Origin of the sequence: Thermomonas carbonis (assembly GCF_014396975.1) — a bacterium.
GTDB classification, from domain to species: domain Bacteria; phylum Pseudomonadota; class Gammaproteobacteria; order Xanthomonadales; family Xanthomonadaceae; genus Thermomonas; species Thermomonas carbonis.
In genome coordinates, this window is the sequence record NZ_CP060719.1 from 3,287,228 (window position 1) to 3,344,898 (window position 57,671).

The window sequence follows — 57,671 nt, forward strand, 5'->3', positions numbered from 1 at the left end:
GGCGTGGCCTTGAGCAGGCGCTCGTAGGTGGCCAGCATCTTCGGCAATTCGCAGCCCTTCTGCTTCGCGCAGGCTGCGACCACGGCCTGCATCTCGGTCAGCGCAGCACCGGGAACGGTGCCATCGGTCTCCTCATCCTCGGCCAGCAGCGCATCGCGATAACGCTTCTCGGCGGCGTCCATGCGCTGCTGCAAGGTCGCCGCGGCAGCCAGGTCGCGCTTGGATTGCGCGTGTGCGACGGGCGTGGAAGTGGCTGCAAGCAGGGCGATGAAGAAAGCGGCAAGCGCAGGCAATGGACGAACGAGCATCAGCAATGGGCATCTCGCGTGGGGAAACCGCAGGGTAGCCGCCGCGCGAGCGCCGGGGCAACCTGCCGCAGGTCACGGGAAGGCGACCGGCATCGCATAGAATCGCCCTGCGCCGCATTCACCTTCGAGCGGTACGCACCTCCACGGGAACACCCCACAGGAACAGGCATGGATCCGATCTTCGTAGGCAAGGCGATCACCACCGAAACCAGCGGCGATGTGGTCCTGTTGCCCAAGTACGGCAATCGCCACGGCCTGGTGGCCGGTGCCACCGGCACCGGCAAGACGGTGACCCTGATGACGCTGGCCGAAGGCTTCAGCAGGATCGGCGTGCCGGTGTTCCTGGCCGACGTGAAGGGCGACGTGGCGGGGCTGGCGATGGCTGGCACCGCCAGCGAGAAGCTGCAGCAGCGCATCGACCTGATGGGCATCGCCGATTACCGCAACGAAGCGGCGCCCGTCGTGTTCTGGGACCTGTGGGGCAAGCGCGGCCATCCGGTGCGGACCACGGTCAGCGAAATCGGCCCGACCCTGCTCGCGCGGATCCTGGAGCTCAATGACACCCAGTCCGGCGTGCTCGACATCCTGTTCAAGCTGGCCGATGACCGTGGCCTGCTGCTGCTCGACCTCGACGACCTGCGCGCCCTGCTCGGCCTGGTCGCCGAGGAGCGCAAGGACATCAGCACCTCGTACGGGCTGGTCAGCGCGCCGTCGATCGGCGCGATCCAGCGCTCGCTGCTGCGGCTGGAGCAGGAAGGCGCGGACATGTTCTTCGGCGAGCCCGCGCTGGAACTGGCCGACTTGATGCGCACCACCACCGATGGCCGCGGCGTCATCGGCATCCTCGCCGCCGACCAGCTGATCCTCAAGCCGAAACTGTATTCCAGCTTCCTGCTGTGGCTGCTGTCGGAATTGTTCGAGACCCTGCCCGAGGTCGGCGACCTCGACAAACCCAGGCTGGTGTTCGTGTTCGACGAAGCGCATCTGTTGTTCGATGACGCACCGGCCGCGCTCCGCCAGCGCATCGAACAAGTGGTGCGGCTGATCCGTTCCAAGGGCGTGGGCGTGTATTTCTGCTCGCAGTTCCCGGACGACGTGCCCGATGAAATCCTCGGCCAGATGGGCAACCGTTTCCAGCATGCGCTGCGCGCGTTCACTCCGCGCGACCAGAAAGCCGTCAAGACCGCCGCCGAGACCTTCGTCACCAATCCGGACCTGGACGTGGCCAAGACCATCGGCCAGCTCGGGGTCGGCGAGGCATTGGTCTCGACCCTGCAGGACAAGGGCATCCCGATGCCGGTGGAAAAGACCCTGATCGCGCCGCCGCGCTGCCGGATGGGCGCGATCACCGACGCCGAACGTGCGCAGGTGCGCGCCGGCAGCCCGGTGGGCATGAAGTACGACACCGCGATCGACCGCGAATCCGCCGCCGAATTGCTGGCGAAGAAAGCCGAAGCGAAGGTGACGCAGGCGGAAGCACCGCCGGCCAGGACCCGCGAAGAGGACGATGCCGAGGGCGGCGGTTTCGGCGGCGCGGTCAAGGACGCGGTGTTCGGCACCAAGCGCCGGCAGGGCATGATCGAAACCATGGCCAAGCAGACCACCCGCACGATCGGCAGCAAGCTAGGCAACCAGATCGTGCGCGGCATCCTGGGCAGCATTTTCGGCGGCAAGCGCTGACGCCCCGCCGACTTCGACATCCACCCGAACATCTTCAGCAATGAGGTTTCCCATGCATCGCAAGCTCCTGACCATCGCTCTCGCCGCGACCCTTGCCGCCACCACCGGCTGCAAGCCCGACGAAGCGGCAGAAGCCGCGTCCGCGCCCGTAGCACCCGCGGCCGCCGTCACCGATGCCGTGACCGACGTGGTCGACCACAGTTCGCCCGCGGGCGATGCCAAGGACTTCGACATCAAGGCCTTCGCCGGCACCTACGCCGGCATGCTGCCGTGCGCGGACTGCGCGGGCATCGACACCACTATCGCGTTCACTCCGGAAGGCTCCTACACGCTCAGCGAGACCTACCAGGACGCGGACAAGAGCAGCTTCCTGTCCAAGGGCTCGTGGTCGGTGCGCGGCGACGGCAAGGCGATCCAGCTCGACCCGGAGGAGAAGGACGAGTACGACCGCGCGTTCACCATCGCCTCACCGACCGAACTGCTGGCGCTGGACCAGCAGGGCAAGCCGATCGCCGGCACGATCGAATACCGCCTCAAGCGCAAGTAAGCGATGGGGCGTTGGCGTCCGCCGGCAGCCGGCAGCACCGCGCTGATCACCCGCGAGGGGCATGACCGGCTGAAGGCGGAACTGGACGATCTCTGGCGCGTGCGCCGGCCGGAGGTCGTCAAGGCCCTGGCTGCTGCCGCGGCCGAAGGCGACCGCTCCGAGAACGCGGAATACACCTATCGCAAGAAGCAGCTCGGCGAGATCGACCGTCGCGTGCGCTACCTGAGCAAGCGCCTGGAGGCATTGCGCGTGGTCGATGCCGCGCCCTCGGATCGTGATGCGGTGTTCTTCGGCGCGGAAGTGACCCTGGAAAACATCGACGATGGCGAACGCGTGCTGTATCGCATCGTCGGCCCCGACGAGACCGATGCACGGCAAGGCTGGATCAGCATCGATGCGCCACTGGCGCGGGCGATGCTGAAGAAGCGCGTGGACGACGAATTCGATGCCACGCTGCCGGGTGGCATCGTCCACTATGCGATCGTGGGGATCCGCTACATCGACTGAGGCTCAGTCGTCGTATTCGACTTCGCCGTAGAGGTCGTGCTCGTCGCTGCCCATGATCCGCACGCGGGTGAACTCGCCGGGCACCAGGCCAGCCTCGCGGCCGTCCTGCACCTGCACCAGGCCATCGATTTCCGGCGCATCGGCCATCGAACGCGCGATGGCGAGTTCGCCATCGATCGCATCCACAAGCACTCGCTGCACCGTCCCGACCTTGGCCGCAAGGCGTGCTTCGCTGATCGCGGCCTGGCGCTCCATGAAGCGCGCCAACCGTTCCTGCTTGACGTCTTCATCGACCGGGTCCGGCAAGTCGTTCGCCTTCGCGCCATCGACCGGCGAATAAGCGAACGCACCGACGCGGTCGAGCTGCGCCTCGTCGAGGAAATCCAGCAGTTCCTCGAACTCCGCCTCGGTCTCGCCGGGGAAGCCGACGATGAAGGTGCTGCGGATCGTCAGCTCCGGGCAGATCGCGCGCCAGCGCTGGATACGCTCCAGGGTCTTGTCGACCGCGCCGGGCCGCTTCATCAGTTTCAATACACGCGTGCTGGCGTGCTGGAACGGGATATCGAGGTACGGAAGAATCTTGCCATCCGCCATCAACGGGATGATGTCGTCGACGTGCGGGTACGGATACACGTAGTGCAGGCGCGTCCACGCGTCGAGTTCCGAGAGGCCTTCGCATAGCGCCTTCATCCGGGTCTGGTAGGTCTTGTCCCGCCAGCTGCGCTCGGCGTATTTCACGTCGACGCCATAAGCCGACGTGTCCTGCGACACCACCAGCAGTTCGCGCACGCCGCCGCGCACGAGTTTTTCGGCCTCGCGGAGCACGTCATCGACCGGGCGCGACACAAGGTCGCCGCGCATCGACGGGATGATGCAGAAGCTGCAACGGTGGTTGCAGCCTTCGGAAATCTTCAGGTACGCGTAGTGCTTCGGCGTGAGCTTCAGGCCGTAGTCCGGCAACAGGTTGACGAAGGGATCGTGGCGCGGCGGCAGCGCCGTATGCACCGCATCCATCACGCTGGCGTAGTCCTGCGGGCCGCTGATCGACAGCACGCCGGGATGTGCCTCGCGGATGATCTCCGCGCGCTTGCCCAGGCAGCCGGTGACGATGACCTTGCCGTTCTCCGCCATCGCCTCGCCGATCGCATCCAGCGACTCGGCCACCGCGCTGTCGATGAAGCCGCAGGTGTTGACCACCACCACATCGGCATCGTCATAGGCCTGCACCAGGTCGTAGCCCTCGACCCGCAGCTGGGTGAGGATGCGTTCCGAGTCCACCAAGGCCTTGGGACAGCCGAGGCTCACGAAGCCGACTTTTGGTTGCTGGAGGGACATACTGGGCTACCGGGCGAATTGCGGAATTATACGGCCCGGGATCGGCCACCCTCTCCATGCCGGAGAACAACGCATGAACCACTGGCACCTGCACCCGCAACTCGCCGACGACACCGCGCCGGTCATCGAACTGCCGCTCTGCGAAGTCCGCCTGATGGACGATGCCAACCACCCGTGGCTGGTACTGGTGCCGCGGGTGGCCGACATGGTCGAGATCATCGACCTGGACGGCGCCCAGCGCAGCCAACTCACAGCGGACATCGATGCCGCATCGCGCGCGCTGAAGGCATTGTTCAAGCCGCACAAGCTCAACGTCGCCGCGCTCGGCAACCTGGTGCCGCAACTGCATGTGCACGTGATCGCGCGCTACACCGACGACATCGCCTGGCCGCGCCCGGTCTGGGGCAACGCGACCGCGCGGCCGTACGCGCCGGAACAACTGATCGAACGGGTCAATGCATTGCGCGGGGCGCTGGCGCGCTGAAGCTCAGGTCTTCGGCAAGGTAACGCCGGTCTGGCCCTGGTACTTGCCGCCGCGATCCTTGTAACTGGTTTCGCAGACGTCGTCGGCATCGGCCTGGAAGAACAGCATCTGCGCCACGCCTTCGTTGGCGTAGATGCGCGCCGGCAGCGGCGTGGTGTTGCTGAATTCCAGGGTCACGTGGCCTTCCCACTCGGGCTCCAGCGGGGTGACATTCACGATGATCCCGCAGCGCGCGTAGGTGCTCTTGCCCAGGCAAACGACCAGCGTGTCGCGCGGGATGCGGAAGTACTCGACCGTGCGCGCCAGCGCGAACGAGTTCGGCGGGATGATGCATTCGTCGGCGACCACGTCAACGAAACTCTTGGGGTCGAAGTTCTTCGGATCGACGATCGTCGAGTTGATGTTGGTGAATATCTTGAACTCGCGCGAGCAGCGCACGTCGTAGCCGTAGCTGGAGGTGCCGTAGCTGACGATGCGGTTGCCATCGACCTGCTTGACTTGGCCGGCCTCGAACGGCTCCAGCATGCCGTGCTCGCGGGCCATGCGGCGAATCCAGCGGTCGCTCTTGATGCTCATCGCTTTCCGATTTCAGGCGCTTGAAGGGCCGGGATTGTAGCCCGGGCAAGCGCAGCGCACCCGGGGCGCGTCATCCCGACGGAGCGATGCCTTGCAACGTGGCTCAACCGCCGAGCAGCGAGGCCATGATCCCGCTACGCAGCTTCGGCCTGGCATCCAGTTGCGCCAGCAAGGCCTTGGCGATGCCGCGATAGGCCAGCGCGGCAGACGAATCCGGCTGCGCCGCCATGATCGGCGTGCCCGCATCGCCCTGCGCGCGGATGCCGATCTCCAGCGGCAGCGAGCCCAGCACCGGAACCGCGTATTGGGTCGACATGCGCCCGGCCCCGCCCTCCCCGAAGATGTGCTCGGCATGCCCGCAATTGCTGCAGACATGCACGGCCATGTTCTCGACCAGACCGAGCACGGCGATGTCGAGTTTCTCGAACATCTTCAAGGCCTTGCGCGCGTCCAGGGTGGCGATGTCCTGCGGCGTTGTCACGATCACCGCACCCGCCACCGGGATCTTCTGGGCCATCGTCAGCTGGATGTCGCCGGTGCCCGGCGGCAGATCCACCACCAGCACATCGAGATCGCCCCACCGCGTGTCGGTGAGCAACTGGGTGAGTGCGGAGGTCGCCATCGGCCCGCGCCAGATCATCGGCGTGTCCTGGTCGACCAACAGGCCGATCGACATCGCCTCGATCCCGTGCGCCCGCATCGGCTCGATCGCCTTGCCGTCCGGGCTGTCGGGACGACCCGACAGGCCGAGCATCATCGGGACGCTGGGGCCGTAGACGTCGGCATCCAGCAACCCCACTGCCAGTCCTTCCGCGGCCAGTGCCAGCGCCAGATTCACCGCGGTGGTGGACTTACCCACCCCGCCCTTGCCGGACCCCACGGCGATGATGTTGCGGACGTGGGGCAGCGGCTTGAGGTCGCCTTGAACGGTATGGGCGGAGAGGCGGGGCATGGGGGTCAGCTGTAGGCTCGGGATGCCGATTCTAACGGCCGGCCGGGAGCACACGCTGGTAAGCTTGCAAGCTCGAAACGTCAAAGTTATATGGGGAGTTCCGCAATGACGATCCATCCTGCAAAAACCCGACTGGCCGCCGGCCTGTTGCTTGCAAGCGCCGCCGCCCAGTCGGGTGAGCCCATCGCAATCGAATCGCTCGCCCGCGTGCCGGATATTCAATCGGTCTCGATGAGTTCAGACGGCAAGAACCTCGTCGCCATTGTGGCCCTCCCTGGCTCCAACAACCAGGAAACCGGCTTGGCCGTCTGGAACCTGGATAACCTGGACGCGGGTTCGAAAATCACCCCGTCTGGCGATCGAATGAAATTCATCGGTGCAAGTGCGATGAAGGCAGATCGAGTCCTCGTAATCGGGCGTCAGGAATGGACTGGTCAACTGGGCGGATGCGGGGAAGGCAAAACCTCTGGTGCAACGAAGACCTTCGTTTCCAAGGCCTACCTTACCGATACGACGCAAAAGAAATTCGAGGAAGCATTCGCGGACAACACCCGGAAACTCGGAGTGAGCGAAGACATTCAGCGCTGCCTCGAAATCGCCGGCACCGCGTCTCTCGTCAATCGCCTGCCGCTCGATCCCGACAATGTGATCATCAACCAGATCAGCGGCGTGTCGCTCAGCGGGAACTACTATCTCTACAACCTTCGTACTGGCGCAACAAAAATGTTGTTCAAGTCCGGAGGACGCTCCACGCCCGGTCTTTTCAATCCACGCGATGGCGAACTGCTGACTCGTACCCAACTTGAGCCGATCGGCTCCGGCGAATATGAGCAGCGCATCCTGATCCGCAACGCGAAAACGGGTGAGTTTGAGGAGCACGCTCAACTGACCACGAAGCTCAGTGGCCGCAACACGGTCGACATCGTCGGTATCGACGAGACCAGCGGCAAGTTCTACATTCTGACCGACCAATGGTCCGACCGCGTGCAGGCGTGGATGTACGATCCATTGGAAATGAAATACGAGAGTGAACCTCTGCTCTCGCATCCGAAGTATTCGATCGCGCGCCTGATTCTCGGGACGCAACCCAGCAATTTCAACAAGGTCCTCGGCTACGCCATCGGTGGCCCCGATATTGAAACGACCTATGTCGAGCCAAGGGTGCAGGGCATCAATGCCACCCTGCAAAAGGCATTTCCCGGCCAGACGGTCAGCTTGGATGGCTACAACGATGACATGAGTCGTGTCCTGTTCTCGACCGAGAGCGCGCAGGCGGCTCCGTCTTATCACGTGCTCATAGACAAGAAGCGCATCGTGACATTGGGCAGCCAACGTCCCTGGATCGACGGCAAGCAAATCGGAGAACAACGCTGGGTCACCTACCCGGCCCGCGACGGGCTGGAAATCCCGGCAATCCTCGACCTGCCTGCAGGGTGGAAACAGGGCGACGGCCCATTGCCGACCATCATCCATCCCCACGGTGGCCCCTGGGCGCGGGATTACGCCGGATGGGATGGCAGCGGCTGGGTGCCGTTCCTGACCTCCCGCGGCTATGCTGTCCTTCGTCCGCAGTACCGTGGCTCGAATGGACTGGGCCGCAAACTGTGGCTGGCCGGCGATGCCCAATGGGGCCAGAGCATGCAGGATGACAAGGATGACGGTGCTGCCTGGCTCGTCAAGCAAGGCATCGCCGATCCCCAACGCCTCGCGATCTTCGGCTACTCCTATGGTGGCTTCGCTGCTGCCGCGGCTGCCGTTCGGCCGAACAGTCCCTACCAGTGCGCCATATCAGGCGCGCCCGTGACCGATCTTGCCAAGATCGGCATGAGCTGGAGCGACAACCGCCTGCAGCGCATCCTCCAGGGCAATACGGTGAAGGGCATGGATCCAATGCAGAACACCGCGAAGGCCGGGATCCCGGTCCTGCTGTATGTCGGCGATCGCGACGTGCGCACGCCGGCATTCCATGCCAAGGGTTTCTTCGATGCGATCAAGGGCAACGTGCCGGCAAAGTTCGAGCTGATCGCGGACATGCCGCACAGCATGCCTTGGTACCCGCGCCACCAAGAGCAAACCTTGGGGCTGATCGAAGAGTTCCTTCGCAAGGACTGCGGCCCGGGCGGACTCTGAATTCACCAGCGAGGTCGCATGGCGACCTCGCTACCTTTGCCACTTGACGGCAAGTGCGCGCATTCACTCTAAACGGGTTGCAACGGAAACTGAACGCCGCCTATACTCCTTAACGATTCTGAAACAAATGCCTGAAAAGAGGCTCAGGTATCACCAAGGGGAGTACTGGATGAGCAAGACCGAGAAGAAGACCGCGTTCCGAAAGCTGCCGCTCTGCATTGCGATGCTGAGCTGCCTGTATGGCACCAGCGTCATGGCGCAGGATGCACCCGCGCAAGCGCAGCAGGAGGAAGCGAAGCAGGATCAGCCGAAGGAGCTGGAAAAGATCACGGTGACCGGTTCGCTGCTGAGGCGTCTTGAATACGACACTACCTCGCCAGTGCAGGTGCTCACCGCGGACATCAGTGCCGATGTTGGCCAGATCAATACTGCAGAGTTCCTGCAAAAATCCAGCGTCGCAGCTGGCTCCACGCAGATCAGCAACCAGTTTGCCGGCTTCGTGATCGAAGGCGGTACCGGCGTGCAATCGATCTCGCTGCGGGGCTTGGGTCCCCAGCGCACCGCCGTGCTGTTGAACGGGCAGCGTCCAGGTCCGGCCGGCACGCGTGGCCAAGTCCTGGCATTCGACTTGAACGTCATCCCGCAGTCGATCCTGCAGCGCGCGGAAATCGTGAAGGATGGATCTTCGTCGATCTACGGCTCGGATGCCGTCGCCGGCGTGGTCAATCTGATCACCCGCAAGAACTTCGACGGTCTCGAATTCAGCATTACCGGTCGCATTCCACAGAAAGGCGATGCCGAAACCGTCAGCATCTCGCTCGCCAACGGCTGGAACTTCAGTAACGGCAACATCGCCGTCGCGGGCGAGTATTACATCCAGGAACCGCTGCGACTTGGCGATCGTGACTATCTGCGTTGCGCCGAGGATCTGATCACGGACAGCAGCGGCAACCGCATCGACCGCGAGGATCGTTCGATCACCGCAGGCACTGACCTCGAAGGCTGCAACAACCTTTACGCCAATACGGTCATCGATTACTTCGACCCGGCTTATCGCCTGGTTCCCACTCAGGACGGCAGCACCATCGGCGCCCTGCCGGGCTACAAGCCGCGGCCGCGCACCACCCGCACCTACCTCAATGGCGGGGCGTACTATGAAGACCAGTTGAACTTCGACTTCGTCGGCGATGCCCACCTGATCAACCGGCAGGAGCGCGCCAGCCTCTACGCCAACGCCGATTTCTCCTTCGGCGACGTCAACTTCACTGCGGAAGGCCTCTACAACCGGCGCAATACACGGACCCACGGCTTGCGTCAGTTCTTCCCGGTCGTTGAAGCCCCGGTGCCCTCAGGCTACGGTCAGGTGATCATGCCGTTCTCGTCCGACCAGGACGTCACCGTGGACTACATGTACCTGCGTACCGGCTTGGACGGCTTGTTCAGCTGGACCGACTCCTGGGCCTGGAGCACCAATCTCTCTTACACGCGATCCGACGGCGACTACAGCGTGTTCGCCATCGACCGCGCCAAGAGCGGCGACCTGACCCTTGCCAACAGCGGCACCGCACCGGTTGACTACTTCAAGCCGTGCATCATGAACGGCCAGTGCATGAATGAGCTGGAGGATGCGCTCGGTGTGTGGCACACGGGCAATACGGTGTATGACCAGGTACTGTTCAACGCGGTGGCGACTGGCGAGCTGTTCGATCTGCCGGCAGGTGCGCTGGGCGCGGCGTTTGGCGTCGAATACCGCAACTTCGGCATCGACGACCAGCCGAGCGAGTTCGAGCGCGCTGGCCGCGCATGGGGCCAGAGTTCGGCGCAGGTCACCAAAGGCCGCGACAACGTGAAGGAAATCTTCACCGAACTGGAAGTGCCCCTCCTGAAGGGCCTGCCGTTCGTCGAGGCGTTGACAGCCAATGTCTCGGCACGCGCATTCGACTACGCGTCTGTCGACGATTCGGATTACGTCTGGAAGATGGGCCTGAGCTGGCAGATCAATTCGGCCGTGCGCCTGCGCGCCACCAAGGGTACTTCCTATCGCGCGCCAGGCCTGTATGAGCTCTATCTGGGCAACCTGACAGGTTTCGTGGGGCAGATCGCGATCGACCCGTGCATCAACTGGGGCGAAAGCACGAATGATTTCATCCGTGCCAACTGCGCGGCCGAAGGCATCCCCGACGATTACGCGGCGGCCGGTGCTCCCTCGGCGACGGTGACGACCGGCGGCGGCTCCGGGTTCCTGAATCCGGAAACCTCCAGGGCCTTCACGGTCGGCACCATCCTGACCCCGTCCTGGGCACCGATCAGCGTGGCGTTCGATTACTTCGACTATGAAGTGAACGACCAGATCGCAACCCTGACGTCAGCCACCATCCTCGGCGGCTGTTACGGTGCCCCGGTGTTCCCCAATAATTTCTGCAACAACTTCGTGCGCAATCCAGGCACGGGCCCTCAGGCGCACGCGATCACCGATGTGTTCGCCACCTACATCAACGTCAACCTCCAGAAGGTCCGCGGCTACGACCTGCTCGTGCGCTGGGATGATGACTATTCGTTCGGCAAGCTCTCTGTCGAGACCCAGCTGACCTACACGATGGAAGACGTCAACCTGCTGTTCGAAGACCCGCTCGGCAACGGCTACGTGCGCTCCAACAACGTCGGCTACATCGGCAATCCGAAACTTGTCGGCAACCTCAATGCACAGTTGAAGCGCAGCGACTGGACCTACACGTGGGGGATGGACTACGTCGGCGCAACGCGCAACCTCGACCTAAATCCCACGTTCACCTACCTCGGGTTCGCCAACGCGCAGCGCGACATCTGGGCGGAGAGCCGCCTGTACCACAACGTTTCCATACGCTACAACCAGCCGAAGTGGTCTCTCTTGTTCGGCATTCGCAACCTGCTGGACTCGTCGCCGCCAACCGTGTCCACGGGTGCCGCGACTCGCTACGGCAACGTCCCGGCGTTCGCGACCCAGTACGACCTGCTGGGCCGGTCGTTCTTCACCAAGCTCGACATCAAGTTCTGACCGTTGGTTGATTGGTGTCCCGAAGAGCCCGGCGCAAGCCGGGCTCTTTTTGTTGTTGCCCTGACTTTCGGGTGTACTGAAGACGTGTCACTCCGCCTATCCTGCTGTCATCGCTTTCCCTTTCGAGCCCACTTCAATGCAAACGGCAAGCACTACCCGATTGTTCGCGATCGTCGCATTGCTTTTCGGCCTGACTGCGCACGTCGAGGCGCAGCCACAGGTGGATCCCAGCAACAATGACACCATGCTGGCCGGCGGCTTCCTCGAGGGGCATCCGGACCTCCTCTATCGCTCTCAGGGATTGGATGCCTACCAGAAGCGGGACTTCTCCACCGCCATCGAGCGATTTCGCAAAGCGGCCTACTATGGCGACAAGGCCTCGCAGGCGATCGTCGGCGAGATGCTGTGGTCGGGCGTCGGCATTGGTGCTGATCGCGTCATGGCCCTGGTCTGGATGGACTTGGCCGCAGAACGGGGTTATCCGCGCTTCGTGAGCACCCGCAACGGCTACTGGAACGCGCTCACTCCGGCTGAACGCCAGCGGGCCCGAAACCTCGCCGAAGATCTGTTCGGCGAATACGGCGACGACGCCGCCGAACCACGCCTGGCAAGGGCCCTGCGACGAGAGCGCAACAAGATCACCGGGAGTCGCGTGGGTTCGATGACCAGCAATGTTCAGATCATCGTCCCTGGCTACGGCAGCATGGACGCCTCCCAGTTCTACAACCCGAAATTCTGGGATCCGAAGGAATACCGCGCTTGGCATGATGCTTTCTGGAAAGACATCAAGGATGGCAAAGTCGTCGTCGGCGAACCCGAAAAACTGGACGAACTGAATCGTCCGCTCTCGCCGGCCGATCCGCGCGAGCCGCGCTAGTCGATATTCGCGGGATCGACCCGCATCTTCAGCCTCCATACGGCATCGAATGCGATATAAATGCGCCACTCGCCACCAAGGGCCCCGCGCCCCGCCATCTCCCTGGGAGGGAATCACCATGCGCAAACTCATTCTCGCCGGCCTGCTTGCCTCGCTCGCGTTTTCCGCCTCGGCCCAGAACCCCGCCTCGCCGATCGGCAAGTGGAAAACGCTGGACGACAAGACCGGCAACGCGATGACGATTACCGAGGTCTATGAAGCCAAGAACGGCACCCTGGCGGCGAAGATCGTGGAGAACCTGGGTCTGCCTGCGACTTGCACGGACTGCAGCGGGCCGCACAAGGGCAAGCCGATGGTCGGCATGGTGACCCTTTGGAACCTGAAGGCCAACAAGGACGGCACCTGGGGCGGTGGCAGCGGTTACAAGCCGTCCGAAGACCGCGAGTTCAAGGCCAAGTCGGTCACGCTCACCGACGGCGGCAAGAAGCTGGAAGTGAAGGGCTGCGTGTCCATCATCTGCCGCACCGCGACCTGGGTGCGGGCCAACTGAGCCTCCTGCTTTCGATCCTGGAACGGCCCGCTTGCGGGCCGTTTCCATTTGCAGACATCCGACTTCCCTCATGCATTCCGGAGCCTGTCGCATGCGCTTTCCGATGATCGCCCTGTCCACTCTCCTGCTGGCGGCCGGAGCGGCGCATGCGCAATCGCCGGCATCCGCAGTCGGCCGCTGGAAGACCATCGACGACGTCACCGGCAAGGCGAAATCCGTGGTCGAGGTGTATGCGGCGAAGGACGGACGTCTCGCCGGCAAGGTGGTCGAGATCCTCGATCTGAAGGACGGTCCCAATCCCGCCTGCACCGAGTGCAAGGGTGCGAGTCACGACAAGCCGATCAATGGATTGGTGATCCTGTGGGGCCTGCGCTCGGATGGCGAGGGTCGCTGGAGTGGCGGACGCGTCCTCGATCCCGAGAACGGCAAGGACTACAAGGCGAAGCTCGAATTGCTGGAGGGCGGCAGGAAGCTCGGCATGTCGGGTTGCATCGCCTTCGTGTGCCGGCAACAGGTGTGGGTGCGCGAATAAGCGCGCGTATCGATTCCATGCAGAAGCCCCGCATCGCCGGGGCTTTTTTGTGGCATGCGATAATCGCGCCCCCTTTGCAGCGCCCGCCTCCATGCCTCGTTCCGCGCTTGTCACCAACGCCCTGCCCTACGCCAACGGCCCGCTGCACCTGGGCCATCTGGTCGGCTACATCCAGGCCGACATCTGGGTGCGAGCGCGGCGCATGCACGGCGACACGGTGCACTACGTCTGCGCCGACGACACCCACGGCACGCCGATCATGCTGGCCGCGGAAAAGGCCGGGAAGACGCCGGAAGACTTCATCGCCGGCATCCAGGCCGGCCACGAACGCGACTTCGCCGACTTCGGCGTGGTGTTCGACCACTACGACTCGACCAACTCGGCCGCCAACCGCGAACTGACCGAACGGTTCTACGCGCGACTCGAAGCAGGCGGCCACATCGGCCGGCGCAGCGTGGCCCAGTTCTACGATCCGGCCAAGGGCATGTTCCTGCCCGACCGCTACATCAAGGGCATCTGCCCGAACTGCGGCACGCCCGACCAGTACGGCGACAACTGCGAAGTGTGCGGCGCGACCTACGCACCGACCGATCTCAAGGAACCGAAATCGGTGCTGTCCGGGGCCACCCGGAAATGCGCGACTCGGAGCATTTCTTCTTCGAGGTCGGCCGTTTCCAGTCCTTCCTGCGCGAGTGGCTTGCCGGCGATGTCGCGTTGGCCGGCGTCAAGGCCAAGCTGATGGAGTGGCTGGATGCCGAAGGCGGCCTGCGCGCCTGGGACATTTCCCGCGACGCGCCCTATTTCGGCTTCCAGATCCCCGGCCAGCCGGGCAAGTACTTCTATGTCTGGCTTGATGCGCCGATCGGCTATCTGTCCAGCTTCAAGACCCTGTGCGCGACCAACGGCGCCGACTTCGATGCATTCCTCGAAAAAGGCAGCGACGCCGAACTGCACCACTTCATCGGCAAGGACATCGTCAATTTCCACGGCCTGTTCTGGCCGGCGGTGCTGGAAGGCGTCGGCTTTCGCGCGCCCACGCGATTGCACGTCAACGGCTACCTGACCGTGGACGGCGCGAAGATGTCGAAGTCGCGCGGCACCTTCATCATGGCGCGCACCTACCTCGATGTTGGCCTGGAGCCGGACGCGCTGCGCTACTACTTCGCCTGCAAGACCTCAGGCGGCGTCGACGACCTCGACTTGAACTTGGGCGATTTCGTCGCGCGGGTGAACAGCGACCTGGTCGGCAAGTTCGTCAACCTGGCCAGCCGTTGCGCGAAGCTGCTGGAGACGCATTTCGGCAACACGCTTGGCGCACTCGAGTCTGCGAACACCGCGATCACCGCAGGTTGGGCCGACGAGTCGCAGGCGCTCCTTGCGAATATCGCGGCCACGCTGGACAGCGTGCCCACGCTGTACGAGCAGGACAACTTCGCCGCGGTCGCCCGCAATGCGATGGCCGTGGCCGACCTGGCCAACGAATACGTCGCACGCACCGCGCCGTGGGCGCTGGCCAAGGATCCCGCGCGTCGCGACGACCTGCACCTGGTGCTGACCACCGCATTGCAGGCATTCGCCGACATCGCCGGCGCACTCAAGCCGATCCTGCCCGCGACCACAGGCAAGATCGAGCACTACCTCGGCACCACCCTCGTGCCGGGCACGCGCAGCCCGCTCGCGGGACGCACGCTCGCGAACGCATACGCTCCGCTGTTCACCCGAATCGACCCCAAGCACATCGACGCCATGACCGAAGCATCGAAAGACACACTCGCTACTGCACCTGCGGCAGCCATCGCGAAACCGGCCGAGGCGATGAAGGCGGATGCGACGCAATCCGTCCATGGTTCGACAGGCTCACCACGAGCGGATGCCGGTTCCCGGGCGGATACCGGCGTCATCGCCATGGAAGATTTCGCAAAGCTCGACCTGCGCATCGGCAAGGTGCTGGAGTGCGGCTTCGTGGAAGGCAGCGACAAGCTGCTGCGCTTCCTGCTGGATGCCGGCGACCTCGGCCAGCGGCAGATCTTCTCTGGGATCCGTGCCAGTTATGACGAACCGGAAACACTGATCGGCCGCAACGTGGTGTTCATCGCCAACCTCGCCCCGCGCAAGATGCGCTTCGGCATGAGCGAAGGGATGATCCTGTCGGCCGGCTTCGACGGCGGCGCGCTGGCGCTGCTGGATGCCGATGCAGGCGCGCAACCAGGCATGCCGGTCCGCTGATGGATCTGGCGCTGGTCGATTTCGACCACACCGTCACCACCTGCGACACCTATTCGCGCTTCCTGCGCCGCGTCGCTACGCCGGCGCAATTGTCCGCCGCGAAATGGACCGTTGGCCCATGGCTGCTCGGCTACAAGTCGGGTTTGGTTTCCGCCGCGGCGCTGCGCACGCGCGTCACCCGGCTCACGTTCGCCGGGCGCGACGCCGCGGAGATCGAAGCCGCCGGCGAGCAACATGCGCGCGACATGCTGCCGGGCGCGCTGCGGCCCGCGATGATGGGACGGATCGGCTGGCACCAGGCGCGCGGCGACACGGTGGTGATTGTCTCCGGTTCACTGGATGCCTACCTGCAGCCATGGTGCGACGCGCATGGACTGGAATTGATCTGCAACCGGCTGGAAGCGGCGGATGGTCGCTTGACCGGTCGCTATCTCGATGGCGATCGCGGCGCGCACAAGGCCGCCGACATCCGTAGGCACTATGACCTCGCCAGCTTCGATCGGGTGCATGCCTATGGCGACAGCAGCGAGGACACACCGATGCTGGCGCTGGCACAGGAACGCTGGTGGCGCGGCCAGCGCATCGCCTGAGCGTTACAGTCGCAGCCATGCCCCAATCCACGCCCCCGCTGGTCGAGCGCCTCGATCGCCTGTTGCCGCAGACCCAATGCGGACAGTGCGGCTACGACGGCTGCCGGCCGTATGCCGAAGCGATGGCGGATGGCGAGGCCGACGTCGACCATTGTCCGCCTGGCGGCGACGCCGGCGCGCGGGCACTGGCAAGGTTGTTGGACGTGGCGGCGAAACCTTATGACCGCAGTCGAGGCGAGCACCTGCCGCCTCGCGTGGCAGTGGTGGTGGAAGCCGACTGCATCGGCTGCACCAGGTGCATCCAGGCCTGCCCGGTCGATGCGATCGTCGGCGCATCGAAATCCATGCACGTGGTGATCGATCCGTTGTGCACCGGCTGCGCGCTGTGCGTGCCGGCGTGTCCGGTGGATTGCATCGTGATGGTGAGCGAACGCGCCTAGCAGTTGCCCTATCGGCAACTGCTGCGTCCAGCGAACGCCCGGCCATGGAAGGCCGGGCCGGGTTCGACGCAAGCCGAGATGCCGCGCCATGGATGGCCGCCAGCAATCGCTATTCCGTGGCCGCAGCCTCGCAGGAATCGCACACCCGCTCGACCTTGTAGCCCTTCGCCTGCAGTTTCTCGACCAGGCCGTCGCTGCCGAGCAGGTGCAGCGTGCCGACCACCACGAGGGTGTCGTCGGAGGTCGAGCCGGTCAGGCGCTTCTCGATCTGCGGCAGCCACGCATTGTTGCGATCCACGTCCAGCAGCTTGTAGGACTGCGGCGACTTGCGGGCCATGTCCGCGCGCATGCCCGTGTCCAGCTGCTCGACATCGCCGGTACGCCACCACGCATGCATGTCCTGCAGTTGCTGGACGGCCTTTTTCGGGTCGACCAGGAATTCGTCCAGGCCCTGCGCCTGCTCGGCGTAGGGCACCGAGTCCATCGCCTTCATCTGGGCATCGACGGTTTCCAGCCCGCCAGCAGGCTTGCCGGCCTTGGCCGCGCGATCCATCAGGTGGCGATCCAGGCCGAGATCAGCCTTCAGGCCCATCGCCTGGCTCACGCCAAGGACCAGGCCCAAGCTCACCGCCCACGGCTCGCTCTGCTCGAGCGCCTGCACCGAGCCGCCGCTGGCGGAGACCAGCGTGCCGAGCCGTTCCAGGGTCGCCTTCGGCAGCACCTTGCTCAGGCTCTGACCGTCTTCGTAGGCCATGTACTTCTGCATGGTCGCCACCGTTTCCGGCGCGGTCATCTCGCGCGGATCGATCTCGAACAACAGCGACTCGGCATCGTCGAAGGCGCGGTCGATCTCCGCCGGCATCGGGTAGTCGTCGCTCTTCAACAAATGGAACGAGCCGAGCAGATAGACGTCGTTGTCGGCATCGGACACCTTCCACAGCAGCGGCCGCCCGGTCACCTTGGCTGCCGGCGCGCTGGCGACGGGCGACGCCGCCGGCTTGGTGCTCTGGTCGGCGTGGACGGGCAACGCGAACGCGGCGACCAGCGCCAGGGTGAGCAATCGTGGGGTCACGGGGAATCCTTCGGAGATTGAATGGGGGGTACGTCGGGTTTTGCGTAGGTCTTCTCGCCCGCCGCCACCGCCAGATCCAAGCGGTTTTCCGGCGGCGGCAGCGGACAGGTGGCGAACGGGGTAAACGCGCACGGCGGGTTGTAGGCCTGGTTGAAGTCGATCACCAGGCGGCCCTGCGCGTCGGGTTTCGGCACATCGATGAAGCGGCCCGCACCGTAGCTGCCATGGCCGCTGGTGCGATCGGCGAACACCAGGAACAGGGTGGCTTCGCCCTGGTCCAGCGCTTCCAGCCGCCAGCTCTTGCCGCCGTGCTGGAATTCGAGCGCGCCGGGATTCGGGATGTCGTCGATGGTGCCGATGATGTTGGCGATCGGCAGGGTCTTGCCGGCCGGATGCGCGATGAAACGCGCCGGCACCTGCCAGTCACGGCCACCCGGCCAATACTCCAGGCCGGCGAAATGTACGCGGCTCGGGGCATCGGCGTGCTTGACCCGCAGGGCCAGCCGACCACCGCGTTCGATCACGGTGACCAATCCCTTGCCCTCGTCGAAGGCGATCACGCTCGGTCCGGCTGCGTCCTTGTCGCTGCGCAGGGCGCTGCCGCGACTGGGCTTGCCATCGACGGTCACCGACGTGTCGGCGACGAAACTCGCCTTGCCGTCGCGGACGGTGAACACGCCCAGGTGCTCCGGACCCATCGCTATGCGGATGCCGTTGTCGACATCGCTGCCGACGCGGTGCGCACCGGGATCCAGCCAATGCATCCCGATGAGGCTGGCCCAGCCATCCGCACGATTGAGGTCGAGGATCCGCCGTCCGCGCCACATGAACTGCTCGTGCGCGTAGTGCTTGAGCGCCGCCTGCAATTTCGCCGCCTCGTCAGGCGTGGCCTGCGGCGGTGGCGCGCGCTCGCAGCCTGCCATCACCAGTAAGCAGGCCAGCGCGATGCCGGCGAATGTCATCGTCCGCGCAGGAACCATCGATCCATCTCCGCCAGTCCGAAACGCGTCCAGGTGGGACGGCCGTGATTGCATTGCCCGGAGCGCTCGGTCGCTTCCATCTCGCGCAGCAGGCCATTCATTTCATGCACGGTCAGTCGGCGATTGGCGCGCACCGCGCCATGGCAGGCCATCGTCGACAGCAACTCGTCGCGGGTCTCGGCGACGCGCCGGGTGCTGCCGTGTTCGCGCAAGTCGGTGAGCACGTCGCGCAGCAACGCTTCGACATCGCCATGCGCAAGCAGTGCAGGCACGCTGCGCAACAGCAGCGACTGCGGGCCGCTGCGCTGCACCTCGAACCCGAGTTGCGCGAGCGTGTCCGCTTCGCGCTCGGCGACATCGGCTTCGCGCTCGGATACCGCGATGCTCGAAGGCACCAGCAACGGCTGGGTGCGCAGGCCGGCGCCATCGTGCGCAGTCTTGAGTTTTTCGTAGCCGATGCGTTCGTGCGCGGCATGCATGTCGACCACGACCAGGCCGTCGGCGTTCTCGGCCAGGATGTAGATGCCGTGCAACTGCGCGATTGCGAAACCGAGTGGTGGCAGGCCGCCGGGCGCGTCGTCGGGCATCGCCATCGCGGCGAATGCCGCGGGTGATTCCGGCGAATCCGGAAGCGTGGCGGCATCGCGCGGCGCATACAACGCGGCATACGCGCTGGGCGCATCCGCCACACGCAAACCGATCGACGATTGCTGCGGCACCGGCATCGACCATGCCTGCGATGCCTGTGTTGCCTGCATCGGCATGGCGGTCGCGCCTGCACGGGTTTCCGCCAGTGCCTGGTGCAAGGTGCGATAGACGAAGTCGTGGACCAGCCGCGATTCGCGGAAACGCACTTCGTGCTTGGCCGGATGCACGTTCACGTCCACGCCGCGCGGATCGAGTTCGAGGAACAGCACATAGGCCGGGTGCCGGCCATGGAACAGCACGTCGGCATAGGCCTGGCGGATCGCGTGCGAGACATTGCGGTCGCGCACGCTGCGGCCGTTGACGTACAGGTATTGCTGGTCGCTGCTGGCGCGGTTGTAGGCCGGTTGCGCGATCCAGCCGTGCAGGCGCATGCCGGCACCGTCATGGTCCACGCGCAGGGCGTTGCGGGTGAAGTCCTCGCCGAGCGCTTCGTGCAGACGCACGTCGCTGAGCATCGTGCCTTCCTGCAGCTGCGCTTCGCCCTTCCAGCGCCGCGAGGGCTTGCCGTTGTGGGCCACCCGCAATTCCACATCGGGACGCGCCAGCGCCAGCGTGCGCAACCACTCCTCGATATGCGACAACTCGGTGCGTTCGGCACGCAGGAACTTGCGCCGCGCCGGCACGTTGTAGAACAGGTCACGTACTTCCACCGTGGTGCCAGGTGGATGCGCATGCGGCGTTACCTCGCCGACCTTGCCGCCATCGACCTGCAGCAACGCGCCGTGCTCGCTGCCGCTGCGCCGCGAGGTCAGCCGGAAGCGGCTCACCGACGCCACCGACGGCAGCGCCTCGCCACGGAAGCCGAGCGTGGCGACCGACTCAAGGTCGTCGATGCTGGCTATCTTGCTGGTCGCGTGGCGCTGCACCGCCAGCGGCAATTCGGAGGCATCGATGCCGCCGCCGTCGTCGCGGATACGGATCAGGCGGATGCCGCCATCCTCCAGGTCGATGTCGATGCGGCGGGCGCCGGCATCCAGCGCGTTTTCGACCAGTTCCTTGACCACGGACGCGGGCCGTTCCACGACTTCGCCCGCAGCGATCTGGTTGATGAGGGTGTCGGGAAGTTGGCGGATGGTCACGCCGGGATTTTAGCGTGTGGCAACCCGTCATTCCGGCGGATGCCGAAATGACGCCAGAAATTACGGACTGCCGCCCGAATTCGCGCCAGTGCCGGTCGAGGCCGCCTGGCTGACTTGCAGGGCATGCGCCCGCGCGGCGTACAAGGTGCCAGGCGGCGGCTGGCGGGTGAAGTATTCGTTGATGCCGGCCAGCACCGCGGTCGCCAGCTTGCGCTGGTAATCCGGGCTGGACAGTAGCGCCTCTTCACCGTGATTGGAGATGAACCCGGTTTCGACCAGCATGGCCGGCACGTCCGAGGTGCGCAGCACGGCAAAATTGGCGTGTTCGACCCGACGGGTCTTGCCCACGCTGCCCAGGCTGCCCAGCACGTGAGCGGCGGCGTCGGACGAGGCTTTCATCTGCCCACTCTGGGTCAGGTCCAGCAGCACCGACTTCAGCGTGTCGCCGGTCGCGGCCAGCTTCACGCCACCGATCAGGTCGGCGGCGTTCTCCTTGTCGGCCAGCCAGCGTGCGCGCTGCGAGGACGCACCGCGGGTGGACATCACGTACACCGAGGAGCCGGTGGCGCTGCGGTTCTCGGCAGCATCGGCGTGGATCGACACGAAGATGTCGGCCTTGGCACCACGCGCCAGCACGGCCCGGCGATTGAGCGGGATGAAGACATCCGCATCGCGGGTCAGGTGCGCCTTCATGCCGGGCGTGGCATTGATCTGGCGGGCCAGTTCGCGGGCGATGGCCAGGGTCACGTTCTTCTCGCGATTGCCGTTCGGGCCGATCGCGCCCGGATCCTGGCCGCCGTGGCCAGCATCGATGGAAATGACCAGCGGGCGCATGCCGGCCTGCATCACCGGACGCGGAATGGGCGCGGCGGCCGCCGGTGTCTCGGTGGGCATCGGTTCCGGCTTGCCGGTGGCGACGCGGGTGGGCACGCCGGTGGCGACGGTGCCGGGCAGTTCGGAGACGGTGGCGGCCTTGCCGACCACCTTGCCGGGATCGGTTTCGACCGCGGCGGAGGCCTTGGCGATCTCGGCGATCGGATCGGGCTTGGCAGCCACGATCGGCGCCGCGATGACGGGAGTGGTCAGAGCGACGGCGGCGTCTCCCGGCCATTCCAGTACCAGGCGAGGGCCGGCGGCCGTGGTTTCGATCCGCGGCGGCATTGCCTTGACCTGGCTGGCCAGGTCGAACACCACGCGGACGATCCCTGGTTGCGGCTGGCCGGTGCGCACGGCTTTCACCGCGCCAGCGCCGGCAGGCATGCTCAGGTTGCGGGCCAGGCGGCTGTCGGCGAAGTCCACGACCAGACGGTCGGGATTGCGCAGCTCGATGACCTTGTAGTCGCCCGGGCGGTCCAGCTGGAGTTCGACGCGCGTGCCGGTCGCCCCGGTTTCCACGCGCAACTGCTTGATTTCCGAGGCGTTTGCGAGGTTCCAGCACAGCGCCGCCAGCAGCATCAGCGCCAGCAGGACTTGCTCGAAGCGGATCCCCTTCACTCGCATGCCCGGGAGTTAAGCACTTGACGCCAGCAAGCGCAAGCATTTTTCCCTTAATAATCCGTGACCTGCCGTACTTTCCTAAATGCGCGCGCAACTCATGCCCGGAGCGTCAAGCCGGACGTAGCGCCTGCAGCCAGGCTTCGCCGGCGGTCGTGCGCGCGTGCAGGCGGCAGCGCCGGCCCGTGCCCTCCACGGTTAGCTCCACGTCGACGTCGGCGGCCGGCAAGCCGCCCTGCCCGCGTTCGGGCCACTCGACCAGCCAGAGCCGTGTTTCGGCCGGGTCCAGCCCCAGGAACTCGAGCTCGCCGGGATCGCCGATCCGGTAAAGGTCGAGGTGCAGTGCCATGCCGCCAGCCGGCAGCGGGTATTGCTCGACCAGGGTGTAGGTCGGACTGCGGATCGTGCCGGTCACGCCCAACGCGCGAAGCAGCGCCCGCGCGAGGGTGGATTTGCCGGCACCCAAGTCGCCATGCAGGTAGGCCACGCCACGCGGCGGCAGTGACTGGGCGAGGCGCGCGCCGAGCGATTCGGTGGCGTCGGCGGCGTCGAGGAAAAGATCGTGCATGCGCCTATCGTCGCATCGGATTGGCCAGCCGGCGCAACCAAGGCAAGAGATCCGATGGCAGCAGGCCGCGCTCGCCATCCTCGCGTGCGGCGGCATCGCCGGCCGCCGCATGCAGCAATGCGCCGGCGATTGCCGCATCGCCCGCCGGCATGCCCTGCGCCAGCAAGGCGGCAATGACGCCGGTGAGCACGTCGCCCATCCCGCCCACCGCCATGCCCGGATTGCCGGCGCAGATCACTGTGGGTGCGCGGTCGGGGCTGGCGATGATGCTGCCGGCACCTTTCAACACCACTGTGCAGCCAAGCCGTTCGTGCAGCGCTTGCGCGGCGGCGAAACGATCGCGCTGCACGTCGTGGGCGGGGATACCGAGCAGGCGCGCGGCCTCGCCGGGATGCGGCGTGGCCACGTCCTGTGCACGCAAGCGTTGCCCGGAGGATGCCAGCAGGTTCAACGCATCGGCATCGACGACGCCCGGCGCGTCATTGGCCAGCACGAGATCCAGCAGGCCACGTCCCCAATCGCCCTGACCCAGCCCGGGACCGATCGCGATCACGCCGGCACGCGACAGCAAGGGCGCCAGTTGCGCAGCATCGTCCACCCCGTGGACCATCGCTTCCGGCCTGCGCGCAAGCAAGGCGGGCACGTGCTCCGCACGCGTCGCCACGCTGAGCAGGCCGGCGCCGCTACGCAGCGCGGCGTCGGCCGCCAGCAGGATCGCGCCACCACTCCCGTGGTCGCCGCCGATGCACAGCACATGGCCATTGCGGCCCTTGTGGCTGTCGCGCGGGCGCAGCGGAAAGAAGCCAGGCAAGGCATCCGCGCGCAACGCGAACGCCGCCGGGTCAATGCCGTCGAACACGGTCGCAGGCAGGTCGAGCGACGCCAGTTGCAAGTCGCCGGCATGGTCCAGTGCCGCGCCGGTACGCAGGCCGCGATGGCGTGCGATGAACTGCAGGGTGCGATCCGCGACCACCGCCGCACCCGGCGCGTCACCGCTGCGCGCGTCGATGCCACTGGGAACGTCGAGCGCCAGCACCGGCGCCGGATGCCGGCTCATCGCTTCGATCAAGGCCGACACGGAGTCGTCGGGCGCCCGCGACAGTCCAATGCCGAACAGGGCATCGACCAGCAGATCGGCATCACCCAGTTCGCCTCCCACGCATGCGACCTGCCCGCCTGAAGCGATGAAGGCATCGTGGGCCCGCCGTGCCAGCGGCGTGCGCGGCGCATGCGCATCGAGCCGCAGCACCTGCACACGGATACCAGAAGACAGCGCATGCCGGGCGAGCACATAACCATCGCCACCGTTGTTGCCGGGTCCGCAGACCACCAAGATGCGTCGCGCTCGCGACCAATGTTTCAGCACGCAATGCCAGGCCGCCAGCCCGGCACGCGCCATCAAAGCGAACGCGTCGCCACCGCAGGATGCGATGCCGCGCGCCTCGAGCTCGCGCAACTGGTCGGGGGCGTACAGCGGGAACGGACTGTGCATCGGTCGATTCTAGAACCGACTCCTATACTTCGCGCATGTCTTCGACGCTCCCCGACTACATCGCACTGGCGGCTCGCATCCGCGCACTGGCGCAGGCGGCGGGCTTCCAGCGCGTCGGGATCTCAGGCGTGGAACTGCAGGATGACGAGGCGTTCCTGCAGTCATGGCTGGACGAAGGCCTGCACGGTTCGATGGCGTGGATGGCCAGCCACGGGGACAAGCGCAGCCGGCCGGCGGAACTGATCCCGGGTACGCTGCGAGTGGTGTCGGTCGGACTCGACTACGGTCGGGACGCCGACGCCGCCTGGGACAACCTGCGTGATGGCGAACGCGCGTATGTGGCGCGCTATGCGCTGGGACGCGACTACCACAAGCTGATGCGCAACCGCTTGCAGAAGCTTGCTGACGACGTGGCGAAGGAGATCGGCCCGTTCGGTTTTCGCGTGTTCGTGGATTCCGCGCCCGTGCTGGAACGCGCGCTGGCACGCAACGCGGGCCTCGGCTGGATCGGCAAGCACACCTGCCTGATCGACAAGGATGGCGGCAGTTGGTTCTTCCTCGGCGAATTGTTCGTCGATCTGCCGCTGCCGATCGATCCACCGGCATCCGCGCATTGCGGTAGTTGCACGCGCTGCATCGAGGTCTGTCCGACCCAGGCGATCACCGCGCCGTATCGTCTGGATGCGCGGCGCTGCATCAGTTACCTCACCATCGAACACGAAGGCAGCATCGACGAGGCACTGCGACCGCTGATCGGCAACCGCATTTTCGGTTGCGACGATTGCCAGCTGGTGTGTCCGTGGAACAAGTTCGCGGTGCGCACCGATGAGCCGGACTTCCGCGTGCGCAACAACCTCGACCACGCCACGCTGGCGGAATTGTTCGCGTGGGAGGAAGACGAATTCCTGCGTCGCACCGAAGGTTCGGCGATCCGTCGCAGCGGGCACGAGCGCTGGTTGCGCAATATCGCGGTGGCACTGGGGAATGCTCCCAAGACGAGCGAGGTGATCAACGCTTTGCAGTCACGCCGCGAGCATCCATCGGCAGTGGTGCGCGAGCATGTTGCTTGGGCACTTCACCAGCACGCGACCGCCTGAAAAGCACTTCGTCACTGGGCCGGCCGGCCCCGATTCACTCCGGGACACGCCGTGAATACATCCATGTAGGCTCATCGGCGGCATCCATGCCGCCGAAGGTCCCGGAGCAAACCGGGGCCGGCCGTCCTTTTGATCAGCGTCGCTGGCTGAACTCGCGCAACAGCACTTTCGTCACAGCATCGTCAGCTTCGCCCTCGCCCTCCAAAGCAGGCAGCAAGCGACTCGCGACCTGCTTGCCCAACTCGACGCCGAACTGGTCGAAGGCATTGATGCCCCACAGCACCGACTGCAGGTAGACGCTGTGCTCGTACAGCGCGACCAGCATGCCGAGTGAGCGTGGCGTCAGCGCGTCGAGCAGGAACAACGTGCTCGGACGGTTGCCCGGATAGCGTCGATGTGGATCATCGCTGCCCTGCCCGTTCGCCAGCGCCTCGGTCTGCGCCAGCAGGTTTGCCAGCAGCGCGGCGTGGTTCTGAGCATGTGGATGGTCGGCCTGCAGCACGCCGATGAAATCGGCAGGCACGACTTGCGTGCCCTGATGCAGCGCCTGGAAGAAACTGTGCTGGGTGTCGGTGCCCGCGCCGCCCCACCACACCGGCACGGTGTCGACCTCCACGGCATCGCCTTCAATCCGCACCGACTTGCCCAGGCTTTCCATCACCAGTTGCTGCAGGTAGGCCGGCAGCAGCTTGAGTCTGTCGTCGTAGGGCAGCACCGCCTGCGTTGCCGCATGCAGTGCGTTGCGATTCCACACCGCGGTGAGCGCGTGCAGGATCGCGATGTTGTCGCGCGGCGCGGCATTGGCTGCATGCGCATCCATCGCCGCGGCACCGTCGAGCAGTTCGAGGAAACGATCCATGCCCAGCGCCAGCGCGATCGGGAAACCGACCGCCGACCACAGCGAATAGCGGCCGCCCACCCAATCCCACATCGGCAGGGTGCGTTCCGGCGGTACGCCGAACGCAGCCACGCGCTCGGCATTGGTGCTCACGGCATACAGGCGTTCATCGTTGCTCAGCCACTCCCGGACGATGCCGCCGTTGAGCAGGGTTTCCTGGGTCCCGAAGGTCTTGGAAATGACGATGGCAGCGCTGCGCTCCGGATCCAGTCCGGCGAGGACGCGCTGCGCCGCATTGCCGTCGACATTCGAGATGAAATGGACCTTGAAGCGCGCATCGTGCAGGGCCAGCGCATCGACCATCAGCCGCGGGCCCAGGTCGGAACCACCGATGCCGACGCTGACGATGTCGGTGACGTCGCTCGCTTCGAGTTGTTCGATCAACGCACGCATCCGCGCCTGCGCGTCGACGGCCTGCGCACGCGCGCCGATGGCGACTTGCGAAGTCGAGTTGTCGCCACGCAGCGCGCTGTGCAGTGCCGCGCGGCCTTCACTCGGATTGACGATGGCACCATCCAGCAGGCGACGCATCGCACCGACCAGGTCGGCGCGCTCGGCGATCGCGAACAAGGCGTCCAGCGCGGTGCGGTCGTAGCGCTGGCGGGCGAAGTTAGCGTAGAGCCCACCACAGCGAAGGGCGAAATCGCTGGCGCGCGCCGGATCCTGTCGGATCAGGTCGCTGATGGAGGTATTGGCCAGCCTGCGTGCTTCCGCGTCGAGTCCGGCCAGCATGCTCATGCGGCCTGCTTCGGCATCGATCGGTTGGTGTGGGTCAACCCGTTGTCGCGGTCCACGTACACCAAGGTCGGCTTGAATTTGGCGGCTTCGGCCTCGTCGCACTGACCGTAAGCGCAGATGATCACCAGGTCGCCGGGCTGCGCCTTGTGCGCGGCCGCGCCGTTGACCGAGATCACCCCGCTGCCTTCCTCGCCGCGGATCGCGTAGGTCGCGAAACGCTCGCCGTTGTTGACGTTGTAGATCTCGATGCGCTCGTATTCGCGGATGCCGGAGATATCCAGCAGGCGGCCGTCGATCGCGCAGGAGCCTTCGTAATGCAGCTCGGCATGGGTGACGCTGGCGCGGTGGATCTTGGCCTTCAGCAAGGTCAGTTGCATGTTCGACTCCAGTGGCGCGAAGCCCGGGACAGGCCCGGGAGGCCGAAGTATAGGCCGCGATTTCCGCGCTGCAACAAACCCGCCGCTGGCCCGCCGTTGCCGGGTTCAGCCAGCCAATTGGAATTCGAGGTTGTCGATCAGGCGGGTGCGGCCCAGCCGCGCGGCGATCAGGGCGACCAGGTTGCCGGCTTCGCCATCGGCCGGCTCGGTCAGGTCAGGACGGCGCACCACCGTGTAGTCCGGGACGAAACCGGCATCGCGCAGGGCCGCGTCGGCATCCGCCTCGACCTGGGCGAGCGGCAGGCCGACCAGCAGGCCGTCGCGCATCGCGTGCAGGGTGTGGTGGATGATCGACGACACCATGCGTTCGTCGGCAGACAGGTACTGGTTGCGCGAGCTCATCGCCAGTCCATTGGCTTCGCGGACGATGTCGCCGCCGACGATGCGGATCGGCACGTGCAGGTCGGCGACCATCTGCCGGATCACCGCCAGCTGCTGGTAATCCTTCTTGCCGAACACGGCGACATCGGGCTGCACCTGGTTGAACAGGCGGCCGACCACCGTGCACACGCCATCGAAATGACCGGGCCGATGCGCACCTTCCAGCACTGCGCTGACGCCGGGTACGCGGATGCTGGCGGCCAGTTCCACGCCGAAGGGATACATCGCCGCCACGTCGGGCAACCACAGCACGTCGCAGCCGGCGGATTGCAGGCCGCTGGTGTCCGCATCCGGCGTGCGCGGGTAGCGGGTGAAATCCTCGTTCGGGCCGAACTGGGTCGGATTGACGAAGACGCTGGAGACGATCTTGTCGGCGTATTGGCGGGCCAGTGCGACCAACGAATAGTGGCCGGCATGCAGGTTGCCCATCGTCGGGACGAAGCCGACACGCAGGCCTTCGCGCTTCCAACCGCGGATCCGCTCGCGCAGCGATTCAAGCTCGGTGATGGTTTCGATCATGTCGGCTCGTTTGGCAATGGCGTCAGGCGTAGGCGTGTTCGGCGTCGGGAAAACGGCCATCGCGCACGGCGTCGGCATAGGCACGGATCGCACCCGCGACGGAACCGCCTTCGACCAGGAAATCCTTGACGAATTTCGGCTTGCGATGGCCGGTGTCCAGGCCCAGCAGGTCGTGCAATACCAATACCTGGCCATCGCAACCGGAACCGGCACCGATGCCGATGGTCGGGATCGGGCTGGCGGCAGTGATGCGCGATGCCAGCGCGGCGGGCACGCCTTCCAGTACCAGCAGCGCGGCACCGGCATCGGCCACGGCGAGTGCGTCCTCGCACAACTTGGCGGCGGCGGCGTCCTCGCGGCCCTGCACCTTGAAACCGCCGAAACGGTGCACGGATTGCGGCGTCAGTCCCAGATGCGCGCAGACCGGGATTTCCCGCTCGACGAGGTAGCGGATCGTCTCCAGCTTGTGGCCCGCGCCTTCCAGCTTGACCATGCTCGCACCGGCCTGGATGAAGCGCACTGCGGCCGCATGCGCTTCCAGCGCTGAACCATCGGAACCGAACGGGAAATCCGCGATCTTCAGCGCACGCGTCGCCCCGCGCGCCACCGCTGCGGTGTGGTAGGCGATGTCGTCCACCCGCACCGGCAAGGTGGAATCGAAGCCCTGCACGACCATGCCCAGCGAGTCGCCGATCAGGATCAGGTCGATGCCGTTGTCGTCCAATACGCGCGCGAAGCTTGCGTCGTAACTGGTCAGCATTACCAGCTTGCGGCCGGCGGCACGCGCCTCGCCCAGCATCGGCACGGTCCAGCGTTTCTGTGGCTCGCTCATGCCAGGCTCCTTCCCGCGGGCGCTTAAGGTAACGGTTCGATGGCGTCCGCCGCCATCACGGCCGCACATTCACGGGCGGGGCCGATGCCGGGGATAGCGGCGTCCGGCCAGGCGTCGAGCAGCGGCAACAGGGCGAAGGCGCGTTCGTGCAGGTGCGGATGCGGCACGCGCAGGCCGGGCTCGTCGATGACGGCGTCGCCGTAAAGCAAGAGATCGAGATCGAGCGTGCGTGGGCCCCAACGCTCGCCCTCGATGCGGACCCGGCCACAGGCGCGCTCGATGTCCAGCAGCGCATGCAGCAAGTCGCGCGCCGGCAGAGCGGTGTCGAGCAAGGCCACCGCGTTGATGAAATCGGGTTGCGCGGTAACGCCCCAGGCCGGTGTGCGGTACAGCCGCGACGCCCGCACCGGGCGCGTCCCCGGTAACTGCTCAAGCGCGTCGATGGCCTTGCGCACGTTCCGCGCGGCATCGCCCAGGTTGGCACCCAGGCCAACCGCTGCCAAAGTCATGCGGGTTCTTGCGACGTTGCGCCCGGTGCGTTCGATCCACTGCGACGACGACGGCGCTTGCGCTTGCGCGCTGGATCCCCGTCGGCACCGGCTTCGCCCGCCTCCGCGATGCCGTCGGACTCGGCGGCGTGTGCGGCTCGCTCGGCGGCCGCAAGGACGGCGTCGGGATGCAGCTGCGCCTCGCGCCAGTACGCCACGTCTTCGGCATGCGAATCGGAGGCGGCCAGGCGCAGTTCCAGGAAATCGAACGCAGCGCGGAAGCGCGGGTGCGAGAGCAACCGGAACACGCGCTTGCGCACGCGTTGCGAGAAGCGCGGCTGCAGCAGCCAGATTTCCTGCATCGGCAGCGAAAATCGGCGCGGCAACGCGGTACGCGCCACCTGATGCAAGGTCACGCGATCGGCAGCGCGACGCTGCGCATCCGCGGCATGCACGCCCTGCGCCTGCAGCAACGCCAGCGCGCGGCAATACGCCGGCCACAACAGCACCGCATACAGGAATGCGGGCGATACCGATTCATCGGCGGCGACGCGGGCGTCGGTGTTGCGCAGGCCTTGCACCAACATCCGTCGAAGTGCGCCGGACTTGTTCGAGGCCAGCGCCTGTGCAGTTTCCGGCAGCAGCGCCGGCAGCAGTCCGTGCGCTTCGAGTCGCTCGAAGCTGGCGACCGCATGGCCCGAGAGGAACATCTTCAGGGTTTCCTCGAACAGCCGCGCCGGTGCGGACTCGGCCAGCAGCGGCGCGAGACGCGCGATCGGCTCGGCGGTACCGGCCTCGATGGTGAAGTCCAGCTTGGCCGCCAACCGCGCCGCGCGCAGCATGCGCACCGGATCCTCGCGATAACGCGCCTCGGGATCGCCGATCAGGCGCAGCAGGCGCGCCTGCACGTCGTCGTAGCCGCCGACGTAATCGCGCACCGAGAAATCCTCGATCGCGTAATACAGCGCATTCGCGGTGAAGTCGCGGCGGATCGCATCGTCCTCGATCGTGCCGTAAACGTTGTCGCGCAGCAGGCGGCCGCCCTCGTGCTGCTCGCGGTCGCCGCTGCCGTCGTCGATGTTGGCGCGGAAGGTCGCGACCTCGATGATCTCGCGGCCGTAGACCACATGGGCCAGGCGGAAGCGGCGGCCGATCAGCCGGCAGTTCCGGAACAGCGACTTGACCTGCTCCGGCGTGGCGTCGGTGGCCACGTCATAGTCCTTCGGCGCGCCACCGACCAGCAGGTCGCGCACCGCGCCGCCGACCAGATAGCCGCCGAAACCGGCTTCGCGCAGTCGATAGAGCACGCGCAATGCGTTCTGGCTCATCTGCTTGCGGGACAGGCCGTGCTCGTCGCGGGTGATCACGCGCAGGCTGGGAACGGGATAGAGGGTCTGGGATTCGATTTCGGTCATTCGCTACGGCGGCGCCGGGTTTGGAAATGGGATGAGTTGCGTTGCCAGTGGCCAGCGCAGCCACCTATACTAGCAAGCTCGACGCGTGGCCCTGCCGCCGGCGAGCCGGTCGTCCAACCGGTGCGTCATCTGCTCCCATCGTCTAGAGGCCTAGGACACCACCCTCTCAAGGTGGACACACGGGTTCGAATCCCGTTGGGAGTACCAATCAATAAAAAAGCCCGGGTGCTAGCACCCGGGCTTTTTTATTGATCCGCCCGTCGGGCTGAGGGCCCGTACGGGTTGCCCGCAGCGAAGCGAAGGGCGCGGCACAAGTGATGTGCCGCGTCTATCCCGTGACCTGAGCGTTAAACTACCGTCATCGCATCACGGAACCCGGCCATGCCCTTCGTCGTCACCGAGAACTGCATCAAGTGCAAGCACACCGACTGCGTCGAGGTGTGTCCGGTGGACTGCTTCCACGAAGGCCCGAACTTCCTGGTGATCGATCCCGACGAGTGCATCGACTGCACCCTGTGCGAGCCGGAATGCCCGGTCAACGCGATCTATCCGGAAGAAGACGTGCCCGCGGGCCAGGAACCATTCGTGGCGCTCAATGCGGAACTGGCCAAGGAATGGCCGGTGCTGGCAACGCGCAAGGATGCACCGGCCGATGCCGCCGAGTGGGATGGCAAGCCGGGCAAGCTCGCACTGCTGGAACGCTGACGCCAGCGCAACTTCCAACGAAAAGGGCACCTAGCGGCGCCCTTCTGCATTCCTGGCTTCAATAGCTCAAGGTGCGATCGCGGCCTTCAACGCGCCGATCAGCTTGACCGGTGCCTCGCCCACCGGCGGCAGGCCACGCGGATCGACCGCGGAGATGTACACGCCCTCGCCGGCCTTGGTCACCCGGACCAGGAACTTGGCGCCCATGTAGTCGACGTCGTAGGTACCGAGGATCTGCGCCTTGCTGGCGATGGTCACGCCCGACGTGGCGGTGAGCACCTCGCCGACCTTGGCGAACAGCGCGTCGCGGTCGCCGGTGGCGTTGAAGCCGATCGGCGCGGCGCTGCTTCCGCCAGCATTGTTCATGCCCGAGGCGCTGACGCTGCCGCCGGCTGCCGGCAGGGACATGGCCTTGTCGGCACTCGGACGATCCAGGTCCGGTGGAACTTCCAGCGGGCGGCTTTCGGCGCTCTGCGTGTACAGCTCGTTCTTCTTGCCGAACATGCTGCAGCCGGACAGGCCAACCACCAGCAAGACGGCGGCGAGCGGGGCGGCAATCGGGGACACGCGGGCACTACGACGCATCTGGAGCTCCTGTCAGGCCGCGATCGGCGGCATCAGTCTTCGAGTTGGAGGATGTCCGCATGCAGGCGCTGGGCCTCGGCGGCATGGACGGATGATAGCGGCTGGAGCGGCAGGCGCAGGCCATGACCGATTCCGTTCAGCGCGAGTAAGGCTTTGACCGGGATCGGATTGGGCTCGACGCCGAGGAAGTGGTAGAGCGCGTACAAGCGCGCATCGAGCGCCTCGGCACCGGCCACGTCGCCGCCGCGGGCCAGCTGGCACAGCCGGCGGAAGGTCCCGGGTACCACGTTCGAGGCGACCGAGATCACCCCGTCGGCACCGGCCAGCATCGCCCGCGCCGCGGTGGGGTCGTCGCCGCTGAGCACGGCAAAGCCGTCGCGCCGGCAGGGCAGCAGGTCGTCCATGCGCGCCGCCTCGGCACGCGCCTCCTTGATGCCGACGATGTTCGGGTGCAACGACAGCTCGCCGGCGGTTTCCGGGGCGAGGTCGCAGCCGGTGCGCCCGGGCACGTTGTAGAGCACCACCGGCAGGCCGCCCTCGTCGGCGACCGCGCGGAAATGCGCGAGCAGGCCGGACTGGGTGGGCCGCACGTACGGCGGCGTCACCACCAGCGCGGCATCGGCACCCAGCGCGGCGGCGCGGCGGTTGGCCTGGATGGTCTTGGCGGTATTCGAATGACCGGTGCCGGCCAACACCGGCATGCGCCCGCCCAGGAACTCGACGGCGCTGACCAGCAGAGTCTCGTATTCGTCGTCGAACAGCGCTGCGGCTTCGCCGGTGGAGCCGGCCACGATCACGCCTTGGGTGCCCGCATCCCGCTGCGCCTTCAGCAAGCGCTGCCAGGCGGGGAAGTCGATGTCGCCGGCGGCCGTGAAAGGCGTCGCCAGCGCAGTGATACTGCCGGAAAGTCGCACGTGGGTGGCTCGTACTGGGCGCGGCCGATGAACGCGCGACGCGATGGGGGATGGGTGGAGCGAAGCCGAATCTTACTTGCGGCTCGAAAGCACCGGCAAGTATGCTGGCACATGCGTCGCATCCCACCCGCGCCTCCCGCGCCGCCCACCCCATCCGCTCCGGACGCTCCCTTGACCGATATCTCTGCCCGCCCGGCGCCGAACGAAAACCACCTGCTGATCAACGCGTACACCACGCATCCGCAGTCGCCCCTGCTGGCGGTCACCCGGCGCATCTCGGATTCCGGCTGCAACCTGGTCGACACGCGCCTGGCCACGGTCGGCCGCGATGTCTCGGTGACCGCGCTCGCCACCGGCTCGTGGGATGCGGTGGCCAAGCTCGAGACCATGCTGGCGAAGCTGGAGCGCGAGGAAGGCCTGAAGCTGATCTGGTACCGCACCGGGCCCAAGCCCGTGCAGTCCAGCCTGCTGCCGTACGTGGTCGAGGTGATCGCCTCGGACAAACCCGGCATCCTGTTCCAGCTGGCCGACTTCTTCGACCAACAGGGCATCACCATCGAAAGCCTGCACTGTTCGCGCTACCGGGCGATGCAGACCGGTGCCGACATGTTCTCGGCGCAACTGACCATCGGGATCCCGGCCGACATGCACATCGCCGCGCTGCGCGACGACTTCCTCGAGTTCTGCGACCACCTGAACCTCGACGCCATCATGGATCCAATGAAGTACTGAGTCCGATGCTCGATACCGGCGACCGCGTCCCCGACCTCCCGCTCTCGCTCACCGGCGACCAGCCGGCCTCGCTTGGCGATTACGCCGGCAAGTGGCTGGTGTTGTACTTCTACCCGAAAGACTCGACGCCGGCCTGCACCACCGAAGGCCAGGACTTCAATGCGCTGTTGCCCGCATTCAAGCGTGCGGGCGCCGTGGTGCTCGGCGTTTCGAAGGATTCGCTGAAGTCGCATCAGAATTTCTGTGCGAAGCAGGGCTTCAAGTTCGACCTGGTGAGCGATGCCGACGAAACCGTCTGCAACGCGTTCGGCGTGATCCAGCCGAAGAAACTCTACGGCCGCGAGTACATCGGCATCGTCCGCAGCACCTTCCTGATCGATCCCGCTGGCGTCATCCGTCAGACATGGCAACCGGTGAAAGTCCCGGGTCACGCGCAAGCCGTGCTTGACGCGTTGAAGGCCGCAAACGCCAAGTGACCAACCCTGTTTCCCGTGCCCATCATCGCCCCGCCCCGCGGGACGCGATGGCCCATCGCTGTCCGACCGCAGGAATCCACGCATGACGCGAAGCAAGCGCATCTACGTCCTCGACACCAATGTGTTGATGCACGACCCGACCGCGCTGTTCAAGTTCGAGGAACACGATGTGTACCTGCCGATGCAGGTGATGGAAGAGCTGGACAACGGCAAGAAGGGCACCAGCGAAGCCAGCCGCAACGCACGCCAGGTCAGCCGCTTCCTCAACGAGCTGATCGAAGCGCACGGCAGCCCCGACGTCCACAATGGCGTCGCCCTCGCCCGTCCGCACGGATTGCAGCTGCGCGGCGCGGACAGCGTGGGCCGGTTGCGCTTCCAGACCGGCGATTTCGATGCCGGCAAGCGCTTCGGCGCGGTGATCCCGGACAACCACATCCTCGGCGCGATCCTGGCCCTGAAGGAATCGGAGCCAGGCGCGCCAGTGGTGTTCGTGTCGAAGGACATCAACCTGCGGATCAAGGCGTCGATCGCCGGGATCGTCAGCGAGGACTACGAGAACGACCGCGCGCTGGACGATTTCAGCCTGCTGTACACCGGCGCCACTGCATTGCCGGCGGATTTCTGGGAACGCCACGGCAAGGAATTGCGTTCGTGGACCGAAAAGGGCCGCACGTTCTACGAGATCGCGCGCACCGAGGATGACGACTGGTATCCGAACCAGTTCGTCTACCTGCCCGGCGACGACGATGCGGAGATGAAGGTCGCGCGGGTCGACGACACCAGGGTCACCCTGCAGATCGTCGACGACTTCCGCCACAGCCAGCACGCGGTGTGGGGCATCCTGGCCCGCAACCGCGAGCAGAACTTCGCGCTGAACGCGCTGATGGACCCGGAGATCGACTTCGTCAGCCTGCTCGGCACCGCCGGTACCGGCAAGACCCTGCTGGCGCTGGCCGCGGGCCTGGCGCAGACCATGGATGCGCAGCGCTACCGCGAGATCATCATGACCCGCGCCACGGTCAGCGTGGGCGAGGACATCGGCTTCCTGCCCGGCACCGAGGAGGAAAAGATGACGCCGTGGATGGGCGCGCTGACCGACAACCTGGAAGTGCTCACCCACAACCAGGACGGTGGCGCCTGGGGGCGCGCGGCGACCAACGACCTGCTGGCGTCGCGAATCAAGATCCGCTCGATGAACTTCATGCGCGGGCGCACCTTCCTGTCGCGCTACCTGATCCTCGACGAGGCGCAAAACCTCACGCCGAAGCAGATGAAGACCCTGATTACCCGCGCGGGGCCCGGCACCAAGATCATCTGCCTGGGCAACGTCGAGCAGATCGACACGCCCTACCTCACCGAGACCACCTCGGGCCTGACCTACGCGGTCGACCGCTTCAAGGCCTGGGCGCACAGCGCCCACGTGACCTTGCGCCGCGGCGAGCGTTCGCGGTTGGCGGACTTCGCCTCCGAGATCCTGTAAGCCGCGATCTGGTCACTCGAGATGGCAATGTATCTTGCTGGTCTGCAATTCAGGCATCACCCGGGCGCGACCACCCATGCCAATGGACCCACCGTCTCGATCAACCTGCCGCTGGACTGGTGCGGAGACAACGTCGACGACGCGCACGTGGTGCACGTCGTTGCGCGCCTGGGGGATGCGTATCCCGGTTGGCTAGACGGCCTGCCTTCCCTAGACTTCGTGCTGCCCGGGCAGGCATTGGCGCTCGTCGCCACCTACTGGGCACGTGGCCTGCTGAATTCTCGAAGAGGCGTTGTACTCGACGCGGGTGCGACCCGTGCAACGGCAACCGTCCTGCACTTGTGGGTGGGGACTCATGTCCCGAAGCTGTCGGCCAATGCCTTGGCGCTGGGCCTGAACGCCGTGCGGCTGGATGGCATGGATGCCCTCGCCTGCAACAGGCTCGTGGCGCAGGTGGGCACCCTGCTCGACCAGTGCGGCACCTTGCATCCCGACTATATCGCACGCGTGCTGATGATCGGCGCCGCGGACACGGGCATTCCGTTCGCGCCCTCCCCTTTCGGCAACCGCACCTGGCAGTACGGCCTGGGCAGGCGTTCGCGCTGTTTCCTGGAGGCCACCCCGCTGGACGATTCGCTGACCGGCACACGAATCGCGCGCAACAAGCTGCTCACGCACGATTTGCTGCCCCGTCTCGGATTCGCGATGCCTCGCCAAGTCCAGGCGGAAACCGCCGAACAGGCGCTCTCGGCGGCGCAGCAACTCGGTTGGCCGCTCGTGGTGAAGCCCGCCGATCGCGGCAAGGGCAAGGGCGTCGCCGTCGGGATCCGCGACAGCGAGGGGCTGCGCCGCGCCTTCTCGGAAGCGCGCGCTCAGCGCACTGCCGGTGATCGTGCAACAACTGGTGCCAGGTGACGATCATCGCCTGCTCGTGCTGCATGGCCAACTGGTTGCCGCCACGCGACGCAATCCCCCCACGATCGTAGGCGACGGGCGCGCCAGCGTGGCGCAACTCGTTGCCCGCCTGAACGCGAATCGCCTTGCCGATCCGATGACCGCCCGTTATCTGCAGCAGGTGAAACGCGAACTCCTCATCGATCGCTACCTCGCTGCACAAGGACTGGACTGGAACGCCATTCCCACCGTTGACCGGCGCGTCGCGCTGCGCGGCAATGCCAATGTGTCCACTGGCGGCGGAGCAACCGACGTGTTGCAGCAGGTACATCCGCATATCCGCCGCATGGCGGAGGCAATTGCCGCGAACCTCGGGATGGCCTCGATCGGGATCGACTACCTGTGCTCGGACATCTCGCTTTCGCCTGAGGTCGCCGGTGGCGCCATCATCGAGGTCAACACCACACCCGGACTCGATCTCCATCTCGCGGATCATGGCTACAGTGAGGAAGCCTTGGGCGCACTGGTACTCGGGGACGGACTGGGGGCGATCGCGACCGTTGTGGTAGTGGACGACGACGCCTCGTCCCTGCGCGCGTTGGCGACCGCCGACTTCCAGGTACCCGGCCTCGGCATCGTCGGCAACGAGTGGGCCACGCTCGATGGACTGCAACTCACGCTAGCCGAATCCGGCCTGCACGACCGTACTGCGCGCATGCTGGCTCAGCGCAGCTGCAATGCACTGCTGGTTCTGGCCACCGTCGAGTCCATTGCACGCGAGGGGTTTCCCGTGCCTGCCAGCACCTTGACCCTGTGGTGCAGCGAAAACCAAGGGCAGGGAACTCTGCCCGCCTGGGGTGCTGCCCGACGTTGCAGCATGGAATTGCAGGAAGTAGCCGCCCCGAGCGCGGATGCCGGCCTGCAATCCATCGCTCGCGCACTAACCGTCGCACCAATGCTTCCGCGCGCTCCGTCGCTGCGGCGCGACGCCCAACTGCGGACGCTGCGCCGGCACCGGGATACCGGTGGGCCAGCGGTATTCGCGATCATGCGCAACGAATCCTGCCTGCTGCCGCATTTCCTCGACCATTACCGCGCACTGGGCGTGGAGGATTTCCACATCCTCGACGACAACTCCAGCGACGGTACCCGCGAGTTCCTGCTCGAACAACCCGACTGCACTGTCTGGGCCACGCCTGCCGGCTTCAGCGAGATGCTGGCCAACGGCGAGAAATTGCTCCACCACGTACGCAATGCGATCCCCGCCACATTGGGCACCGATCGTTGGGTGGTGGGCGTCGACGCGGATGAATTCCTGCTGTTGCCTTCGCGCTTCGACGGACTGCTGGGCGCCCACGGCCTGCTTGCGCACCTGGACCGTCAGGGCTGGCCGTGCATGCTGGCCGAGATGGTGGAACTCTATCCACGCCGGCTGTGTGACGCTTTCCATGTCCCACTGGACGCCCCGCCGCTGCAGGCCCCGCTCTGGTTCGACCAGGACCCGACCTTCGAACGCCGCGATGATGGGCGACCGAAAAAACGCGCCGCCGGGATTCGCTGGCGCTTGCAGCAAATGCTGCTTGAACGGCATCCAACCCGGCATCGCGCCATATACGAAGGCCAGAATTACGCATTGCCGGCATTGTGGAAGACGCCGCTCGCCAAGACGGGCAATGGCGTGGTTTACCTGAACGCCCACAGCTGTAACCGGACCCCGCCGTCATCAATGCAACTGGCTTTGGCGCACCTGAAATACGGCCCCGATCTCAGGCCTCGCGTGCGCGATTCCCTGGCGACCAAGTCCCACTTCATGGGCAGCATCGAGTACCGCCTGCTGGACGCGGCATTGGAACTGCTCGCCGATGAGGACCTCCTGTGCGAAAAAAGCCGGGTTTACGAGGGAGGAGCCTCGCTGGAACGGGCCGGCATGATGTTCGTGAAAAACTGAATGACGATGCCCAGGACCTGCGCATATTGATCTGGTAATTGCATTCGGAAGCTTGGCGCCACGCATGCCCTGCGCATGCGGCCGCTGCCAGGGGCGAGCATCGTCACCCCGAATATTCGCTAACTCGAAATGCTCACTGACCCTGCCATCGCGAATGCCGACCACGCTGCAGCCGCACTGATGCAGACGCTTGAGCTGACGGTCGAGAACGGCGATGGCCACCGTTGCGACCTGATCACCCGCATTCCCGCGGCCCCGCCCGAACACGGGCTGTGGCTGGCCGGCAGGGGCATGGGCATGCCCACGCGCCATTACCTACCGTTTGCGGGCGCGCCCCGGCCACACGCGGGAGGGCGGTTCCGGCACGAGTGGCGGCGGCGATTCGCGGCTGGCCCACCGCGCCTAGGACAGGTTCTAATCACCCAGCAATATTTGATATCTCAGATATCAATATAGATATTCTGAAGTTGTACAAGCTTGTCTGAAGCTTGATGATCATGCCTTTCCCGACGGAAGCCGCCCATGATCAGTTCGACCCAGATGCGCGCCGCCCGCGCCCTGCTCGGCATCGACCAGAAGCAGCTCGCGGAGATGGCGGGCGTGTCGGTGCCCACCATCCAGCGCATGGAAAGCAGCCACGGCAACGTGCGCGGCGTGGTCGCCACCCTGACCAAGATCATCGACGCACTGGACGCGGCCGGCCTGGAACTCATCGGCAACGAGAACCCTAGCCAGGGACGCGGCCGCGGGGTGCGACTGAAGGAACCGCAGTAATGGCCGCACGCTTGGAAGCGGCCCGGCGCGCGTGGCACGGCATGTTCGAGCCGAAGCTGCTGACGGTGCTGCGCGAAGGCTATGGCCTGCAGACCTTCAAGGCGGACGCGATCGCCGGCCTGACCGTGGCGATCGTCGCGCTGCCGCTGGCGATGGCATTGGCGATCGCCAGCGGCACCACGCCGGAAAGAGGCCTGCACACGGCGATCATCGCCGGCTTCCTGATCTCGGTGTTCGGCGGGTCTCGGGTGCAGATCGGCGGGCCTACCGCCGCCTTCATCCCGGTGGTGTTCGTGGTCATCCAGAAGTTCGGCTACGGCGGCCTGATCCTGTGCACGCTGATGGCCGGGCTGATGCTGATCGGCGCCGGCCTGCTGCGGCTCGGTACGCTGATGAAATACATGCCGCAGCCGGTGATCACCGGCTTTACCGCCGGCATCGCGGTGAGCATCTTCTCCAGCCAGGTCAAGGACGTGCTCGGCCTGCGCATGGACGCGGTGCCCGCCGAGTTCCTTGCGCGCTGGATGGCGTATGGCAAGCACATGGCCACCACCCAACCGGCCGCGGTGGCGCTGACCGTGCTCGGACTGGTGGTGATCGTGGCCCTGCGGCGCTGGAAGCCGAGCTGGCCAGGGTTCCTGATCGCGCTGCTGGCATGCACGCTGGCCAGCATGGCCTTCGCCCTGCCGGCGGAGACCATCGGCACCCGCTTCGGCGAGCTGCCATCCGCCCTGCCCACCTTCGCGATCCCGCACATCCCGTTCGAGCGCACGTTCGAGATGCTGCCCAGCGCGTTCACCATCGCGTTCCTGTCTGGCGTGGAATCGCTGCTGTCCGCGGTCGTTGCCGACGGCATGACCGGCGGGAGGCATCGCTCGAACGGCGAACTGGTGGCACAGGGCATCGCCAATGTCGGATCGGCGCTGTTCGGGGCCTGCCCGCGACCGGCGCCCTCGCGCGCACAGCGACCAATATCCGCGCGGGGGGCCGCAGCCCGGTCGCCGGCATCCTGCATGCCTGCTACCTGCTGCTGTTCATGCTCTTGCTCGCGCCGCTGATGCGCCATGTCCCGCTGGCAGCACTGGCGGCGGTGCTGCTGGTGGTGGCTTGGAACATGAGTGAGCACGAGGCCTTCCGCAACACGCTGTCGGCGCCGAAGGGCGACCGCCTGGTGTTGTTGCTCACGTTCCTGCTGACGGTGTTCATGGACCTCACCATCGCGATCGAGGTCGGCATCGTGGTCGCCGCGTTCGTCTTCATGTTCCGGATGTCCGAGGCGATGGAAGTGAGCTCGGGCGTGGACCAGGCCGGTGATGACGAGCAACGCGCCCGCCTGCCGAAAGGCGTCGAGGTCTACCAGATCAGCGGACCGCTGTTCTTCGGCACGGCGAACCGGCTGGACAACCTGCTGGACCAGTTCCGGGCGCCGCCGAAGGTGTTCATCCTGCGCATGCGCCTGGTCCCTGTCCTGGACGCAAGTGGCGTGCACGCGCTGAAGAAGCTGGCAGACCGCTGCCAGCGCAAGGGCATCGCGCTGGTCATCTCCGGCCTGCAGGAGCAGCCGAATCGCGTGCTTGCGCGGATGCAGACGCATGCCGATCCCGGCCACATGCACCTCGCGCCCGACTTCGAGCACGCCCTGAAGCTGGCGGAGCGCCTCACCCGCCTGCCTGCGCCGGCTCCGGCACAATAGGCGGATGCAGGACAACCGCCCGTACAGCGCGCTGACCATCGCCGGTTCCGATTCCGGTGGTGGCGCCGGCCTCCAGGCCGACCTCAAGACCTTCGCCGCGCATCGCGTGCATGGCCTCACGGCGGTCGCCGCGCTGACCGCGCAGCACACCCGCGGCGTGACCGCCGTGCACGTGCCGGATGTCGGCTTCCTGCGTGCGCAGCTCGACGCGTGTTTCGATGACTTCGATATCGGCGCGGTGAAGATCGGGATGCTCGCCACTGCCGAAGTGATCGGCTGCGTCGCTGACGCGCTGGAAGCTCATCGACCACCGCACGTGGTGCTGGACCCGGTGATGGTCGCCACCAGCGGCGCGAAGTTGCTGGCCGATGACGCGCTGCACGCGCTGCGCAGGCGACTGCTGCCACTGGCCAGCATCGTCACGCCGAATATCCCGGAAGCGGAACTACTGACCGGACAGGCCATCGCGAATGCCGACGACGCGGTCGCCGCCATCGCTGCGCTGCGCGCGATGGGCGCGAGGGCCGTGCTGCTGAAAGGCGGCCATCTCGATGAAGGCGAGACCGTGATCGACCGCTACGACGATGGTGTGGTCGACGCGGAGTTCATCCACGACAGGCTCGCGCTGGAAGGCCACGGCACCGGCTGCACGCTTGCCTCCTCGATCGCCGCCAACCTGTGCCGGGGCATGTCGATGCCTGCTGCGGTGGAAGCTGCCACCGACTACATCGAACGCGCGCTGCGTGGCGGCTACCGGCCGGGTCGCGGCGACGTGGTGGTGCTCGATCACTTCGGCGCGGCGGCGCGCTGATGCAGGCGCTTGAACTGCCGGTGGAGACCGGCGATGGCCATCGTTGCGAATTGATCGCGCGCATCCCCGACGCGCCACGCGGGCGTGTGCTGTGGCTGGCCGGCATGGGCATGCCCGCGCGCCATTACCTGCCGTTCGCGGATGCATTGGCTGCACGCGGGATGGCCGTATTCCTGCACGAATGGCGCGGGATCGGTTCCAGCAACCTGCGCGCCTCGCGGGGGAACGACTGGGGTTATCGCGAATTGCTCGCCGACCTCACCGCCAGCCAGGCGATGGCGGATGCGCATGCGCCCGGCCTCCGTCGCATCGTCGGTGGCCACAGTCTCGGCGGGCAGATGTCGTGCTGCCAGTTGGGCCTGCATCCGGACAGCGCGGATGCGTTGTGGCTGGTCGCCAGCGGTGCGCCGTACTGGCGCGAGTTCGCCGCACCGAAGCGCTGGGGCCTGCTGCCCGCCTATCAGTTCATGCGCTGGCTGGCCGCACGCAATGGCTTCATGCCGGGTCGACGGATCGGCTTTGGCGGCAACGAGGCGCGCAGCGTGATCGCCGATTGGGCACGCATCGCGATCAGTGGCCATTACGCCGCGCCCGGTGTCGATGTGGACCTCGAAGCCGGCATGGCGCGCTTCACCGGCGAGCTGCGCGCGCTGACCTACGATAAAGACTGGCTGGCACCGCCGGTATCGACGGCCTTCCTCACCGGCAAATTGCCGAATGCGAAGCTGACCGCAGGGCATTTCGATGCTGCGGCGGCCGGCACCGTGGCTGACCATTACGCGTGGATCAAGACCCCCGACGCAACGGCCGACTGGCTGCTGCGCTGATCGCTCATATCCGCGCGAACACCACTGCGGCATTGGTGCCGCCGAAGCCGAAGCTGTTCGACATCACCGTGTCCAATTCCGCATCGCGGCTTTCGCGCACGATCGGAAAGCCCTCGCAACGCGGATCGAGCGTCTCGATGTTCGCCGAACCGGCGATGAAGCCGTCGCGCAGCATCAGCAGGCTGTAGATCGCCTCGTGCACGCTGGCCGCGCCCAGGGAATGGCCGGACAGCGCCTTGGTCGACGACAGCGGCGGCACCGCATCGCCGAATACTTCGCGCACCGCGTTCAATTCGGTGATGTCGCCGAGCGGGGTCGAGGTGCCGTGGGTGTTCAGGTAATCGATCGGACGGTCGATGCCTGCCATCGCCATGCGCATGCAACGCACCGCGCCCTCACCGCTCGGCGCGACCATGTCGGCACCGTCGCTGGTCACGCCGTAGCCGATCAGCTCGGCGTGGATATGCGCGCCGCGTGCCTTCGCGTGTTCGTAGTCTTCCAGCACCAGCATGCCGCCGCCGCCGGCGATGACGAAACCGTCGCGGTTGGTGTCGTAGGGACGCGATGCCGTGGCCGGCGTCTCGTTGAAGCTGGTGGACAAGGCACCCATCGCGTCGAACATCACGCTCATGGTCCAGTCCAGGTCTTCGCCGCCACCGGCGAACATGATGTCCTGCGCACCGTGGTGGATCAGGTCGGCGGCCGCGCCGATGCAGTGCGCGGAGGTCGCGCAGGCAGCGGACAGCGAATAGCTGAGACCCTTGATCTTGAACGCAGTGGCGAGGTTGGCCGAGACCGTCGAACACATCGTCCGCGGCACCATGTACGGACCGACCTTGCGCACGCCGCGATCGCGCAGCAAGTCGGCGGTTTCCACCTGCCAGCGACTGGATCCGCCACCGGAACCGGCGATCAGGCCGGTGCGCGGATCGCTGGTTTGCGACTCGTCGAGGCCGGCATCTTTGATCGCGTCGCGCAGCGACACGTAACTGTATGCGGCGGCATCGCTCATGAAACGCTTGAGCTTGCGATCGATCACCGCATCGAGGTCGAGGTCGACGGCACCGCCGACCTGACTGCGCAATCCGTGCTCGGCGTGGTCGGGGAGGAAGCGGATGCCCGGCCGGCTGGCGCGCAGCGCCGACGACACCGTTTCGAGATCATTGCCCAGGCAGGACGCGATGCCCATGCCGGTCACCACCACGCGGCGCATCGTCGTACTCACATGGCCTCCGTCGACTGGAACAGGCCCACGCGCATGTCGCGGGCGGTGTAGATCTCGCGGCCATCCACGTAGGTGCGGCCGTCGGCGACGACCAGGCGCAGGCGCCCGCGCAGCAGGCGGCGGATGTCGATCTCGTAGCTGACCACCTTGGCGTCCGGCAGCACTTGCCCGGTGAACTTGATCTCGCCGGCGCCCAGTGCGCGGCCACGGCCGGTTTCGCCCAGCCACGGCAGGAAGAAGCCGGTGAGTTGCCACATCGCATCCACCCCAGGCAACCGGGCATCACCGGGTCGCCGAGGAAGTGGCAGCCGAAGAACCACAGGTCCGGGTGGATGTCGAGTTCGGCGCGGATGAAGCCCTTGCCGTGCGCGCCGCCGTCATCGCTGATGTGGGTGATGCGATCGAACATGAGCATCGGCGGTGCTGGCAAGCGGGCATTGCCTTCGCCGAACAATTCACCACGGGCGCAAGCCAGCAGTTGCTCACGATCCAACGAGGAAAGACGCGTCATTGCGGGGCCCTGGACGACTAGAGCAACGATTCTAAAGGGCAGCTGCGCGACATACCTATGCGTACTGCCTACATGAATGATCTCCACCCGCCATACCTCGGCGAACGTTGGAAACGAAACCACTGCGACATCCGCGGCGCAGCCGTATTAAGCTTCGGGTTCCCCACGCCGGAACCCATCCGTGACGCATGCCGCGCCCGCTTCGCTACTGACCATCTTCGGCGCCACCGGCGACCTCGCGCGGCGCATGCTGCTGCCCTCGCTGTACAGCCTGCAGGCCGAGCAGCTGTTGCCGGCGAACCTGCGCATCCTGGGTACCGCGCGCAGCGAACTCGACCGCGAAGGCTTCGCCAACCTCGTCTCGGCCAGCATCGCCGACCGCATTGCCGCAGCGGAACGCAACGATGCCGCGCTGCGCGGTTTGCTGGATCGACTCGACTATGCCGCGGCAAGCGTCGACGACGATGCCTCGATGGCCGCGCTGGCGTCGAAGGTGCAAGCGCTGCGCGACGGCGACGTGCTGTATCACATGAGTACCGCGCCGAAATTCTACGGTCCCGCCTGCCAGTCCCTTGCTGCGCACGGTGCTGCCGGTGCCGGCACTCGCGTGATGCTGGAGAAGCCGATCGGCAAGGACCTCGCTTCTGCCATCGCGATAAATGACAGCGTTGCCATGGCCTTCGACGAGGAGCGGATTTACCGCGTCGATCACTACCTGGGCAAGGAAGGCGTGCAGAACCTGATCGCCTTGCGCTTCGGCAATGCATTGTTCGAACCGCTGTGGAATGCGCGGCATATCGAGCAGGTGCAGATCACCGTCGGCGAGACCGTCGGCGTCGAAGGGCGTGGCGATTACTACGACGATTCCGGTGCGCTGCGCGACATGCTGCAGAACCATCTGCTGCAACTGCTGTGCCTGGTGGCGATGGAGCCGCCGGCCAAGTTCGACCCGACCGCGGTGCGCAACGAGAAGATCAAGGTGCTGCGCTCGCTGCGCCCGATCGGTCGCGAACAGGTCGCGCACGAATCGGTCGCCGGGCAGTACACCGCGGGTGCCAGCGACGGCGTCGCGGTCCCCGGCTACGCGGACGAACTGGGTCGCAGCAGCCGCACCGAAACCTTCGTCGCCCTGCGCGCGCACGTGGACAACTGGCGTTGGTCCGGCGTGCCGTTCTACCTGCGCACCGGCAAGCGGCTGCCCTCGCGCAGCACCGAGATCTACATCCAGTTCCGCAAGGTGCCGTATTCGATCTTCGGTGGCCGTACCGCCAGCGACATGCAGCCCAACGGCTTGTTGATTCGCCTGCAGCCGGAAGAGCGCATCGAACTCGACCTGATGGCGAAGACACCGGGGCTCGACCGCAGTGGCCTGCGCTTGTCGCAGGTCGGCCTGGACCTGGACTTCCACGAGGAGTTCGCCAACGCGCGCAAGCGCATCGCCTACGAACGCCTGTACCTGGATGCGATCGAAGGCAACGGCACCCTGTTCGTGCGCCGCGACGAAACCGAAGCCGCGTGGCAATGGGTCGATGCGATCGCCGATGGCTGGCGCGCGGCGGGGATCACGCCAAGGCCGTACCCGGCCGGCACCTGGGGTCCGGGCGCGGCGGTCTCGCTGACCGAACGCCACGGCCACGGCTGGCGGGAATAACGAAATGCCGTGGATCGAACACGACCATGCCGATGTCGCTGCGCTCGTCTCGCACGTGACCGAGGCGTTCGTCGATGCCTGCCGCACCGCCATCCACGCACGCGGGCAGGCCTGGTTGGCGCTCGCGGGCGGACGCACGCCGTTGCCGGTGTACGCGCAACTCGCCGCTGCGAATCTGGGTGGCGTGGTCAGTGCGATCCCCACCGACGAACGCTGCGTGCCGCACGACCACCCGGCCTGCAACCTGCGCGCGCTGCGCGAGGCATTCGCCGCCGATGCCAACATCGTCCCGAATGCACTCACCCGTGAGGATGGCGATGTCGATGCCTCGCTTGCGCAATCGCGCGCATTGCTCGCGGTGAATCCGCAACCGTTCGATGCGGTGCTGCTGGGCATGGGCGCGGATGGCCATTTCGCCTCGCTGTTTCCCGGCGCGGAAAACCTGGCCGAGGGGCTTGCGACGGCATCCGGCATCGACGCCATCGCCACCCTGCCCGACCCGCTGCCGCCGGAAGCGCCGTTCGCGCGGATCAGCCTGACCCTGCCGCGACTGCTGCATGCGCGCGACATCCATCTGGTCGTCACCGGTGCCGACAAGCGCGTGGTGTTGCGACAGGCACAAGCAGATCCCGATTGCGCCTTCCCGGTGACCACGCTGTTGCATGCGCCCGGTCGCCACGTCCACATCCACTGGAGTCCTTGAACGATGCCCCTGCTTCCCGCCATCGAGCGTGTCACCTCGCGCATCGCCGACCGCAGCCGGCGCCTGCGTGGCGACTACCTGGCGCGGATGGACGCGGCGCGCGAGGCCGGCCCGGCGCGGCGCGAACTGTCCTGCGGCAACCTGGCGCATGGCTTCGCCGCATCGGGCGTGGACAAGCCGATGTTGCGCGAAGGTGCCGGCGGCAACATCGGCATCATCACGTCGTACAACGACATGCTCAGCGCGCATCAGCCGATGGAGCACTACCCCACGCTGATCCGCATGGCCGCGCGCAATGCCGGCGGCAGCGCGCAGGTCGCGGGCGGCGTGCCGGCGATGTGCGACGGCGTCACCCAGGGCCGCACCGGCATGGAGCTGTCGCTGTTCTCGCGCGACGCCATCGCCATGGCCACCGCAATCTCGCTGTCGCACGACATGTTCGATGCGGTGCTGTGCCTGGGCGTGTGCGACAAGATCGTGCCCGGCCTGCTGATCGGCGCGTTGAGCTACGGGCATTTGCCGGTCATCTTCATCCCTGCCGGACCGATGCCGTCCGGAATCCCCAACAAGCAGAAGGCCGAGGTTCGCCAGCGTTACGCATTGGGCCAGGCAAGTCGTGACGAGTTGCTCGAAGCCGAAGCGGCGTCGTATCACTCGCCCGGCACCTGCACGTTCTACGGCACCGCCAATTCCAACCAGATGCTGATGGAAGTGATGGGCCTGCACATGCCGGGCAGCGCCTTCGTCCCGCCGAACACGCCGCTGCGCGATGCGCTGACCGTGGCCGCCACGGAACAGTCGCTGCGCATCACCGCGCTCGGCAACGATTACCGACCGCTGGCGCGCACCATCGACGAGAAAGCCATCGTCAACGCAATGGTCGGGTTGGCCGCCACCGGCGGCTCCACCAATCACGCGCTGCATCTCGTCGCGATGGCGCGCGCGGCCGGCGTGCTGATCGACTGGACCGATCTCGACGAACTCTCGCAGGCCACGCCGCTGCTGGCGCGCGTGTATCCGAACGGATCCGCCGACGTGAATCATTTCGAGGCCGCCGGCGGCCTGGGCCTGGTGATCAACGAGCTGCTGGATGCCGGCCTGCTGCATGGCGATGTCGCCTGCGTGCACGGCGGCGACTTGCGCCAGCAGGCGATGCAACCGTGGCTCGACGACCTGACCTTGCGTTGGCGCAACGCGCCGGCCACGTCGTTGGACGACAACGTGGTGCGTGGCGTGGCCGCGCCGTTCGACAGCGAAGGCGGCCTGCGCTGCCTGCAGGGCAACCTCGGCCGCGCGGTGGTCAAGATTTCCGCGGTCGCCCCCGAATTGCGCCGCATCGAAGCACCGGCACGCATCTTCGAATCGCAGGACGCATTACTGGCCGCGTTCAAGGCCGGACAACTCGACAAGCGCGATGGCTTCGCGGGGGATTTCGTCGCAGTCGTGCGCGGCCAGGGCCCGCGCGCGAACGGCATGCCCGAATTGCACAAGCTCACCCCGACGCTGGCCGCCTTGCAGGATCGCGGCCAACGCGTCGCCCTGCTCACCGACGGCCGCATGTCCGGTGCGTCGGGCAAGGTGCTGGCGGCGATCCACGTCACTCCGGAAGCCGCCGATGCCGGCCCGCTGTCGAAACTGCGCGAGGGCGACATCGTCCGCATCGATGGCGACGCCGGCACGATGGAAGCATTGGTCGATGCCGACACCTGGGCCGCACGCGAGGCCGTGCGCCCTGCACTGGCCGACAACCACATCGGCCATGGCCGCGAGTTGTTCGCGATGATGCGCAAGCAGGTCGGCTCCGCCGAACAGGGCGCATGCGCGCTGTTCCTCGACGAGGACGAGGGCAGGCCATGAGCGAAAACTCGCTCGCGCTGGTCGGTCACATCGGTGGTACCAATGCGCGATTCGCGCTGACCGACCTGTCGTCGCCGACCATCGAATTGCTGGAATCGAAGTCGCTGCCGAATGCGGACTTCGCAAGCATGCAGCACGCGATCGAGCACTACCTGTCCGGCGTCAGCGCCAGGCCGGCGCGGGCCGCGCTGGCGGTCGCCTGCCCGGTCGGCAGCGACGAGATCCGTCTGACCAATCGCGCCTGGTCGTTCAGCCGCAGCGAATTGCAGCGCACGCTGGGGCTCGACGAATTGCGCATGCTCAACGACTTCGGGGCGGTCGCTTGGGCGATCCCGGCGCTGCAGCCGGAACACCTGGTGACCCTGCATGGCCCTTCGGCAGGCTCATCAGGGCAGGCTCCATCGCCGCTGCGCGGCCCGATCAGCGTGCTCGGCCCGGGCACTGGCCTGGGCGTTGCCCTGATCGTCGGCTCGCACGAGCACGGCTGGCATGCGGTCGAAACCGAAGGCGGCCATGTCGGGTTCTCGCCGGTCGGCGACGAGGAACGCGCGATCTCCGCCTGGCTCACCGCACAGCACGGCCGCACCTCGACCGAACGCCTGCTGTGCGGCAAGGGATTGTCCGAAATCGATGTGGTCCTGCGCGGTGCCAGCGCGGTGCTGCCGGGACCGTCGCTGCTTCCGGGTGAAACATCACTGCTCAAGCCGGCACTGCGCGAACCTGCGGAGATCGTCGCCGCCGCGCTGGAAGGACATGATCAGGCCGCGCGGCGCACACTCGCACGGTTCTGCTCGGTGTTGGGCAGCGTGGCCGGCGACTGCGCGCTCATCCACGGTGCGCGCACGGTGGTGATCGCCGGCGGCATCATCCCGCGCTTCATCCCGTTCCTGCGCGCCAGCGCGTTCCGCGAGCGTTTCCTGGCCAAGGGCCGCATGGCCGCGCTGCTGGAATCGGTGCCGATCCACGTCATCACCCATCCCCATCCCGGCCTGCTCGGTGCCGCCACCGCACTGCGCGCCAAGGAGTTCTGAGTCCGATGTTCGATACCGCCCGCCATAGCCAACTGGTCGATGCCGTGTTCGACCTTGCCCCGGTGATCCCGGTGCTCGCCATCGACCGCATCGAGGACGCGCTGCCGCTGTGCCGCGCGCTCGCGGACAACGGCCTGCCGGTGCTGGAGATCACCCTGCGCACCGCCTGCGCCCTGGATGCCATCGCCCTGGTCGCGCGCGAATTGCCGCAGGCCTGCGTCGGTGCCGGCACCGTGCTGTCGGCCACCGATCTCGCCAACGTCGCCGATGCCGGCGCGCGCTTCGCGATCTCGCCCGGTGCCACCGACGCGCTGTTCGATGCCGCGAAAGCCAGCCGCACGCCGCTGATCCCGGGCATCGCCACCGCCAGCGAACTGATGCGCGGAATGGAACATGGTTGGCGGCGGTTCAAGTTCTTCCCGGCCGAATCCAGCGGCGGCATCGGCGCATTGAAAGGCTTCGGTGGACCGCTGCCGATGGCGCGGTTCTGCCCCACCGGTGGCATCGATGCGGCGAAGGCCCCCGCCTATCTCGCATTGCCGAACGTCGCCTGCGTCGGCGGTTCGTGGATGGTGCCGGCAGATGCGGTGAAGGCGGGCGACTGGGCACGCATCGGTGCGCTGGCCGCCGAGGCCGCTTCGCTGAAACGCTGAGGCAGCACGACGGCGACACTCGCCTGGTCAAACGTAAAAGCCGGCTGCGTGCCGGCTTCTACATGCACGTTCTGCAATCCGCAAATGAAAACCCCCGCCTCTTGCGAGGCGGGGGCCGGTTGCCACCCGGGAGGGAGGGCAATCAGAACTTGTAGCTGACTCCGAGCAGCACGGTGCGGCCCCACTCGATGTGCTCGAGCGGACGATCCTTGTCGCCGGCGTACGTGCGATACGACTCGTTGGTGAGATTGCTGACCTGCAGTTGCAGGCCCAGACCCTTCAGCCGGCCTTCGCCGAACGAGTAGCCGATCTGCGCGTCGGTGATGTTCTCGCCGACCACGTAACGCGATTTGCGGTTCGCCGCGAAATCGCCGATCTCGCCGATGAAGTCGGAACGCCGACGATTGTTGACGCGGGCCTCGAAGCCGTTGCGCTCGTAGTACGCGGTCAGGTTGTACACCTGATCCGACAAGCCCGGCAACGTGATGTCGGCATTGCCGACGCTGGACGCGCTTTCCGGATCGCGGATCTTGATGTTGCTGTCCGTGAAGCTCGCACTGGCCACGATGCCGAAGCCGTCGAGCGCCTGCGACCACAGGTTGAACGGCAGCGACGCGGTGAGTTCCAGGCCCTGCAACTTGCCACCCTTGCCGTTGTAGGGCGCGGTGTAGATACCCGTGGTCTTTGGTGGCGTGGTGACACCGGGAGGCAGCACGTAACCCGCCAGGAGGTCGGTGAAGTCATAACCATCGCGCGGCTGGGTGAAGATGTAGCTGCTCAGCTGCTTGTAGAACACGGCGGCCGCGACATAGGCCTTGGTGCCGAAATATTTCTCGTAGGAAATATCCAGCGCGTTGGCCCGCCACGGATCCAGTTCCGGATTGCCGCCGCCAGCGCCCGGCTCGGGGATCGGCTTGCTGGTATCGACGCCGAATTCCAGTGAGGAGCGCAGCTGATCGACACGTGGCCGCGCGACCTGCCTGGCCAGCGCCACGCGCAGGGTCTGGTCGTCGCTCAACGAGAACGCCAGGTTCATGCTCGGCAACACGTCGGTGTACTTCTTGCCACGGTTGATCGGCTGGACTTCCTGACCGGCCGGCCGCGAGGCATCCCAGTAATTCGAAGCCGACGACTGGTCGACCTGCTGGATCTGCAGGCCTATGTTGCCGCGCACCGGCACCGAGCCCAATTCCGTGTCGATGTTCGCGCGCAGGTAGCCGGTCAGGATGGTCTCGTCCACCGTCCACGCTTTCGGAATCAGGTAGTTCAGGTTCTCGACCGGATTGAAGGTCATGTACTTGGCCACCGCGCCCGGCACGTTCCATGACGGGATGTAACCGATGCCCGCGAACCCCAGGTCGACCAGCCCGTACTGGAACTCGGAGCCGATCACGGTATCGCCCTGCGCCCCGACGTTGATGTTGCCTTCAGGCTGGCGTTTGGCTTTGCTGCGATCGGCGTAATTGACGCCGAAATCGATACTGGATAGCCAGCCCATCGACTCCGGCGCAGGCATCGTTGCACCCAGCTTGAGACTGAGCAGCTCGTCTTCGACCTTGGGCGTCTTGCCGTAGCCCGACCCGTAGATCGTATTGCGGAGGAACAGCTTGCTGGCATCGGAATAATCCCGACCCGGCACCATCTGCGAGAACCCATCGCTGGAGTAGGTCAGTGCCAACGTATCCAGCGACGGCACCGGTGCCAGCTGGGTGTTGTTTTCCAGGTTGAGTTCGTCGCGATTGGCCTTCGACCAGCTGGCATCGGCCACGATGGTGGTGCCACCGACGAAGAATTCGTTCTTCCAGCCGAACGCCTTGATCGTGTCTTCGCGCTTGTTGTACATGCCGCGCACCAGCGGATACAGATTGGCGACGGTGCCGCCGGTGAAGGTGTTATTGCCGTTGATCTGCGGATTGGTGATGTTGATGCGCCCAAACCCGCCGTTGTAGTCGCCCAGGTTGACCTCGAACTGATTCGCGGTGTCCTCCTGCGTCGCCTTCGAGTGGAACGCATCCAGCGTGCTGATCCAGGCATCGGACGGGCGGAACTCGAGTGATGCCATCACCCCATCGCGCTTGGTGTAGCCGGTGCGACGCAAGGCCTTGATGCCATCCGAGTAGAACGTGCCGGCGGCGACGCCCGGCCGCCAGCCGTCACCGATCGCCTGCCATGGCTCGTACAGACCCACCTGATTTTCCTGGATCGGCGTATCGGAATGCGAGTAACCGACGGTGAATCCGACCCGGCGATCCGAAGACTGACCGATGTAGCTGACGTTGAAGCGATTGCCATCGGCATCCGTATTTCCGGCAGAACCGAGCGAATTGCGCTGCATGCGGCCGCTGATTGCGAACACGGACTTGTCGTAATCCAGCGGGCGCACGGTGCGCATGTCCAGCGTGCCCGACAGACCCTGGCCGACCATCGAGGCATCCGGGGTCTTGTAGACCGTTACGCCGGCCATCAGCTCGGACGGGTACTGGTCGAACTCGACGCTGCGGTTGTCGCCGGTACTGACCAGCTCGCGTCCATTGAGCAAGGTGGTGGCGAAGTCCGGCGACAGGCCACGCACGCTGATCACCTGCGCGCGACCCGCAACGCGTTGTGCGGCAAGGCCAGGCAGTCGCGCGATCGATTCGGCGATGCTGATGTCGGGCAGTTTGCCGATATCCTCGGACGACACCGCTTCGACGATCGACGTCGCGTTTTTCTTGGTGTCGATCGCGCGTTCGATGCCGCCACGGATGCCGGTGACCACGACAGTGTCGAGGTTCTTCGCATCGTCTCTCTTCTTCGCGGCCGCTGCTTCTTGTTCGGTCTGGTCCGCGGCAGGCGTGGACTGCGCATGTGCCTGCGCCGCAAGCATCATCGCGGCCGAAGCCAATGCCACGCTCAACAGGTTTCGCTTCAACTGCACCATCTTCCCCTCCAGGAATGAATGAGGTGTCGAACGGTCCCTCGCCGTTCGATCATCGTGCATGCCGTGACGGCTTTACACGAACGGCGCGATGGTAGTCGCGTCACTCCACTGCCGCGCCAACTTGCATACGTATTCATTGCAATCCATCGCAAGAAGCCGCGAAACCCGCACCAGCGCTTGCTTTCAGCATGATCGAGCGACCCCTGAAACGCGCATCGGCATGCACATCGGTACCGATCGGCACCGATATGCGGCAACGCAACAATGTCCAGCGCCGCGAAAATCGCAGCAATGGATGCATCACGGATCAGCGTGTCAGCGGCACCAATCGCACGGCGATGCCACCACCACCCGCGAGCCACGCATCGAGCACGTCGCCACGCACAACCGTGCGTTCCTCGCGCACGAAGCGAAAGCGCGCAGCGCCCTTCCAGTCGGCGCCTTCGCCATCGCGATAGATCTCGGCGCGATAACGTGTTCCGGCATCCAGGAAATCGAGTTTCAATGGCACGCTGCGCACATGGCGATCATTGATCGCACCGATGAACCAATCCGCGCCGCCGCGTTGCTTGCGTGCGATGGCGGCGTACTCACCCACTTCGCCAGCAATCAGATGACTTTCGTCCCAATCCACCGCCACGTCCTTGATGAAGCGGAACGCTTCCGAATGTTGCGCGTAATGCTCCGGGAGGTCGGCGGCCATCTGGATCGGGCTGTACAGCGCCACGTACAACGCCAATTGGCGCGCCAGTGTGCTGCCGATTTCCTGGCCGTTCTTGCCGGTCAGGCTGACCACGCCGGGCGTGTAATCCATCGGCCCGGCGAGCATGCGCGTGTAAACCAGGGTGACTTCGTGTTCGGGCGTGTTCGGCGGATCGCCCCAGGCATTGAACTCCTGCCCGCGCGCGCCTTCGCGCGACACCCAGTTCGGATACGTGCGGCGCAGACCGGTGTCCTTGATCGGTTCGTGCGCGTTGATCGCGACACGATGCTTCGCCGCATCCCGCACCACGCGAAGGTGATGGTTGCTCATCCACTGGCCTTCATGCCACTCGCGCAGCACCGATCCATTCGCCACGTCTTGCCGCTCGATCTGCCCGGCATCGCAGACGTAACCGGTCTTCACCGCGTCGATGCCGAGCGTGTCGAACAACGCGAAGGCGTCATCCATCTGCCGCTCGTAGTGGCTGACCGCGCAGCCGGTCTCGTGGTGGCCGATCAGGTGCACGCCTTTCGCCTTCGCGTACGCGGCTAGTCCGCGCAGGTCGTAATCGTTTGTTGCCTTGCGGAAATCGAAATCCCAGCCGTTGGCGAACCAGTCGCCATCCCAGCCCACATTCCAGCCCTCTACCAGCACGCCACGGAATCCATTGGCGGCAGCGAAGTCGATGTAGCGCTTGGTGTTCGCGGTGGTCGCGCCGTGCTTCGGGCCAGTGGCCCAGGTTTCCTTGTCGAGATGCAGCGACCACCACACGCCCACGTACTTGTGCGGCTTGAACCAGCTGGTGTCGCCGAGCGCGTTCGGCTCGTTGAGGTTGAGGATGAGGCTGGATTCGACCAGGTCGGCTGCGCGATCACCGATCTGGATCGTGCGCCATGGCGTGTGGAACGGCGTGGAGCGCACCACCGCTGCTGCGCCGCTACCCGGCGTCAGCGACGCGTGCAACAACTGGCCCTTGCCTTTCGCCAGATTCATGCCGGCGTAGTCCACCAGCGCCGCTTCATGCACGGTGACATGCAAGCCATCATCGGCACGCAGGGTGATCGGCGTCTGCGCCACGCCCACCTGCGACAACGCAGTGCGGTTGTACAGGTACTCCTCGCGATTCCATTGATAGGCCGGAATCCACCACGCCGTCGACGGCCTTGCGACCGCGAATTCGGTCAATTCCTGCACGATCTGCGCTTCCGCAAGGTTCGGCTGCTTCGGCACGTCGTAGCGAAAGCCGACGCCATCATCGAACACCCGGAACACCATCGAGAAGCGGCGCTGGTCGCGATCCTTCTCCGCGAAGTCCGCGCGCAGTTCGTTGTAACGGTTGCGCACGAAGCGACGCTCGCCCCACGGCTGTTCCCAGGTCTCGTCGAAGCTGCGCGATGACTGTCCGTCGATCTTGAGGTTGCGCAGCAACTGGCGATCGTTGCGCAGGATGAAGCCGAGCCGCGAGTCGCTGATGACCGGCTTGCCATCGCGCAGCACGCGATAGGCCAGGCGACCTTCGCCATTGAGATCCAGTTGCACCACGATGCGGCCGTCGGGCGATGCCGCCTGCGCCACCTGTTCCGCGTGCACGAAGCCCGGCAATGCGAGCGCCAGCAGGATTCCGAATTTCAGCGTCTTCATCGCGTGTCCTTTTTCGTATCCACCACGAACACCACCGCCGTGCGGCCCGGCACCGTGAAGGCTCCATCCTTCGCTGTATAGCGCGCCTGCTTCGCGCGCGCATCTGCCGCTCCGTCCGCGGCTTGCACGGGATGCAACACGTACGGCTTGCCTGCCTCTTCCGGCAGCACCAGCGACTGCACGTCAGGCGACACGTTGAGGAGGTACAGCACCTCGCGATACGCGCCGGGCATGCCGTCGCCATCGAGATGACCAACGACAACCAGCGGATTCTGCTTCGGCCCGACATTGCGGAATACCAGCCTGCGCTGCACGTCATCCGCACTGCGCAAGTGGAAGAGCGGTGAGCTGGCACGAATGCGCAACAGGTCGCGGAAGGTGTCGCGCATCCAGGCGATGTCGGCGGGCGGCGGCTTCGCATTGGCATTGCGCAGGACGGGCCGCAAGAGATCCCAGTCCTTGCCGTTGTCCTGCGGCGGCGGCAGTCCCGCGCCGAAGCCGTTGTCGGTGTAACTCCAATCGAGCCGATTGAACCAGTCGCCGGAATCGAAGCTGTTGCGATCAAGCGACTTGCTGCGCAGCACGTCCATGCCGGCATGAAAATACGGGACGCCCTGGCTGAAGGCGACGAAAGCGGCACCCAGCAGTTGCACGCGCGCACGCTCCACCGCGCTGGTGTCCTGCGGCAACTTCAAGGCGTGGATGTCCCACAGCGTCGGGTTGTCGTGGTTCTCGACGTAGTTGACGACCTCGCCGGGCTGACTGGCATAGCCGGCTTGCATGCCCTTGTAGTCGAGCGCAGAGAGGGGCGCGACGCGGCCATCCGCCAACATCATGCGGTACTCGCGCAGGGTGCCCGCCAAACCGGTGCGCGCGAGGTCGGCGGCATGCAGCAGGTCGCGACGCGTGGCCTTGCCGCGTGCACTCGCATTCGGCGCGTACGCCAGTCCGTTGAGCAGGCCCTGCTGCGCGAACAGGTCGACGCCACTGTCGCAACAACCGCCACCGCGCAGCGCGTCGCGCGCACGATCGCTGAACGTGGCGATGTCGCTGCCGTTCAACATGCCCTGCGCGGCCTGCGGGAAACGCGCGCCGTTGGCGACCTCGCCGAAATTCCAGCCCTCGCCGACCAACGGGACGTAGCGACCGGCAGCGGCGTTCGCGGCGCGCTGCACCTCGATCATTGCCGCGCGCGGCTGGTGGCCCATCAGGTCGAAGCGGAACGAATCGATGCGGTAGTCGCGCGCCCACAGCGCCACCGAATCACGCATGAGTCGGACCATCATCGGGTGCTCGGTCGCGGTGTTGTCGCAGCAGGTCGAGGTCTCGACGTTGCCGTTCGCATCCAGCCGCTGGTAATAGCCCGGCACGATGCGGTCCAGCACCGATCGCGGCGACTGCCCGGACGCGGTCGTGTGGTTGTAGACCACGTCCATGCCCACGCGCAGGCCGGCTGCGTGCAGGGCCTGCACCATCGCGCGCAACTCGAGGATGCGCACCGCGCCGTCCGCGGCATCGCTGGCGTAGCTGCCCTCCGGCGCGTTGAAGTGGAACGGGTCGTAGCCCCAGTTGAAGCAATCCTTCGCGGCAACGGCCATCACCGCCGCCTGCTGCGAGTCGCTGTCCGCCTTGGCCTGCCGGATCACGGGAGTAACGCAGTCCGATTCCGGGATAGTCGCGATATCGAAGACCGGCAGCAGGTGGATATCGGTGATGCCGGCCTCGCCCAACGCGCGCAGATGGCGCATGCCATTGCTGTCGGCATCGGTGAAGGCGAGGTACTTGCCGCGATGCGCTGCGGGCACGCTGGCGTCGCCGATCGAGAAGTCGCGCACGTGCAATTCGTAGATCGCCATCTCGGTGTTCGATGCCAACGCAGGCGGGCGCGGCGCATCGTCCCAACCGGCTGGCTTCAATGCGGGATCGTCGAGGTTGGCGATGTAGCTGCGCCTGGAGTCCGTGGTCAGGCTC

Annotated in this window: 49 protein-coding genes, 1 tRNA gene and 3 pseudogenes (2 of these 53 running past the window's edge); 30 read left to right on the forward strand and 23 right to left on the reverse strand. The window is 65.8% G+C overall.

What is annotated here, in order from left to right; genetic code table 11:
* A protein-coding gene (locus tag H9L16_RS15200; protein ID WP_187552479.1) for a transglycosylase SLT domain-containing protein crosses the window boundary here: on the reverse strand, nt 1–308 show its 5' portion. The gene continues 1,240 nt to the left of window position 1, outside the view; the window shows 308 of its 1,548 coding nt (coding positions 1–308); it begins with the start codon at nt 306–308; its stop codon lies beyond the left edge, outside the window.
* A 168-nt stretch (nt 309–476) separates the two neighbouring features.
* Here H9L16_RS15200 and H9L16_RS15205 point away from each other — a divergent pair, with 168 nt between their 5' ends.
* The 3 genes from H9L16_RS15205 to greB are packed head-to-tail and all read left to right on the forward strand — an operon-like array spanning nt 477 to nt 3,042.
* Nucleotides 477–1,988 (forward strand): helicase HerA-like domain-containing protein, encoded by a 1,512-nt coding sequence (locus H9L16_RS15205; protein WP_187552480.1) that lies wholly within the window; start codon nt 477–479, stop codon nt 1,986–1,988.
* Between the two features lie 52 nt (nt 1,989–2,040).
* Nucleotides 2,041–2,535 carry a copper resistance protein NlpE gene (locus tag H9L16_RS15210; protein WP_187552481.1) on the forward strand — a complete coding sequence of 165 codons (495 nt, stop codon included), beginning with the start codon at nt 2,041–2,043 and terminating at the stop codon, nt 2,533–2,535.
* A 3-nt stretch (nt 2,536–2,538) separates the two neighbouring features.
* Nucleotides 2,539–3,042 (forward strand): transcription elongation factor GreB, encoded by a 504-nt coding sequence (gene greB, locus H9L16_RS15215; protein WP_187552482.1) that lies wholly within the window; start codon nt 2,539–2,541, stop codon nt 3,040–3,042.
* Nucleotides 3,043–3,045: 3 nt separating this feature from the next.
* Here the strand turns inward: greB and rimO are convergent, their stop codons facing one another.
* Complete coding sequence (rimO, locus tag H9L16_RS15220; protein ID WP_187552483.1) at nt 3,046–4,377, reverse strand: 30S ribosomal protein S12 methylthiotransferase RimO; 1,332 nt, start codon at nt 4,375–4,377, stop codon at nt 3,046–3,048.
* Nucleotides 4,378–4,450: 73 nt separating this feature from the next.
* Here rimO and H9L16_RS15225 point away from each other — a divergent pair, with 73 nt between their 5' ends.
* Nucleotides 4,451–4,861 (forward strand): HIT domain-containing protein, encoded by a 411-nt coding sequence (locus H9L16_RS15225; RefSeq protein ID WP_187552484.1) that lies wholly within the window; start codon nt 4,451–4,453, stop codon nt 4,859–4,861.
* 3 nt (nt 4,862–4,864) lie between these two features.
* Here H9L16_RS15225 and dcd read toward each other — a convergent pair whose 3' ends face one another.
* Both dcd and apbC read right to left on the reverse strand, forming a co-directional pair.
* Nucleotides 4,865–5,437, reverse strand: coding sequence for a dCTP deaminase (gene dcd / locus H9L16_RS15230; protein ID WP_187552485.1), 573 nt, complete (start codon nt 5,435–5,437; stop codon nt 4,865–4,867).
* 103 nt (nt 5,438–5,540) lie between these two features.
* Complete coding sequence (apbC, locus tag H9L16_RS15235) at nt 5,541–6,398, reverse strand: iron-sulfur cluster carrier protein ApbC (protein ID WP_187554225.1); 858 nt, start codon at nt 6,396–6,398, stop codon at nt 5,541–5,543.
* Between the two features lie 96 nt (nt 6,399–6,494).
* On the opposite strand from apbC, the gene H9L16_RS15240 reads away from it, so the two are divergent.
* From H9L16_RS15240 to rnfB, 8 genes and pseudogenes are all read left to right on the forward strand, one after another.
* Complete coding sequence (locus H9L16_RS15240; protein WP_187552486.1) at nt 6,495–8,519, forward strand: alpha/beta hydrolase family protein; 2,025 nt, start codon at nt 6,495–6,497, stop codon at nt 8,517–8,519.
* A gap of 43 nt (nt 8,520–8,562) precedes the next feature.
* Nucleotides 8,563–11,553 carry a TonB-dependent receptor domain-containing protein gene (locus H9L16_RS15245; protein WP_229796483.1) on the forward strand — a complete coding sequence of 997 codons (2,991 nt, stop codon included), beginning with the start codon at nt 8,563–8,565 and terminating at the stop codon, nt 11,551–11,553.
* 160 nt (nt 11,554–11,713) lie between these two features.
* Entirely contained in the window at nt 11,714–12,430 is a 717-nt protein-coding gene (locus H9L16_RS15250; protein ID WP_187552487.1) for a sel1 repeat family protein, read from the forward strand.
* 118 nt (nt 12,431–12,548) lie between these two features.
* Nucleotides 12,549–12,980, forward strand: a complete 432-nt coding sequence (locus H9L16_RS15255; protein WP_187552488.1) for a DUF2147 domain-containing protein — start codon at nt 12,549–12,551, stop codon at nt 12,978–12,980.
* Between the two features lie 91 nt (nt 12,981–13,071).
* Nucleotides 13,072–13,512 carry a DUF2147 domain-containing protein gene (locus H9L16_RS15260; protein ID WP_187552489.1) on the forward strand — a complete coding sequence of 147 codons (441 nt, stop codon included), beginning with the start codon at nt 13,072–13,074 and terminating at the stop codon, nt 13,510–13,512.
* 91 nt (nt 13,513–13,603) lie between these two features.
* Nucleotides 13,604–15,738 (forward strand): annotated as a pseudogene (metG, locus tag H9L16_RS15265) (methionine--tRNA ligase).
* Nucleotides 15,738–16,328, forward strand: a complete 591-nt coding sequence (locus H9L16_RS15270) for an HAD family hydrolase (RefSeq protein ID WP_187552490.1) — start codon at nt 15,738–15,740, stop codon at nt 16,326–16,328. The pseudogene metG and the gene H9L16_RS15270 overlap by 1 nt, the downstream one beginning before the upstream one ends.
* A 17-nt stretch (nt 16,329–16,345) precedes the next feature.
* Nucleotides 16,346–16,768 carry an Rnf electron transport complex subunit RnfB gene (gene rnfB / locus H9L16_RS15275; RefSeq protein WP_187552491.1) on the forward strand — a complete coding sequence of 141 codons (423 nt, stop codon included), beginning with the start codon at nt 16,346–16,348 and terminating at the stop codon, nt 16,766–16,768.
* A 109-nt stretch (nt 16,769–16,877) separates the two neighbouring features.
* Here the strand turns inward: rnfB and H9L16_RS15280 are convergent, their stop codons facing one another.
* From H9L16_RS15280 to H9L16_RS15305, 6 genes are all read right to left on the reverse strand, one after another.
* Nucleotides 16,878–17,840 (reverse strand): TraB/GumN family protein, encoded by a 963-nt coding sequence (locus tag H9L16_RS15280; RefSeq protein ID WP_187552492.1) that lies wholly within the window; start codon nt 17,838–17,840, stop codon nt 16,878–16,880.
* Entirely contained in the window at nt 17,837–18,820 is a 984-nt protein-coding gene (locus tag H9L16_RS15285) for a DUF1684 domain-containing protein (protein WP_425507205.1), read from the reverse strand. Before H9L16_RS15285 ends, H9L16_RS15280 begins: the two co-directional genes overlap by 4 nt.
* Entirely contained in the window at nt 18,799–20,607 is a 1,809-nt protein-coding gene (mutL, locus tag H9L16_RS15290) for a DNA mismatch repair endonuclease MutL (RefSeq protein ID WP_187552493.1), read from the reverse strand. Before mutL ends, H9L16_RS15285 begins: the two co-directional genes overlap by 22 nt.
* 60 nt (nt 20,608–20,667) lie before the next feature.
* Nucleotides 20,668–22,062 (reverse strand): N-acetylmuramoyl-L-alanine amidase, encoded by a 1,395-nt coding sequence (locus tag H9L16_RS15295; protein WP_187554228.1) that lies wholly within the window; start codon nt 22,060–22,062, stop codon nt 20,668–20,670.
* Nucleotides 22,063–22,213: 151 nt separating this feature from the next.
* Nucleotides 22,214–22,669 (reverse strand): tRNA (adenosine(37)-N6)-threonylcarbamoyltransferase complex ATPase subunit type 1 TsaE, encoded by a 456-nt coding sequence (gene tsaE, locus H9L16_RS15300; RefSeq protein WP_187552494.1) that lies wholly within the window; start codon nt 22,667–22,669, stop codon nt 22,214–22,216.
* 4 nt (nt 22,670–22,673) lie between these two features.
* A complete protein-coding gene (locus H9L16_RS15305; protein ID WP_187552495.1) occupies nt 22,674–24,161 on the reverse strand; it encodes an NAD(P)H-hydrate dehydratase in 1,488 nt (495 codons plus the stop codon).
* 35 nt (nt 24,162–24,196) lie between these two features.
* Between H9L16_RS15305 and queG the strand changes: the two genes are divergently transcribed.
* The gene (gene queG, locus H9L16_RS15310; RefSeq protein ID WP_187552496.1) at nt 24,197–25,258 is read left to right on the forward strand and encodes a tRNA epoxyqueuosine(34) reductase QueG; all 1,062 of its coding nucleotides are present in this window, start codon (nt 24,197–24,199) and stop codon (nt 25,256–25,258) included.
* Between the two features lie 133 nt (nt 25,259–25,391).
* Here the strand turns inward: queG and pgi are convergent, their stop codons facing one another.
* The 6 genes from pgi to pcnB all read right to left on the reverse strand — a co-directional run bounded on the left by pgi (nt 25,392) and on the right by pcnB (nt 30,966).
* Nucleotides 25,392–26,894 (reverse strand): glucose-6-phosphate isomerase, encoded by a 1,503-nt coding sequence (gene pgi / locus H9L16_RS15315; protein ID WP_187552497.1) that lies wholly within the window; start codon nt 26,892–26,894, stop codon nt 25,392–25,394.
* Nucleotides 26,891–27,271 (reverse strand): aspartate 1-decarboxylase, encoded by a 381-nt coding sequence (gene panD / locus H9L16_RS15320; RefSeq protein ID WP_187552498.1) that lies wholly within the window; start codon nt 27,269–27,271, stop codon nt 26,891–26,893. Before panD ends, pgi begins: the two co-directional genes overlap by 4 nt.
* A gap of 105 nt (nt 27,272–27,376) precedes the next feature.
* Nucleotides 27,377–28,231 carry a pantoate--beta-alanine ligase gene (panC, locus tag H9L16_RS15325; RefSeq protein ID WP_187552499.1) on the reverse strand — a complete coding sequence of 285 codons (855 nt, stop codon included), beginning with the start codon at nt 28,229–28,231 and terminating at the stop codon, nt 27,377–27,379.
* A gap of 22 nt (nt 28,232–28,253) precedes the next feature.
* On the reverse strand, nt 28,254–29,063 hold the full coding sequence (gene panB / locus H9L16_RS15330) for a 3-methyl-2-oxobutanoate hydroxymethyltransferase (RefSeq protein ID WP_187552500.1): 810 nt from the start codon (nt 29,061–29,063) through the stop codon (nt 28,254–28,256).
* Nucleotides 29,064–29,086: 23 nt separating this feature from the next.
* Complete coding sequence (gene folK, locus H9L16_RS15335) at nt 29,087–29,572, reverse strand: 2-amino-4-hydroxy-6-hydroxymethyldihydropteridine diphosphokinase (protein ID WP_187552501.1); 486 nt, start codon at nt 29,570–29,572, stop codon at nt 29,087–29,089.
* Entirely contained in the window at nt 29,569–30,966 is a 1,398-nt protein-coding gene (gene pcnB, locus H9L16_RS15340; RefSeq protein ID WP_187552502.1) for a polynucleotide adenylyltransferase PcnB, read from the reverse strand. Before pcnB ends, folK begins: the two co-directional genes overlap by 4 nt.
* A 131-nt stretch (nt 30,967–31,097) precedes the next feature.
* On the opposite strand from pcnB, the gene H9L16_RS15345 reads away from it, so the two are divergent.
* A tRNA-Glu gene (locus H9L16_RS15345) sits at nt 31,098–31,173 on the forward strand.
* 174 nt (nt 31,174–31,347) lie between these two features.
* The gene (gene fdxA, locus H9L16_RS15350; RefSeq protein ID WP_187552503.1) at nt 31,348–31,671 is read left to right on the forward strand and encodes a ferredoxin FdxA; all 324 of its coding nucleotides are present in this window, start codon (nt 31,348–31,350) and stop codon (nt 31,669–31,671) included.
* 66 nt (nt 31,672–31,737) lie between these two features.
* On the opposite strand, the gene H9L16_RS15355 is transcribed toward fdxA, so the two are convergent.
* Together H9L16_RS15355 and dapA are read right to left on the reverse strand one after the other, a co-directional pair.
* Complete coding sequence (locus H9L16_RS15355) at nt 31,738–32,256, reverse strand: hypothetical protein (RefSeq protein ID WP_187552504.1); 519 nt, start codon at nt 32,254–32,256, stop codon at nt 31,738–31,740.
* 32 nt (nt 32,257–32,288) lie between these two features.
* Entirely contained in the window at nt 32,289–33,170 is an 882-nt protein-coding gene (gene dapA / locus H9L16_RS15360) for a 4-hydroxy-tetrahydrodipicolinate synthase (protein WP_187552505.1), read from the reverse strand.
* Nucleotides 33,171–33,281: 111 nt separating this feature from the next.
* On the opposite strand from dapA, the gene H9L16_RS15365 reads away from it, so the two are divergent.
* The 10 genes and pseudogenes from H9L16_RS15365 (at nt 33,282) to H9L16_RS15405 (ending at nt 42,805) form a co-directional block, all read left to right on the forward strand.
* Nucleotides 33,282–33,902 (forward strand): glycine cleavage system transcriptional repressor, encoded by a 621-nt coding sequence (locus tag H9L16_RS15365; RefSeq protein WP_187552506.1) that lies wholly within the window; start codon nt 33,282–33,284, stop codon nt 33,900–33,902.
* Nucleotides 33,903–33,907: 5 nt separating this feature from the next.
* On the forward strand, nt 33,908–34,378 hold the full coding sequence (locus H9L16_RS15370) for a peroxiredoxin (protein ID WP_187552507.1): 471 nt from the start codon (nt 33,908–33,910) through the stop codon (nt 34,376–34,378).
* An 82-nt stretch (nt 34,379–34,460) separates the two neighbouring features.
* Nucleotides 34,461–35,858, forward strand: coding sequence for a PhoH family protein (locus H9L16_RS15375; RefSeq protein ID WP_187552508.1), 1,398 nt, complete (start codon nt 34,461–34,463; stop codon nt 35,856–35,858).
* Between the two features lie 27 nt (nt 35,859–35,885).
* A complete protein-coding gene (locus H9L16_RS15380; protein WP_187552509.1) occupies nt 35,886–36,773 on the forward strand; it encodes an ATP-binding protein in 888 nt (295 codons plus the stop codon).
* A complete protein-coding gene (locus H9L16_RS15385) occupies nt 36,751–38,700 on the forward strand; it encodes a glycosyltransferase family 2 protein (RefSeq protein ID WP_187552510.1) in 1,950 nt (649 codons plus the stop codon). The genes H9L16_RS15380 and H9L16_RS15385 overlap by 23 nt, the downstream gene beginning before the upstream one ends.
* A 522-nt stretch (nt 38,701–39,222) precedes the next feature.
* Entirely contained in the window at nt 39,223–39,474 is a 252-nt protein-coding gene (locus H9L16_RS15390; protein ID WP_187552511.1) for a helix-turn-helix domain-containing protein, read from the forward strand.
* Nucleotides 39,475–39,626: 152 nt separating this feature from the next.
* Nucleotides 39,627–40,597: pseudogene (locus tag H9L16_RS16295) on the forward strand (SulP family inorganic anion transporter); the annotation flags it as partial.
* Between the two features lie 156 nt (nt 40,598–40,753).
* Nucleotides 40,754–41,167: an STAS domain-containing protein gene (locus tag H9L16_RS16300; protein WP_233449432.1), complete on the forward strand. Its 414-nt coding sequence runs from the start codon at nt 40,754–40,756 to the stop codon at nt 41,165–41,167.
* A 4-nt stretch (nt 41,168–41,171) separates the two neighbouring features.
* Complete coding sequence (gene thiD / locus H9L16_RS15400) at nt 41,172–41,978, forward strand: bifunctional hydroxymethylpyrimidine kinase/phosphomethylpyrimidine kinase (protein WP_187552512.1); 807 nt, start codon at nt 41,172–41,174, stop codon at nt 41,976–41,978.
* The gene (locus tag H9L16_RS15405; RefSeq protein ID WP_229796484.1) at nt 41,978–42,805 is read left to right on the forward strand and encodes an alpha/beta hydrolase family protein; all 828 of its coding nucleotides are present in this window, start codon (nt 41,978–41,980) and stop codon (nt 42,803–42,805) included. The genes thiD and H9L16_RS15405 overlap by 1 nt, the downstream gene beginning before the upstream one ends.
* A gap of 4 nt (nt 42,806–42,809) precedes the next feature.
* Here the strand turns inward: H9L16_RS15405 and fabB are convergent, their stop codons facing one another.
* Together fabB and fabA are read right to left on the reverse strand one after the other, a co-directional pair.
* Nucleotides 42,810–44,018, reverse strand: coding sequence for a beta-ketoacyl-ACP synthase I (gene fabB, locus H9L16_RS15410; protein WP_187554230.1), 1,209 nt, complete (start codon nt 44,016–44,018; stop codon nt 42,810–42,812).
* An 8-nt stretch (nt 44,019–44,026) separates the two neighbouring features.
* Nucleotides 44,027–44,541: pseudogene (fabA, locus tag H9L16_RS15415) on the reverse strand (3-hydroxyacyl-[acyl-carrier-protein] dehydratase FabA).
* 181 nt (nt 44,542–44,722) lie between these two features.
* On the opposite strand from fabA, the gene zwf reads away from it, so the two are divergent.
* The 5 genes from zwf to H9L16_RS15440 are packed head-to-tail and all read left to right on the forward strand — an operon-like array spanning nt 44,723 to nt 50,436.
* The gene (zwf, locus tag H9L16_RS15420) at nt 44,723–46,192 is read left to right on the forward strand and encodes a glucose-6-phosphate dehydrogenase (protein ID WP_187552513.1); all 1,470 of its coding nucleotides are present in this window, start codon (nt 44,723–44,725) and stop codon (nt 46,190–46,192) included.
* 4 nt (nt 46,193–46,196) lie between these two features.
* A complete protein-coding gene (gene pgl, locus H9L16_RS15425) occupies nt 46,197–46,895 on the forward strand; it encodes a 6-phosphogluconolactonase (RefSeq protein WP_187552514.1) in 699 nt (232 codons plus the stop codon).
* A 3-nt stretch (nt 46,896–46,898) separates the two neighbouring features.
* Nucleotides 46,899–48,752, forward strand: a complete 1,854-nt coding sequence (gene edd, locus H9L16_RS15430) for a phosphogluconate dehydratase (RefSeq protein ID WP_187552515.1) — start codon at nt 46,899–46,901, stop codon at nt 48,750–48,752.
* Nucleotides 48,749–49,783 (forward strand): glucokinase, encoded by a 1,035-nt coding sequence (glk, locus tag H9L16_RS15435; RefSeq protein ID WP_187552516.1) that lies wholly within the window; start codon nt 48,749–48,751, stop codon nt 49,781–49,783. Before edd ends, glk begins: the two co-directional genes overlap by 4 nt.
* A gap of 5 nt (nt 49,784–49,788) precedes the next feature.
* On the forward strand, nt 49,789–50,436 hold the full coding sequence (locus H9L16_RS15440; protein WP_187552517.1) for a bifunctional 4-hydroxy-2-oxoglutarate aldolase/2-dehydro-3-deoxy-phosphogluconate aldolase: 648 nt from the start codon (nt 49,789–49,791) through the stop codon (nt 50,434–50,436).
* A 142-nt stretch (nt 50,437–50,578) separates the two neighbouring features.
* On the opposite strand, the gene H9L16_RS15445 is transcribed toward H9L16_RS15440, so the two are convergent.
* From H9L16_RS15445 to H9L16_RS15455, 3 genes are all read right to left on the reverse strand, one after another.
* The gene (locus tag H9L16_RS15445) at nt 50,579–53,356 is read right to left on the reverse strand and encodes a TonB-dependent receptor (protein WP_187552518.1); all 2,778 of its coding nucleotides are present in this window, start codon (nt 53,354–53,356) and stop codon (nt 50,579–50,581) included.
* Nucleotides 53,357–53,663: 307 nt separating this feature from the next.
* Entirely contained in the window at nt 53,664–55,700 is a 2,037-nt protein-coding gene (locus H9L16_RS15450; protein ID WP_187552519.1) for a glycoside hydrolase family 97 protein, read from the reverse strand.
* Nucleotides 55,697–57,671: the 3' portion of an alpha-1,6-glucosidase domain-containing protein gene (locus tag H9L16_RS15455; protein WP_229796485.1), read on the reverse strand. It continues 755 nt past the right edge of the window; only the last 1,975 of its 2,730 coding nucleotides appear in the window; its start codon lies beyond the right edge, outside the window; the stop codon is at nt 55,697–55,699. The genes H9L16_RS15450 and H9L16_RS15455 overlap by 4 nt, the downstream gene beginning before the upstream one ends.

Bases quoted from the DNA above. Each gene is read 5' to 3' on its own strand.
- glk (WP_187552516.1), top strand. From the start codon at position 48,749: ATGAGCGAAAACTCGCTCGCGCTGGTCGGTCACATCGGTGGTACCAAT.
- folK (WP_187552501.1), bottom strand. From the start codon at position 29,572: ATGACTTTGGCAGCGGTTGGCCTGGGTGCCAACCTGGGCGATGCCGCG.
- queG (WP_187552496.1), top strand. From the start codon at position 24,197: ATGTCTTCGACGCTCCCCGACTACATCGCACTGGCGGCTCGCATCCGC.
- H9L16_RS15390 (WP_187552511.1), top strand. From the start codon at position 39,223: ATGATCAGTTCGACCCAGATGCGCGCCGCCCGCGCCCTGCTCGGCATC.
- rnfB (WP_187552491.1), top strand. From the start codon at position 16,346: ATGCCCCAATCCACGCCCCCGCTGGTCGAGCGCCTCGATCGCCTGTTG.
- H9L16_RS15270 (WP_187552490.1), top strand. From the start codon at position 15,738: ATGGATCTGGCGCTGGTCGATTTCGACCACACCGTCACCACCTGCGAC.
- panB (WP_187552500.1), bottom strand. From the start codon at position 29,063: ATGAGCGAGCCACAGAAACGCTGGACCGTGCCGATGCTGGGCGAGGCG.
- H9L16_RS15240 (WP_187552486.1), top strand. From the start codon at position 6,495: ATGACGATCCATCCTGCAAAAACCCGACTGGCCGCCGGCCTGTTGCTT.
- H9L16_RS15380 (WP_187552509.1), top strand. From the start codon at position 35,886: ATGTATCTTGCTGGTCTGCAATTCAGGCATCACCCGGGCGCGACCACC.
- H9L16_RS15450 (WP_187552519.1), bottom strand. From the start codon at position 55,700: ATGAAGACGCTGAAATTCGGAATCCTGCTGGCGCTCGCATTGCCGGGC.
- dcd (WP_187552485.1), bottom strand. From the start codon at position 5,437: ATGAGCATCAAGAGCGACCGCTGGATTCGCCGCATGGCCCGCGAGCAC.
- H9L16_RS16300 (WP_233449432.1), top strand. From the start codon at position 40,754: ATGGAAGTGAGCTCGGGCGTGGACCAGGCCGGTGATGACGAGCAACGC.
- thiD (WP_187552512.1), top strand. From the start codon at position 41,172: ATGCAGGACAACCGCCCGTACAGCGCGCTGACCATCGCCGGTTCCGAT.
- H9L16_RS15225 (WP_187552484.1), top strand. From the start codon at position 4,451: ATGAACCACTGGCACCTGCACCCGCAACTCGCCGACGACACCGCGCCG.
- pgl (WP_187552514.1), top strand. From the start codon at position 46,197: ATGCCGTGGATCGAACACGACCATGCCGATGTCGCTGCGCTCGTCTCG.
- pgi (WP_187552497.1), bottom strand. From the start codon at position 26,894: ATGAGCATGCTGGCCGGACTCGACGCGGAAGCACGCAGGCTGGCCAAT.
- greB (WP_187552482.1), top strand. From the start codon at position 2,539: ATGGGGCGTTGGCGTCCGCCGGCAGCCGGCAGCACCGCGCTGATCACC.
- H9L16_RS15365 (WP_187552506.1), top strand. From the start codon at position 33,282: ATGCGTCGCATCCCACCCGCGCCTCCCGCGCCGCCCACCCCATCCGCT.
- rimO (WP_187552483.1), bottom strand. From the start codon at position 4,377: ATGTCCCTCCAGCAACCAAAAGTCGGCTTCGTGAGCCTCGGCTGTCCC.
- pcnB (WP_187552502.1), bottom strand. From the start codon at position 30,966: ATGACCGAAATCGAATCCCAGACCCTCTATCCCGTTCCCAGCCTGCGC.
- H9L16_RS15255 (WP_187552488.1), top strand. From the start codon at position 12,549: ATGCGCAAACTCATTCTCGCCGGCCTGCTTGCCTCGCTCGCGTTTTCC.
- H9L16_RS15285 (WP_425507205.1), bottom strand. From the start codon at position 18,820: ATGGTTCCTGCGCGGACGATGACATTCGCCGGCATCGCGCTGGCCTGC.
- H9L16_RS15210 (WP_187552481.1), top strand. From the start codon at position 2,041: ATGCATCGCAAGCTCCTGACCATCGCTCTCGCCGCGACCCTTGCCGCC.
- panC (WP_187552499.1), bottom strand. From the start codon at position 28,231: ATGATCGAAACCATCACCGAGCTTGAATCGCTGCGCGAGCGGATCCGC.
- H9L16_RS15260 (WP_187552489.1), top strand. From the start codon at position 13,072: ATGCGCTTTCCGATGATCGCCCTGTCCACTCTCCTGCTGGCGGCCGGA.
- edd (WP_187552515.1), top strand. From the start codon at position 46,899: ATGCCCCTGCTTCCCGCCATCGAGCGTGTCACCTCGCGCATCGCCGAC.
- H9L16_RS15440 (WP_187552517.1), top strand. From the start codon at position 49,789: ATGTTCGATACCGCCCGCCATAGCCAACTGGTCGATGCCGTGTTCGAC.
- H9L16_RS15375 (WP_187552508.1), top strand. From the start codon at position 34,461: ATGACGCGAAGCAAGCGCATCTACGTCCTCGACACCAATGTGTTGATG.
- H9L16_RS15370 (WP_187552507.1), top strand. From the start codon at position 33,908: ATGCTCGATACCGGCGACCGCGTCCCCGACCTCCCGCTCTCGCTCACC.
- H9L16_RS15205 (WP_187552480.1), top strand. From the start codon at position 477: ATGGATCCGATCTTCGTAGGCAAGGCGATCACCACCGAAACCAGCGGC.
- panD (WP_187552498.1), bottom strand. From the start codon at position 27,271: ATGCAACTGACCTTGCTGAAGGCCAAGATCCACCGCGCCAGCGTCACC.
- H9L16_RS15405 (WP_229796484.1), top strand. From the start codon at position 41,978: ATGCAGGCGCTTGAACTGCCGGTGGAGACCGGCGATGGCCATCGTTGC.
- H9L16_RS15355 (WP_187552504.1), bottom strand. From the start codon at position 32,256: ATGCGTCGTAGTGCCCGCGTGTCCCCGATTGCCGCCCCGCTCGCCGCC.
- fabB (WP_187554230.1), bottom strand. From the start codon at position 44,018: ATGCGCCGCGTGGTGGTGACCGGCATGGGCATCGCGTCCTGCCTGGGC.
- H9L16_RS15295 (WP_187554228.1), bottom strand. From the start codon at position 22,062: ATGCTGCTGGCGGCGCTGTGCTGGAACCTCGCAAACGCCTCGGAAATC.
- H9L16_RS15305 (WP_187552495.1), bottom strand. From the start codon at position 24,161: ATGCACAGTCCGTTCCCGCTGTACGCCCCCGACCAGTTGCGCGAGCTC.
- fdxA (WP_187552503.1), top strand. From the start codon at position 31,348: ATGCCCTTCGTCGTCACCGAGAACTGCATCAAGTGCAAGCACACCGAC.
- H9L16_RS15445 (WP_187552518.1), bottom strand. From the start codon at position 53,356: ATGGTGCAGTTGAAGCGAAACCTGTTGAGCGTGGCATTGGCTTCGGCC.
- tsaE (WP_187552494.1), bottom strand. From the start codon at position 22,669: ATGCACGATCTTTTCCTCGACGCCGCCGACGCCACCGAATCGCTCGGC.